Genomic DNA, 54173 nt, shown 5'->3' on the forward strand with positions numbered 1-54173 from the left:
GGCACTCCCCACCAATCCCTTTTAGCCCCTTTCCGCCCAACCATACCCACAACGTTATGCACTACAACCCCAGCCAGGTATACCCGCCGGATGCCGATACGTTCCTCCTCCTTGATGCAGCCATGGCGGAAGTGAAGCCCGGTGACCGGGTGCTGGAAGTGGGCACAGGCTCCGGTTTTATTGCACGGGAGCTTGCGAAGGTGACCCGTGTTGTGTCAACGGATATCAACCCCCACGCAGCGATGTGTGCCCGCAGGGTAGGAGTGGATATAGTGCGCTGTAATCTCTTCAATGGGGTACGGGGGCCGTTCAATCTCATCCTCTTCAATCCCCCGTACCTCCCCACCGCGCCTCACGAGCGGATCGATGACTGGCTTGAGTATGCCCTGGATGGGGGAAAGACCGGGCGGGCAACCATCGAACAGTTTGCCATGGATGTCGCAAGGGTGCTCGCCCCGGGCGGGAGAATACTCCTGCTGGTGTCATCGCTGACGGGGCTTGACACCGTGAAAGACCTGTTTACCTCCGCAGGTTTTTTTGTGGAGGTTGTCCGGCAGGAAAAGGTGGAGGACGAGGTGTTGTATGTCCTCCGGATTCACCGGTAATCCCGTATTCAGACGATCAGCCGTCTCCGCATCAGGTTGATGGAGAGCAGGCAGAATATTGTGGCGACAATCGCAATCCAGGCAAAGTTCAGAACAATCGTCCACGACACCGCGTCCAGCGTGAGCATCCGCATGATCGCGACGAGGTGCGTGAGCGGGAGCAGGGCCTGCGCAATGTACTGGAGGAATGCCGGCATCAGGGTGAGCGGGAAGAACGTGCCCGAGAAGAGCGCCATGGGCGTGATGAAGAGGAACGCGGGGTAGTTCAGCGTGTCGATCCCGGGGCTGATTGACGTGAAGCACATCGCGATGCCGGCAAACATCAGGCCGCCGATGAACCCGAGCGGGATCGCCAGCAGGGCAAGGGGGAGGGAGACAACCCCGAACGCGGCAAGCACCGGCAGCATAATGACCACGTAGATAACGCTCCGGGTGGCCCCCCAGAGCAGCTCGCCCGCGATCACGTCTTCGATCGAGAGCGGCGTTGCGATCATCGCATCGAAACTCTTCTGGTAATACATCCTGACATATGACCCGTACGTGCACTCGAAGAACGCGGAGTTCATGACCGCGATCGCGAGGATTGCCGGGGCAATGAAGTTCACGTACGGGATACCGTCGATCTCCTTCACGTACGTCCCGATGCCAATCCCGATGGCAAAGAGATAGAGGAGGGCTTCGATAAGGGGGGGGAAGAAGTTCACCTGCCAGGTCCTGACAAAGACCACCATGTTTCGGTACCAGACCTTCCACGCCCGTCGGGTGATTCTTGGGATGGAGAATATGTGCGGCATAGTCACTCCCGGAGGGTCCTCCCGGTCAGTTTCAGGAACACGTCCTCAAGCGTTGCCGGGCGCGTGATCATTCTCTTCGGTTTGCACCGGTCAAGGACATTGCAGGCGATCTCGCGGGCTGAATCTGTGGTTGCAGTGATCTGGATCATATCGCCGGTCTGTTCGAACGTGACCTTCAGTTCCGTGAGGCATGCGATCACATCATCGCTCGTCTCCACCTCCACGATCTCGTGACCGGCGTGTTGCCGGACCAGTTCCGCCGGTGTACCTTCAACCAGGATCTTCCCGTTGTCCATGATCACGAGCCGGTCGCAGAGGCGTTCCGCTTCATCGAGATAATGCGTGCTCATGACAATGGTATTGCCCTGCGCCTGCAGGTTCCGGAGTTTCTCCCAGATCAGGTGACGGGCCTGCGGGTCAAGACCGATCGTTGGTTCGTCTAGGATGAGCAGGTCGGGGGTGTTGACAAGTGCCCGGGCAAGGATCAGGCGACGCTTCATCCCCCCGGACAACTTCTCCACGGCCACGTCCCGCTTCTCCCGGAGCTGGACGAACTCCAGCAGCTCATCGGCTCTCTTCTCTGCCAGGTCTTTGGGGATGTCAAAATACCGTGAATAATAGTAGAGGTTGCCAAAGCAGGTGAAGTCCGGGTCAAGGTTGGTCTCCTGCGGGACAACACCGAGGCGCTGCTTGATCTCTGCAGGGCTTCGGTCCGGGTCCATGCCAAGGACGCGGAGGGTGCCGGACGTGCGGGGGGAGACACAGGTGATCATCTTCATCGTTGTCGTCTTGCCGGCCCCATTGGGCCCGAGGAACCCGAAGATCTCACCCTTCCTGACCGTGAACTGTATGCCATCGACTGCAACAGTACTGCCATAGTCCTTTTTCAAGTCCTGTGCTTCGATGATGTCAGGCATGGTCTCACCTTTCCGATCAGAACTTCTGTGGATATACTAGAAAATCCTCACGTTTGGAGCAGCAGGGTGCAGGCAAAAAAGATTATCCGAGCGGTTCCGGCTTGACAAGGATGATACCGGCGATGAGGACCGCGAGGAGCAGGACCGTGCCGAACAGCACTATGGGATCGACCGTGCTGACGTTATAGACCAGCACGTGCCGGACCATCCCGGTGAACCCTGCGATGAGCAGCGCCCGGACCTCCACATGCTTTGTCTTGAAATACACCGTCACGGTCTCGAATAACACGATGATCGTGATCGTCAGGAGGAGGGCATTGATGACATCGATGATTTTTGTGGTAAAGTCCAGGGATATGATCATCTGGCTGATGATCTGGACGGCATCCCAGAGCGAAAAGACGGCAATGACCGTGAGCAGGATTGCCACGAGTGTGTAGAGAATCAGGGGCACCAGGGAAAAGAAGGCGATGAGGAAATCCATAATTGATTTGTTTTTCTCCATAGCAGACCTCGTCTTTTGTTAAACGTAGTGTGGTGTCGCAGGAATAAAAATGAAACGGGTGGCAGGCCGGTGGGTGGGAGTCCTGAACAGGGCAATCAGTTCCCCATCCGCAGGAGCGCTGCACCGGCAGCTTCCCGCACATCGGAAAAGGGATCGTTCATAAGTTGTTTCAAGGGTTCAACCGCCCGCCGGTCGCCCAATCTCCCGAGGACTGTAGCTGCACCGATCCGTACCTCGATTTCCCGGTCCGCGAGAAGTCTGATGACCGCCGTCGCAGATTGTGGATCCCGGATCCTCCCGAGCGCCGCAAGGGCGGCCACCCGGACTGTCGGTTCTGCATCGTCAAGGGCCAGGGTAAGGGAAGGAACCGCTGAAGAATCACCCAGCCGGCCGAGTGCCTGTACAACCTCGCACCGGACGGACGGGTGGGGATCCGTGGCTGCGGCTGAAAGCGCCGGGATCGCGTCAGGGGAACCGGACTTTCCGAGTGCGGCAGCTGCGGCACGCCGTTTCGCAATGCTTCCTGCCTGAAGATCCGTGAAAAAAGGAGTGAGATCTGTCATATGCCGGTGCAGCACTCCCGTTAATGTTCGCACGCGTTCCCGGACTCGTATGCCGAGATGACTTTCGTGGCCACCTCCGGGGAAATATGGTCATGGATGTGGTGAACGAGTGCCTCAACATCCTCAACCGGCAGGCACCCGAGGCTCTCTTCGCCCTTCTGGATCATGTCGGTCAGGTAGGTGAGTTCCTCCGTGCTGAGCTGGCTGATGCGCCGGATAAAGTCCTCGGAATCTTCGGAGAAATGGTTGGAGACCGGGGGCAGGATCGAATGGAACATATGGTCGGATCCCGAGCAGGTCAGGTCGCCGCATTCCGGAGCAAGTTTCTTGAGAATTGCAATATCTTTGTCGTCGAGTTCGCGTGGCATGGTAGATATCCTGATCATTATTTTCCGGGCTTTGGAATAAACGTGCGGGAAGGGCACCGTTCGCTCTCCCGGTCGGGCGTTGTCTCACCATTGATCCGGCACTCTCCCCGGTCCTCTGAACGGGGTGTATAACTGATGCAGTCGGCACAGGTTGGCATATGCTCCCGTATGTCAGTTCTGCCCGATTATTCTTGCTGGTGAAAAAAAGAGACGATCAGAAATATTTGCCCAGCCAGGTTTTGATGCCGGCGAAAAAGCCGCCGGAACTTTTTGAGCCGGTTGATTTCTTGTTGCGGGGTTCCATTGTCTGCATCGATTTGGCGATGGTCCGCTTTACCGGCGGGGCACGGGGTTCCGGAATATCCCGGAGCATGCCTTCCGGCTCTTCACCGGTTGGTTCGAATCCCCACGAGAACCCGACTTTGTACGCCTTTTCATTCTGCCGGATCCAGTTGGCTGCGGCCATGTAACCGCGGTCTTCCGCCTTCTTGACCGTATCACTGTGATCGAGCGTGAAATGGATCTCACGTCGGAGGGCTTCGAGTTCCTCATAGACCTTACCGGGGACCTGAATTTTCTCCCTGCTCATAACTTCTCGTATAGGATTATGCCGGGATACGCTCTTTAATGCTTCGGTTACATTCCGCCGGAAAAACGTGAGAATTTGCCTGCGGGTTTATCGTACAGCCAGAACCCGTATCGCACAATATCTTGATAAGCATTCCTGCTAATTGTTCCCTGTACGCGGAAGGTGCGGTTTTATGGTAAAGGTAGTCTACGAAGGGGACGACTTCAAGAGGATGCTCAGGGCGGACAAGATCGCCCTCGAACGCCTCGTTGCCCAGGGAAAGATTGGTATCCACGAAGTCAGTTACAAGGATAAGAAGATCAAGGTCGAGATCAAGAAGAAGGGAATGGATATCGTTGTCAAACGGTTCCGGGCAATGTAAATAAGAAATCCCCCTTTTTCTTTTAATTCGAACGCCGTTTGTCCGGTACGGTCATAAGAAACCGGTTCCTCCTGCCATACCGTTTAACCGGACACAACCCTCTTGTCCTATAATTGGCAATATTCATCCATGGGAATTACCGGCAACGGGAATAAAGAGGCAGGGTTAGGTCTCCTTATCTTCTCCATATCGCTCGCCATGTTCATGTCCGGCCTGGACGGGACCATTGTCAATATCGCACTTCCGACCATCTCCGAGGCGTTCAATGTCTCCACCAGCGCCGTGAGCTGGGTTGCAACGGCATACCTGCTTGTCATGGCAGGCTGCGTGCTCATCTTCGGTAAGATCTCCGACATGATCGGGTTCAAGAAAGTCTTCCTGGCAGGTTTTCTTATTTTCACGCTCGGATCGCTTGCCTGCGGTGTCCTGCCGGACCTCTTCGACTCACTCACCTGGCTCATCGGTTCCCGGATCTTCCAGGCAGTGGGCGGCGCCATGATGGCAGCGATTGCCCCGGCCATGATCACCTCATATGTTCCTCTTGAGCAGAGGGGAAAGGCGCTGGGGATTGTCATGACCCTCGCCGCTCTCGGCACCGCGATTGGCCCCACGATAGGCGGTATACTGACCCAGTACCTCTCGTGGCACTGGATCTTCTTCATCAATGTCCCCATTGGCGTTGCGGCTCTCATGCTGGGCGCAAAGGTGATCCCAAAAGATGCCCGGCAGACCGAACAGAAAGGGTTTGATTCCACCGGTGCTGCCCTGGTCTTTGTCGGTCTGGCCTCGCTCCTTTACGTGGTGTCGGAAGGTCAGACGCTTGGCTGGACATCGCCGGGAATTCTTGCGCTCGCGGCAGTTGCGGTGATCTCGCTTGCCTGGTTTGTTGTCCATGAGCTCCGGCTGCCCGATCCGCTGCTCGATCTGAGGTTGCTCTGGAGACGGAGCATCATCGTCCCGGTCGTGATCCTCTGCCTTGTCTTCTTCAGCTTCTCCGGGATCAATTACCTGATCCCGTTCTACCTGCAGTACGTCAGCGGCTACGATACGTCAACGTCCGGCCTGATCATGACATCGCTCTCGGCTGCCATGATGATTTCCGGTCTCCTTGCCGGCATGCTCTTCAACCGTGTCGGCCCGAAACGGCTCTGCATCGGGGCCGGCATTGTGCTGGTGATTGGATACTTCCTGATGACAAAACTGCATGCTGATACGCTCGCGGGATATGTTGTCCTTGCGCTCGGCCTGATCGGGTTCGGGCTCGGGATGATGATTGCCCCGGCTTCGAACATGGTGATGAATGCGGTGGCAAAGTCAAAACAGGGAATGGTCTCCAGCGTCACCACGCTTGCACGCTTTGTCCCCATGACGCTCGGGATTGCGGCCTTCAACCTGATCTTCGTCCAGGGAATCATCTCGATTGCTGCGGGCCACGATGTCACGAAGACTTCACCCGCGAATATCCAGATGCAGGTACTCGCTGCCGGGTTCGATCTCGCATTCTTTGTCTCGCTTCTGTTCGGCATCGCGATTATCGTGCTGTCGCTTGTTATAATCGTGGAGATCCACCCGGACAACCTCAACAAGACGGCTGACGATGAACCCCCGATGGGACTGCTCTGACCGGCTTACGATGGAGACTGGCGGGACACCTCTCCCCTTGGGAGAATAGTACTAATCGGAGCCCTTACAGGGCTCCGTTTGCCAATACGGGGATCCGGTTTTCCGGCTGGAGTGGAAGTGTTGTCCACGCGGTTGGAAAAGTCTCATATAATTTGATATCTCCCGAAACAGGGGTCAATTCTACCTTTTTAAACCTGCAAAATAGCAGCGTTCTGTTGGCCCCCTTTTTCCGATCGTAGAACAGGCCCGGCAAATGAAGGAAACCCCGTTTTTCCGGATCCGAAACCTCTATCAGGAAATCGAAGGTTGGCTAACGCCACCCTTCTCCTCGTCGGGGTTCGAAGAAACCTTACGGTTTCTTCTCATCCTCCAGGTCTGATGACCTGTCGGATTTGAACATCTGATCCGGATCAATCAGACTTTGATGAAAAAATTTTGAGCTGACATTCGTTTAAAAAAGAGTTATGACGGGACAACCACCCTGATATCCACGAGCTGGTCGCCGTCATATACCGGGACCAGCTCGCCATCTTCGAGCATTTTTTTAATCACCTGATACATCGCCTGCCGTAACTCTCTCTCGTCCCTCGCCACGATCACACACCTCTGATTGATACATTACCATTACAAGGGGGCATCATATACTTTGTGAAAAAAAATTTTTCGAAAAGAGCATGCTGATTTTCAAATCAATTGCCAGCGCGACAGAACCGGAAAATATGTCTGCCGTTCTCTGAACAATGTTAAAAATAAAAAATCAGAAGAAGTGCTGCTATGGGGATTCGAACCCCAGTCGCGAGCGTGAGAGGCTCGCATGATTGGCCGGACTACACTATAGCAGCGCGAGTTGCTCAATAAAATGGGCGATGACGCTACTTATATTTTATTACGGGTGCATTTTCTGCCCGCGTCATGTCAGCGCCACAAACAACTATATCTCGGACAGGCGGCGAATAATATAGGAATGAGTAGTCTTGAAGAACAGATCAAGGAGCTCGAAGACGAGCTCACCAAAACTCCCTATAACAAGGCTACTTCTAAGCATATCGGCAGGGTCAAGGCTAAGATAGCGCGGCTTCGCGATGAGGCCGTCAGCCGTGCAATGAAAGCCGGGGGTGGCAGCGAAGGCTACCAGGTCAAGAAGTCCGGCGACGCAACTGCCGTCCTTGTCGGCTTCCCGTCAACGGGTAAGAGCACGCTCCTCAACAAGCTGACCGGCACCGCGAGCGCCGTTGCCGCGTACGCGTTCACCACCCTTACGGTAGTCCCCGGTGCACTGGAGCACAAGGGAGCGAAGATCCAGCTCCTCGATATCCCGGGACTTATTGCCGGTGCAGCAATGGGCAAGGGCCGGGGCAAGGAAGTCATCGCGGTCGTCCGCGGTGCCGACATTGTCATCATCCTCGTGGACGTCTTCAACGAGCGGCATTTCGATGTCCTCATCAAGGAACTCTACGACGCCGGTATCAGGATCAATGTCCGGAAACCGGATATCACCATCAAGAAATCCTCGCATGGCGGTATCCGTCTCAATGCGGTCGGTACGCTGGACCTGGAGATCGAGGAAGTGCGTTCGATCCTCGCCGAATCGAAGATGATGAACGCCGATATCCTGATACGCGGGAATGCGACACAGGACGATTTCATCGATGCCGTGCAGGGCAACCGGGTGTACATCCCGGCGTTTATCGCGGTCAACAAGGTAGACCTCGTTGATAAGGAACGGTATCGCGAGATCGAGCGCGACATAGCCAGGCGGTTCGGCAGCCCGCCGATCATGATATCGGCCGCTGCCGGCTATCACACCGAGGAACTCAAGGATGCGATTTACGACTGCCTCGGGTTCATGCGGGTCTACATGAAACCCGTTGGCGAAGAGGCCGATCTCGAAGAACCACTGATCATCCGGAACCAGAGCACGGTCGAAGATGTCTGTAACAAGCTCCATCGCGAGTTCGTACAGAAGTTCCGCTATGCCCGGATCTGGGGTAAGTCCGTCAAACACCCTGGCCAGCGGACCGGGCTGACCCATAAACTTATTGACGGTGACATACTCTCGATTGTTGTCGAGCGCTAGCACGATCCCTTTTTTTCGTCCTGCGGGCGGCTCCCGATTGCATCATAGACCACGGAGAGTGGTGCTTCCGTCTTGATCCCGTACCCTGAAAAGTGCGTACGGCTTGCCGGGTACCCTGCGGCGGTGATGCGGCTGAGTACGGTGGTGATTTCAGGAGGGGAACATACCAGCCGTTTGGCAATCACGTGGTAATCGTAAAAGCCCGGGAAGGGAAGTTCTTCCATGCAGCAGTCCAGCAGTTTCACGAGTTCTTTTTTTGACCCGGCCGATACCGAATCAGCCCGGGCCCGCATATCCGCAAGGATCGCCCGGTTGTGGAGGTCACCGATCCAGAGGGGGCCGATGGGCTGGAGGGGCTCGCCGCAGTGGGGGCAGGTCCGGGACGACGAGAGAATGGTGGCTTCCGTTTCCCGGTAGGGACATTTCCTGCACTGGTGGATATACCCGGTCTGCTTCAGGCTTGCATCGGCAGCCTGCGGGCCCCGGAGCAGCCGGAGGTGGAGGCGGGCGAAGTGCTCCCGGGCATAACAGAAGATCGGCTCGACCCCCCGGTCGTACCGGGCAGTCTGCCGGACAACAAATCCCAGCAGGATGCGGAGGCCCACCTCGCTGTGGTACTCCGTGTTCATCGGGACCGCGGAGTACCGGCGGATCCCGGCCTTCAGGTGCGCACCGCAGAGCGGGGCGGTGTCCGTTGCGGTCACGAAGAGGAAGCGCCGGGTCCCCTTCACTCCCGCATCGACGAACGGGGCCGGTGTCCCGAACGGGTCGAGGTCAACGGCATCGAAGGACTGCTCTGAAAGGAGAGCGTTGACATCGCGGTGGACCACGGTGACCGGCAGGCCGGACCGTTCCACGTTTTTGGTGATCAGCTCGATTGCCATCGGGTCACGGTCGCTGATCGTCACGGGAATACCGCACTCGTTTGCCACCCGGAGGCCGCGGATACCGGTGGCACCCATCGCGTCGAGATAGTCCGAAGGTCCGAGGAGCGGGAGGAGGAGGACGGTTGCATCGCGGTTGAGTTCCATGCGTCGGTTGAAGAAGATGGGGGCGGAACCCGGGGGGAACTGCGTCGTGTCGTCCTGGACCGGCACGAGGAACGTGGTCCTGCCTTCCGTTGCCTCTGTCAGATCCATGGTGCCAGAGATGTTGCAGCGCGCAAAACTTATACATATTCCCCTGCAATGGATATGAGCAGGGCGAGTGGCTTAGCCCGGACATAGCGTCAGCCTCCTAAGCTGAATGCCGGGGGTTCAAATCCCCCCTCGCCCGTCATTATTTTTCGTGCATTTTATCTGCCGGACAACCAGAATGTGATCCAATGAGTGCTGCCGGTTTTCTGAACATCATCCGCCCGGCAAATGCCGTGATGGCAGGCGTAGCGGCGGTCGTTGCCTACCTCATTGCCACCGGCACGCTCGTTCTGGCAGCCCTTCTCCTCTTTATTGTAGTCGTCCTCATCACGGCCGCCGGCAACGTGATCAACGATTACTTCGATGCGGAGATCGATGCGGTGAACCGGGCCGACCGCCCGATCCCGTCCGGGCAGGTCTCCCGCAATGCTGCACTCCGGTACGCGGTCCTCCTCTTTGCCGCAGGTATCGTGGTCAGCCTGTTCACAAACCCGATCTGTGCGGGGATTGCCCTCTTCAACTCCTTCCTGCTGGCGCTCTATGCGGCCCGGTTCAAGAGCATGCCGGTCGTAGGCAATGTCGTGGTTGCCTACCTGAGCGCAAGCATGTTCCTCTTTGGCGGGGCGTTCGCCGGCACCGGGGGCCTCATCAGCCTTCTTCCTCTTGCCTTCATGACCTTCCTTGCAATGATGGCCCGGGAACTGCTCAAGGACGCGGAGGATGTGGAAGGCGATGCAGTGGGAGGTGCGTCCACGCTCCCGATCCGGATCGGCGTGAAAAAGACCGCATACTGTGCCTTCGTGTTTGTCCTGCTCTCATCTATTGCAAGCATCGTCCCGTTCTGGTGGTGGGGGGTCCCGTATCTTGTGATGATCGGCATTGTGGACCTCACCCTCATCGCTGCGGCATACCGGGCCCTGCACTGTGACCGTCCTGCATGTATCCGGGACTCCGGCGCATCGGCGGTACTGAAATACAGCATGTTCGCCTCCCTCATCGTCTTCGTCCTTTCCGTTCTCTTCCTCGGTTAATTGTCTCCCGGGGGGTGACGGGACCCCCCGGAGTTCCGAGCAACAAGTTTATCCCCGCGATCGCTCCACCATTATCCTAGAGACCAATGCCCACGCTCATCCGGAAAGGAAATACCTATTTTGCCGAGAAAGGTTCGTATTTCGAAGGGAACGTAAAAGTTGACGGGGACTTTGTCGTGCCCCCCCATACCCATTTCTGGGGCAGGCTCAACGTCACCGGCAGCCTCGAGCTGGGCCCCCGGTCCAGCGTTGCGCTCGAGATCAGCTGCCGGAATGCGCTGATCGGGAGCCAGTGCCGGGTCAAGGGCCCGATCATTGCCCACGGTGATGTCACGATCCTCGACCATGCCAGTGTCCACTCGGTCAAGGCAGGTGGAAAGGTGATCCTCCGTACCGGTGTCATCGTGGGAGACGTGACCAGCGAAGACACGATCATCGTCCACGGGAAGATCAAGAGCGGGAACCTAATCGGTAAGAGTATGAAGGTCCTCGGGAATTGATGACGGGTCGATCCCCAGCACCGCAACTTCGTAGACATCGGGCCAGTTGACGATCGTCTCGACGCACCCTTCTTTTAACGTCACGACCCCCATGACGACGAGCCCCATCTTGTCGGCCATGTCGATCCCCTCTTTCACTTCGGAAAGGCAGCCAATGCCAATGATTGCTTTCGGCCGGTATTTTTTTGCCATGCGCTTGATGAAGGACGATCCCGGTACGATGAAGATCCGGTACCCGAGGCGTTCGAGCAGGACGTTTGCCTCACCGATACTGCACTGGCCGCAGTTCCTGCACTTTAAGCCTTCGGGTGTCAGGTGGGCAGGGCACTGGGAGGACCGCAGGCACTGGGGCATGAAGATCGCCCGCTCGGCAACCGGGACGCGCCCGAACTCAGCGGAGTTCATGGTGTTCTGGAGATTGATAAAGAAGGAGAGCATCTCGCGGTCCTCAAGGCCGATAAAGCGGAACATCGCCTTCATTACCCCTTCGAGAAAGACCAGCCCGGACTTGAGAAGTTTCGGGAAGTAGAGCTTCTGTTTCTTTATGGAATAGAGCGAGATGATGACCAGCACAAAGGAGATGATGAGCGCCCCGAGTATGACGATGACTGTTACCTCCCCGATGATATACATGAGGCTGTTCCATGTCGTAAAATCAAATGCCATGACAGGAAGAAATATTGTAGGTTAATGGGATTTTGGGAGAGATAAGTGTGATCGGGTATCGATGGGCTGGCGGAGCACGCCCGTTTCCGTTATGATCGCGGTGACGAGTCCCACCGGTGTTGCATCGAATGCCGGGTTCTTCACCTTTGCGCCTTCGGGGACACAGGTCCGGCCGCCCATGACGGTGACCTCATCACGCCCCCGCTCCTCTATTACAACGTCGCGTTCACCGTTGTCTGCGTCGAACGTTGACAACGGCGCTGCCACATAGAACGGTATCCCGTGGTGGCGGGCGCAGACGGCATGCATGTAGGTGCCGATCTTGTTGAAGACGGCATCATGGGTGATCCTGTCGGCACCGACAATGACGGCATCGATCGCACCCGCCCGCATGAAATGGGCGGCCATGGAATCGGTGATCACGGTCACATCGATCCCGTCCCGTTCCAGTTCCCATGCCGTGAGACGGGCACCCTGGAGGAGCGGGCGGGTCTCGCAGGCGATCACCTTTACGTCCTTTCCGGCTTTCACGGCGGAGCGTATCACCCCCAGCGCCGTCCCCCACGATGAGCAGGCAAGGGCCCCGGCATTGCAGTGGGTGAGGACCGTGCAGCGGTCAGGGAGCAGGGCCGCCCCGTTGTCCCCGATCGCGTGGCAACATGCGGTGTCCTCGCGGGCGATGGTCTCCGCTTCACGAAGCGAGAGATCGCTTGCCTCTCCGGCAGTGCGGGCGGTGGCCAGGGTGGCGAGCACCCGGTCGATCCCCCAGCCAAGGTTGATCGCGGTCGGGCGGGTCGAACGGAGCAGTCCGGCAGCCTCTCGTACACCGTCCATGAATGGTGCGAAGTCGTTATGCGTTATTGTGCGGGTTGCAAGGGCGACGCCATATGCCCCGGCAACCCCGAGCGCCGGTGCCCCGCGGATCTCGAGTCTGCGGATAGCGGTGGCCAGCCGGTCAACAGTCCGGCACTCGATGATCCGGTATTCGCCCGGCAGGAGTGTCTGTTCGATGTAACAGAGACTGTCTTTCTCTTTGTCCCACCAGAGCGTGGCAGAGTCGTTCACTTACGGCCCCGCCTTTTTTGCATCGATCCATGCCCGCATTGCCGCCGATTCCCCGGAGGCGACGCTGTCCGGGATATCCCGGGGAGCGGTGGCGGTACCGGCAACGTAGATGCCCGGCCGGAGTGTCGAGACCGTATCGACCGCATCGTGCACGGACCGGATGAACCCCGTCTCCTCCCGTGCGATCCCCAGTTTTTCCGCAAGGGCCGCTCCCGCCTCCGCGGGTTCGATCCCCACCGAGAGGACCACGAGTTCCGGGTGCAGGACATGGACCTCGGACGTCTCGGAGTCCTCGACCTGCAGGATCATGCCGTTCCGGTCCGGGAGTACATCGGACGGCATGCCCCTGAGGAACCGCACCCCGATGGCTTTTGCCCGCTCGAAATACTCCTCGTATCCCTTCCCGTAGGCACGGATGTCCATGTAGCAGATGAGCACATCCGTCTCCGGGTGCTTCTCCTTGATCAGCATCGCGTTCTTTATCGCCTGCATGCAACAGACGCAGGAGCAGTACGGGCGGCCGATCGTCATGTCGCGGGAACCAACGCACTGGATAAAGACAATGGACTTCGGCTCCTTCCCGTCGCTCATCCTCTTCACCTTGCCCCCGGTGGGTCCGCCCGCGTTGATCATCCGCTCCAGTTCGAGGCTCGTGACCACGTCGGGAAGGGTGAGATAATTGAACGGCGACTTTACCCGGGCATCGAAGACCGAGTATCCCGTGGTAACAACGATGCTTGCCGCATCAACGGTCAGGGTCGTCTCCTCGTCATTCTTACGGATGGAACCCGGGCCGCAGGCATCGTAACAGAGCCCGCACTCGATGCAGTGCTCGTTGTCCTTGACAACGACATCCGGGACTGCCTGTGCATGCGGCTTGTATATTGCCTTCCGGACACCAACGCCCGAATCGAACCGGTTGTAAACTTCTACCGGGCAGATCTGGATGCAGTCCCCGCACCCGGTACAGGTCGACTCATCGACGTACCGGGGGTGTTTCTTTATCGTGACGCGGAAATTGCCCGTTTCACCTTCGACATGGTCGACTTCGGCACAGGTATGGATGGTGATGCCAGGGTTACGGCTCACGTCCACCATCTTGGGGGAGAGGATGCACATCGAACAGTCGTTCGTTGGAAACGTCTTGTCCAGCTGCGCCATGTGCCCGCCAATGGTGGGTTCTCTTTCGACGAGGTGGACGTGGACCCCGTGCCCGGCGATATCCAGTGCCGCCTGGATGCCGGCCACTCCTGCCCCGATGACGACAACGCTAGCCATGACGGGCGTACTCTCCTGCAAGTTCCGCATACGATGAAGCATTGGAGAGGATGTGCTGCTGCTGGCTGTCGCTTGCCTGCTTGATGATCTTACCGGGGACGCCGACAACGACCGAGCGTTCCGGCACGTCCATGCCTTCGGTGACAACGGCACCTGCCCCGATGACCGACCCGTCGCCGACCTTTGCACCGTTGAGCACGATTGCGCCCATGCCGACCAGCACCCGGTTTCCTATCGTGCAGCCATGGAGGATCGCCCCGTGCCCGACCGAGACATCGCTGCCTAGGAGTACCGGAAACCCTTTGCTGGTATGGACCACGCAGTTGTCCTGGATGTTGGAACGGTCGCCGATCACGATCCGGTCCTTGTCCGCACGGACCACGGCCCCGAACCAGATCCCCACATCCCGGCCGATCGTCACATCTCCCGTTACCGTTGCATTACCGGCGGCAAACAACGCAACGCCTGTGACCTTCCCATCCATATGCATAATAACATAGGAAATTAAGAATCAAGGAACATGAAGGTTATGGTAGGGGGAACCTTCGATCCCCTGCATGACGGTCACAAGAGTCTCCTGAACCGGTCGTTCGAGCTTGCCGGCCCCTCGGGACATGTCGTGATCGGCCTGACCACCGATACGTTTGCGAGCCGCAAGGTACACCCCATCCGCCCGTTTGCGGAACGGAAGGCGGACCTTGAGGCGTATATCACGAAAAAGAACTATCCTGTACAATGGCGGATCGAGCCGCTGAACGACCGGTTTGGCTCTGCGATCGAGTACGATTTCGATGCGATCGTGGTCTCCGAGGAGACCCTCCCCGTAGCGGTCGAGATCAACACGATCCGGCGCGGGAACGGCAAACGGAAAGTCGACATCCACCAGATCAGTTGTGTCCTCGCGGATGACGGCCGCTGGATCTCGAGCACCCGCATTTACCGGGGCGAGATCGACATCCATGGCCATATCCTGCACGGGTAACTGCTGAATAACGGCAGATCTCCGGGATCGTACAATTCCGGCGTGCTGTTTTATACGACGGTATTACCCCGAAAATTACAAAAAAGATTATTTCCTGTGGGCAACCGCGATTGCGAGCATCGCAAAGGCTGCTGCGATCACAGAGACCATTGCAGGCAGGGGTGCCTGTGTGGTCGGGCTGGCAGCAGCTGCTGCCGGTGCTGCTGCTGCGGCACCCGGTACCGTCGCCTCCGGCGTTGGTGCGACCGTGGATTCACTGGTGGTCGCGCCGGGCGTTGCTGCTGCTGAAGTCCCGGTCTTGAACATGGTGTCGCTGCCATACTGGTTGGTTACCGTGAGGCTGACATCGTACGAGCCCTCAAACAGGTAGATGTGGCGCGGGTTCTGTTCGGATGAACTCGTCCCATCGCCGAAGTCCCACTTCCATTTGGTCGGTTCGTTGCTCGAGAGGTCCGTGAACTCGACAACGAACGGTGCCTTGCCCACCTGGCGGTTTGCCCCGAATTCAGCAACCGGTGCAAGGGTGGTCATGATGTAGTTCGCCTTTGATGCGATGTCCTTCCCGTCATTGTTGGATGCGGTCAGGGAGACCGTGTAGGTGCCAAGGGTGGTGTAGGTGTGGGTCGGGTTCTGTTCGGATGATGTCGATCCATCGCCAAAGTCCCATGACCAGGAAGTCGGCGAGTTGCCGGACTTGTCCGTGAAGGACACGGCCATTGGTGCACCGCCGCGGGTCTTGTCAGCAACGAAGTCAGCCTTCGGGATGGCAAGGACCGTGATGTACTGGTTCTTGGTCCGTGAGTTCGTCAGGTACGGGTTCGATGCGGTGAGGGTAACATCGTAGACGCCGGTTGTCCGGTACACGTGGTCCGGTTTCGCACCGGTGCCGGTTGTGCCGTCACCGAAGTCCCATACCCACAGGGTCGGGTTGCTGGTTGAAAGGTCAGTGAAGGTGACGATCCTGCCCACACCTACGGTGGTCTTGTCAGCAACGAAATCAACCGCTGCGCCGCCTCCGACGGTAATGAGGTCAGTCCGTACCTTGGTGTCTGAACCGAAGTTGTTTGTTGCGGTGAGGGTGACCGTGTAGGTACCTTCTTTCATGAAGCGATGGGTCGGGTTCTGGTCGGTTGAGGTTGACCCGTCGCCAAAGTCCCAGGACCATGATGTCGGTATTCCGGTAGACTGGTCGATGAAGTTCACCGACATGGGCACCTTGTACTGCTGGTAGGGCACGATGACCGGGATGAACTCGGCTTTCGGGGCAATCCCGACGTTGATGTAACCGGTTTTGGTCTCAATGTCCCTGCCGTTTGCATTCCGTGCAGTGAGCGAGACCGTGTAGATCCCCTTCACCTGGTATGCATGGCTCGGGTTCTGGACAGTCGAGGTTGCGGTGTCGCCAAAGTCCCATGACCAGGAAGTCGGTGAGTTGCCGGACTTGTCCGTGAACGCGACTGCTTCATCGGTGTTCACGTGGGTGGGTGCCCCGGCAAAATCCGCATTGGGTACACCACCGACGTTCAGCGTCTGGGTGGACGAGGCGGTCTCGGCATTACGGGTGATGGTGAGTTTCACGTCATACGACCCTGCGGAAGTGAAGGTGTGGCTCGGGTACTGTCCGGTCGAGGTCATGCCATCGCCAAAGTCCCATGCCCATTCCGTGGGGCTGCCCAGTGACTTGTCAGTAAACATGACTGCAAGGGGGGCTTTGCCGGAGGACGGGTCTGCAATGAATTTTGAGACAAGATCGCCGCTCACGGTGATGTAATCGTTCTTGGCAACATCCGATGAGCCAAACTCATTGGATACGGTCAGGATGACCCGGTAAACGCCGGAGGTCCAGTAGGTGTGGACCGGGTTCTGTTCAGTCGATCCCTGTCCGTCGCCGAAGTCCCATTGCCAGGCAGTGACCTGGCCGGTGGACTGGTCGGTGAATGCCACGTTCAGCGGGGTCCCGCCGGAGGTCGGGTCAGCCACGAAGGCAGCCCGGGGGCTCACGCCGATGGTGATGTAGTCCTTCTTGATGGCCGTGCTGGTGCCGTAGGGATTCTTCACGGTCAGGGTGACCGAATAGGTGCCGCGCTTGAGATACATGTGGCTGGGGTTCTGGTCGGTGGAGGTTGCCCCGTCACCAAAGTCCCATTCCCATGTCATCGGGGTTGAACCCAGCGAATTGTCCGTAAAGATCACTTTCGTAGGGATGGTCGTAAAGGCATAGTGGGCATCAAACTGGGCAACCGGTGCCAGGCCCACCGTGATGTAGCCTGGCTGGGTAGTCCCTGATGCAGAGGCCCCGGGGACTGCCAGGGCCAGGAGCAGGACAACCAGTCCTGCATACAAAAAGAACTTACTTGATCTCATCATGATCACATCCAGTCATATCAATTACCTGATATATAATTCCATACCTTGGTACGTATTATTTTTTTTTAAATGGAATGGTGCTGATACGGAAACAGGGAAAAACCGGTTTATCCCGGACCAGGCGGGATTATCGGAAACGCGGGTATGAAAGAGAAATCCGGTAAAGGTCAGATGATATGGCTGGTGACATCCTTGGTGATCACCCAGTCGCAATAGGTGCAGCGGAGCCCGTTTGGCATGACCTTGAACTTGCTCTGGATCGGTTCGTGGGTATTGGATATGCACCCGGGGTTCGGGCAGCGGACCAACCCCTCGATCAGGGTCGGGATCTCCACTCCTTTCTTCTCGAAGACCTTGTAGTTCCTGATGATGTTGATGGTCGCACGCGGCGAGATCAGGGCGATCCGGTCCACTTCCTCTTTTGAGAGCTCACGGTTGGTCAGCTTGACGATGTCCTTCTTCCCCATGTCCCGGCTCTGGACATTGGTCGCGATGGAGAGGGCTTCCTGCGTTGTGCCGGTGATCCCGAGGATCTTGACAACGTTGAGGGCCTCGCCGCCGTCGATGTGGTCGATCACCGTGCCGTTCTTGATCCGGCGGACCAGCAGGCCCTCGTTGTCAGCCGATTCACTGCTCTTCATTGCATCACCTGCATCAGCATCGCCATCCGGACCGGGACACCGTTTCTCGACTGCTCGAAGTACCGGGCATGGGGCAGGCTGTCAACCCGGGGGTCGATCTCGTCGACACGCGGGAGCGGGTGGAGCACGATCAGGTGTTTCTTTGCATCCGCCAGCAGTTCCGGGGTGATCCGGTAGCTTGAGGCAACGTTGAAGTACGATGCCGAATCGGGGAACCGTTCGCGCTGGATCCTCGTGACGTAGAGCACGTCCACCTCGCGGATGATGTCGCTGATGCTGTCGTGCTCAATGATCTCCATCCCTTTTTCCGTCAGCTGCTCCGAGAGCGTTGCGGGAAGTTCGAGCCCCTTGGGGCTGATAGTGTGCAACCGGGCATTGTAGAGCGAGAGGGCCGAGGCAAGGGAATGGGCGGTACGCCCGTAGCGCAGGTCGCCGATAAGCGCGATGTCGATGTTATCGATGGGCATCGACTGGCGGATCGTGTACAGGTCGAGGAGGGTCTGGGACGGGTGCTGCCCGGCACCGTCGCCGGCATTGATGACCGGGACGGTGGAGAACTCTGCGGCAAGCCGCGCGGCCCCCTCCTTCGGGTGGCGGATGACGATCGCGTCCGCATAGCCGCTCACAACGCGGACGGTGTCGGCGAGGGTCTCGCCTTTTGCCATGGAGCAGGCCTCGACACTGCCGACCGAGAGGGAGGTGCCGCCGAGCCGGGCAATGGCCGATTCAAAGGAGAGCCGGGTCCGCGTGCTGGGCTCGAAGAAGAGGACGGCCAGGATCTTTCCGCCAAGGGCGTTCGAATCGTATTTCTTCCTGTCAATCTGGCCTGCATGATCCAGCAGGCGGTCGATCCCGTTCCGGTCAAAGTCCCCGATCGATATGATATGGTGCACCACTCACCCTCCCGACTCTTTATCTGGTGAATATATTTTGCTCATGCCCTAAATTACCTCTCTTCCCAGCGGAAAGGCCGCCTTCCCTGGAGCACCCTGCCCCGGACAGGAATAATATTATTGGATGGTTACGCATTTTCTTATCAATATCTGTTCAGGTTTTGTGAGGAAACTCCTTGGATCCTATACATATTGCACGGCCGGTGATCGGCCCGGAAGAAATATCCGCGGTGACGGCAGTTCTCGAATCCGGTATGCTGGCTTCGGGGGAACGCGTCCTGGAATTCGAGCGGAAGTTTGCCGATTACTGCGGCACCCCGTATGCCGTTGCGGTGAACAATGGCACTGCCGCCCTTCACACCGCACTGCTTGCCGCGGGTGTCGGGCCCGGCGACGAGGTGATCGTGCCGGCATTCACGTTCTTTGCCACGGCATCGGCGGTAGCGATGTGCGGCGCAACGCCGGTGTTCGTGGATGTGGACGAACAGACCTTCAATATCAACCCCCGGCTGATCGATGAGCGCATAACGCCAGAGACACGTGCGGTGATAGGCGTTCACCTCTTTGGCCAGCCGTTTGATATCCGTGCAGTGCAGGCATGCTGCGGGCGCCATAACCTGAAACTGATCGAGGACGCGGCCCAGGCCCACGGCGCCCAGTCCAACGGGGAAACCGTGGGGGGGTTCGGGCACTTTGCCTGTTTCTCCTTTTATGCGACAAAGAATATGATCACCGGCGAAGGCGGTATGGTGACGACACCCGATAAGGCCGGGAACGAACTGCTTCGCCTTATCGTCAACCACGGCCAGAGCGAGAAATACCTCCATACGCGGCTCGGCTACAACTACCGGATGACCGATATCGCCGCCGCGATCGGGCTCGTCCAGCTGAAAAGACTGGAACAGTTCAACCTGAGGCGCCGGAAGAATGCCGGGTACTTCGACACGCACCTCTCTGTCAGGGGGCTCATCACCCCGGTCATTGCGCCCGGTGTGCAATCGGTATACCACCAGTACGTCATCCGCCTTACCGATGAGTTCCCGATGAGCCGGGCAGAGTTCGTCGAATATCTCAAGGCCAAGGGGATCGGCAGCGCGATCCACTACCCGATCCCCCTGCACCGGCAACCGGTCTTCGGCCTCGAAAACAGCCCGGACCCATGCCCGGTCGCGACCCGGCTTGCAGGATCGGTACTGAGTCTCCCGGTCCATCCCATGCTCGACCAGAAACAGCTCGCATATATCTGCGACACCATCAACCGGGTGAGCTGAAATGGATATCGGCATCATCGGTGTCGGGACCATGGGAAAGAACCACGTCCGCGTGTACTCCGAACTGAAGAGCGTGGACTCCGTTGCCGTGTTTGACGTGAACGCGGCGGCAGCTAAGACCATCGGTGACCAGCATGGCGCCGTTGTCTGCCGTTCCATGGACGAGCTGCTGGCACGGTCGGATGCGGTCAGCGTCTGCGTGCCAACCCCGTTCCACGCGGCAACGGTGCGTCAGGTCTTTGCAGCGAAAAAGGCGGTGCTCATCGAGAAACCGATCGCTGCCACGGCAAAGGAAGCGATCGACCTCATGAAGTCCGCCCCTGCCGGGATCACGATCGGGGTCGGCCACATCGAGCGGTTCAACCCGGTCGTGAGCGAGATCAAAAAGATCGTGGACAAGCCGCTCTACGTGGAGATGAAACGGCACAACCCGGCGTCGGCACGGGTGACCGGCAGCACGGTCATCGAGGACCTGATGATCCACGACATCGATATCCTCCTCAACCTGTTCGGCCAGCCCTCCGCGATCCACAGCGCCGGTTCAGCTGACGTGTGCAGTGTCTTAATGAAGTGCGGGAAGATCCCGGTTGCCCTCTCCGCAAGCCGCAAGTCCTCCAAGAAGATCCGTATGATCTATGTCGAGCAGGAAGACTGCACGATCGAGGGCGATTTCATGACCCAGGAAGTCACGATCTACCGGAAACCGGGACAGTACCAGTTCGAGGCCGAACGGTACGTCCAGGAGAACATCATTGAGAAGGTGATGGTGAACAAGCTCGAGCCGCTGAAGCGGGAACTCTCGACCTTTGTCGAGTGCGTGCGTACTAAAAGCCCGTTCCCGATCACACCGGAGCAGGCGATCGAGAACCTGCGGGTATGCGAGACGATCCAGGCGGGTCTCTGATTTTTGGGACCTCCTCAAATGGACAGGACAGGGGGTGAAGCAATGCTTTCGGATATCATCAGGAAACGGGGACCGGTAACGAAGATCGGCGTGCTGGGCATGGGGTATGTCGGCATCCCGGCCGCGGTACTGTTTGCGGATGCCCCGCAGTTCGACACGGTGTATGGGTTCCAGCGTGACTCCCCGTCATCCGGTTACAAGATCGCCATGCTCAACCGGGGGGAGTGCCCCCTCAAAGGCGAGGAGCCCGGGCTTGAAGACCTGTTAAAGAAGGTCGTTGCCGCAGGCAAATTCTCCTGCACGTCGGACTTTTCAAGGATCCGGGAACTGGATGCCGTCACGCTCTCCATCCAGACCCCGTTCCTGAACAAGGAAGACCTCCTTCCGGACTTCTCTGCCCTGTTCGAAGGGATACGGAACGTGGGCCGGAACCTGACGCCCGGTATGCTTGTCGTACTCGAATCTACGATCACGCCCGGCACCACCTCCGGGATTACCTGCGAGATCCTGGAAGATGAGTCCGGCCTTGTTGCCGGAGAAGACTTTGCTCTTGCCCATGCCCCGGAGCGGGTGATGGTCGGCAGGCTTCTGCGCAATATCCGGGAGCACGACCGTATCGTCGGCGGCATCGATGAGGCGAGCACGCAGCGGGCAACAGAGCTCTACACCCCGGTCCTGACCCTCGGGAAGGTGATCCCGATGACTGCCACCGCGGCGGAAGTGACGAAGACCGCGGAGAACACGTTCCGCGACCTCCAGCTCGCTGCGGTCAACGAGCTCGCCCTCTACTGCGAGGCAATGGGGATCAATGTGTACGATGTCAGGGCAGGGATCGACAGCCTGAAGGGTGAAGGGATCACGCGGGCAATGCTCTGGCCCGGTGCCGGTGTCGGGGGCCACTGCCTTACGAAGGATACCTATCACCTCGAACGCGGTGTGCAGGTGCTCGGGAAGGACCTGCTCGATTACCCGGCAGGAGAGCCCTCGCTCTACGTGCTCGCCCGGCGGATCAACGACTTCATGCCCGCCCACATGTTCCGGCTCACGAAGGAGGCGCTGGAACGGGTGGGCCGGCCGGTGAAGGGGGCAAAGGTTGCGCTGTTCGGGTGGGCGTTCCTCTCGAACTCTGACGATACCCGGAATACTCCTGCGGAGCCGTACCGCGACCTGCTGGTGAAGGAAGGTGCGATGGTTTCCGTCCACGACCCGTACGTGGCCGAGTACCCCGGCGTGCCGATCGTTCCGTTTGTCGAGGAGGCAGTCGAAGGTGCCGATGCGATCGTGATCTTTGCCGGGCACAATCTCTACAAGGGCTTGGATGCACCCTATCTCAAGAACCTCACCGGAAAGAAGCACCCGGTGATTGTTGACGGGCGCAATATGGTTGACCCGGATACGTACATCCGGCTCGGGTTCATCTACAAGGGGATCGGGCGCGGGGATAAGAACCGGCATGAGATTGTGGACGGGTAGGTAACTTCTTTTCTTCCCTAACTTTTTTAGAATTTTTTGATACACTAGATTTTCCAGTCCATGCCTTGCGTTATATCAAGGATCTGAAAAAACTCATTCATAACGATGGCTCCCCGCCTCAGGGCCCCTCGCGGGGCACGGCGGGGCAGATTACCGGTTTTCTGTGAATTGGCAGGGTAATTAAACCGCCGCGGGGGCGCCCCTTCGGGGGCGGCGGCGTCTATCGCAATGGGGGTATGGGGGCATCAGCCCCCATCAAATAATGAGGGTCCCGGAAAAAAGGATCCTGGAAAGTGGAAAGAAATTTTAAAATTTTAATTGCGGATCCGATCGCACCAAAAAATTTTCAATCACCCCCTCAGCCCCTCATCAAAAATTTTCAACCGACCCCTGCCATATCAGCCCGGACCTTCACGCCGGAAAAAAACGTCAGGTGTTAGTTGTACAACCGCGGCACGGTCAGATAACCTCGGCGCGGTTCAGTAACTGACACCCTGTTCCCCTCCCCAAAAATTTTCACGCAGGGTGCGGACGTGCGCTGACCAGCTGGAACCCCTTCTTTTTTCCCAGCATTGTCCGCACAAGCGTGCTGGTGTCCGCGTTCGCATAAAACCGGAACGCCATCTCCCCGCTTTCGGTACCACGGTACTCTTTCCGGATGCTTTCCCCGGAAGACATCCGCTGCTCCACGAGCCCCGCACCGATCAGCGCTTTCATGAAACTGGAGAACGTCCCGTGTGAGAGCTCCTGCGGCGACCTGAACCCGCGCCGGTAGACAACCGGCCGTGAATCCGGCTTCACGGTCCTCGCCCGGGTCCGCCGGTACACCCCCCAGACCTGTTTGTACAGGTACTCCCGCGAAACCCACTCGCGGGTTCCGTCCGGCACGTGCTTTTCGTACTTCCGGAGAAGGAGCGCAAGGATGGTCTGGTAGTTCGGGTTTGCCAGCAGGGCCAACGCCTGCATCCCCGGGGCAGGGACAGCCCGGGGAACTTTCTCATCGAAGGATGAATACACCCCGGCATCGATCCAGGGAGCGAGAGTTGCGAGCGCCGTGCAGAGCGACCGGGATCCCGCCGACAGGTCCATCGTGAACCGTGCGCCGGGATTGTCCTGAACGATCCGTTCCAGGAGATCCCGTGCGGACGGATAGACCGGCGGGAAGACGAGTTCCCGCGAAAACGGGATTGAAAGGGTTGCTGAGAGTTCCTTCACGGCATCGACTGAGTGCATGATCGCAAGGCGTTGTTTTTCCCTCTCCGGATTGGAGGAGAGTGTGTATGCATCGCTGTCTGCAAAGACGTACGTGCGGGTGATGGTAGGGAGGGTGCGGAAGATGGCCGGATATGCGGTCTGGATGTTCTCGCCGGCAGTGATGATGTGGACATGGGGGTCCGATGGCATGGAGAAGAGTCTGGGTGAGGTGGTTTAAATGGTTGTTTGTTTATATTGATTTTTGTATTTTATAACGACTGTTTAATTTAAAGATTGCAGACTGTGATTATCGCTTTGCAGAGAGACCTTTGTATATATTGCGATGCCTGCCGCCGCTTCGAAGAACCTGATGATTCTTCTCAAATCAGTCCTCGCTGATGCGACGACTGATTCCCCACCGGGGCGCCCCAGCGGTGGCCCAAGGACGGTTTCATGCTTGAGTACAGGTAATGGCTAGCGCAAAATGTCGAGTCTCTTCAGAGATGAGACAGAAGAAGAACGCATCAGGAAATCCACAATCAACTGGGAAAATTTCAGATATTTGAAGGTCGTCGAATAAAAAGTAAAAAAAGGTTTAGTTGGGTTTTTTTATTGGTATAAATTCAACCTTTTCACCTAGCCCACGGTTTGGAAATATTAAAAGGATATCCGATATAGTGGCTATCCCCTCTACACCATCAGATTTACGAATTACTTGTGTCTCAAGCAAATAACGTGATATATGGTCGTCGGTTAGCTGGTTGAGATCTTGTTCAAATTTTACATCAGGTGCATGATATGGGGCAACAATAGCGTTTAAATCGGATATCGCAATTTTTTCCTTTATCTCGATTTTTCCTTTAATCTCAAACGCCTTAGATCCATTATTCTTTCTCAAAATTCCGCCATTTGTTCCTTCATATTCTATAATTTCATCGTTCATAATTACTCCATAATTTTTTGATCTTTCTGTGGGGTCTCCATATAATGATTCTATTGCGTACTATATATCCGTCATTGAAAATTCTGTGTAATTATATTTTATAAATGACATTGGACTTTTAGTGGTACATAAAAAAATTTAAAGGGATGATTTCGTCAGAGTCTGATTATTCAAAAAGGTATTCGGTAAAATAAGAGTTGCTCGCAAAAACTATGAAAAAACTTTCCCTATTTCCTCGCAATCGTCACATACCCCGAGTGACACACGCTCGTGGAAGGCCGCGTCCCCCGCTTCGACCGGGTCATCTCCCGTTCGATAAGTTCATGGGTATGTACTTCCCGGAAGAGCGGTGTTGCAGCATCGACAACAATTGCCATCTGTTCCAGGAACGGCGTGTAGCAGGCCAGGTATCCCCCGGACCGGAGCAGGGAGTATGCGTGCGTCACATGCTCCGACTGGACCTGCAGGTCGAGGTGCACAACATCGAATGACCCCTCTGACTCAAGGAAATCCTTTGCCACGGCCTCGACATTTGCGAGTTTTGCTTCCGTGATATTCTTCATTGCGAGCGTGGAGAACTCGGGACGCACCTCATACGTCTTCACGCTCCTTGCAACGCCGCCGAAATAGATCGCCGCGATGCCGCTGCCGGTGCCGGCATCGAGGACGTCATCGTTGTGGTTCATGCCGGTGTATGCGATGACAAGGCCGATGTCCTTGGGCAGCATCGGGGCGCCTGAGCGTTTGCCGTGGGAAAAGAAATCGGTGGGCCTCGGGATGCGGATGGTGAACTCTGCACCGCTATGGGTGGTGATGACATCCCCGCCGGACTTCCCGACCAGGGATTCAAGCTCGATCTGTCCCTTGTCGGTACCGAGTTTTCCCGGCCCTGCCTTAACCCAGAATTCCCGTCCTGCCCCGACGAGCAGGACCCGATCGCCCTCTTCGATCATCACTGGGCTAGCCGCATGATCGCTTCGGCAATGTCGCCCTTTGTCGCGACAAGGGCTTCTTTTGCCTTCTCTTCAGAAACGTTTGCCTGTGCAGCGACCATCGTGACATCCTCTTTTGGGATCTCGACTGCCGCCGCTTCGAACCGTGGCGTGCCGGAGATCTGGTAGGTGGTCGCACCCTGCATGGTCATTGCCGAGACCTCGGCAGAGTCGAAGACCCAGTTGCCTTTCGGCGTCTTGATCACGATACTCTGCACGTCCTCAATCTGCTCGACATTCATGCCGAGCTTCTTCATCATCGCCTTCATCTGGCGCGGATTGATGTTTCCCGGAAGCATCCTTCTCACTACCCTGCCGTACTTTTACCGCTACTCCGTAATTAAATGCAAGCATCTCCGGGCCTGAAACGACGGCAGCGCCGCAGGCAATCACCCGGTCATCCCCGGCAACGACGATAACATCATCGCCCGCGCGTATCTGCGGGTCGGCTGCGGTCACGTGTTTCGCAAACGCGTTCTTGCCTTTTGCCACGAACTCCGCCACATCGTCCCGGACGGTGACCCGGTATCCCGGGGCGGGAAGTGCTGCCTGGAGCCGGCGTGCCCCCTCGATACTGATCGTGAGCCGCCCATCCGATGCCCGGACTGTTGCAAGGCGCACGCCACCGTACAGCACCTGGCGGACCCGGCCGGTGGTGGAGAAGATGAACGTGCAGTCCTCCGGGAAGAGGGAGGGGCCCACGTTGCCGCCGAACTGGAAGTCAGCGATGACCTGGACCCGCCGCAGTAAACTGTTCTCCGAGTATCCTGTTGACACGAATGACAAACTCCTGTTCCGCTGTTTTCGGGATATATGCTCCCGCTGCTATCTTATGTCCTCCGCCCCCGCCCCCGTATTCCGCCGAGGCGTCCGAGAGCGCTTTCTGGAGGTCGATGCCCTTTTCGACAACCCGTTCATTTGTCCTCATCGAGACCTTGGTCAGGTTCCGGTCCTCCGGCACCTCGCACATGATCAGGATCGGCTTGGCGCTGTTCAGTTTCGAGAGCGCCATCCCGGCCCCAATCCCGACGATCGTGTCAGGGTACTTCCCCCCGACATGGAGGTACTGGAGGTTCTCCAGTTCACGAACTCCCGTATCGACAATATACTGGAGGAGCTCGCGGAGGATTGCCCGGTGGTTGTTGAGCATGTGCTCCGCGTCCCGGTATGCAGGGCCGCGGTCGCCACGGAGGATCGCTCCCCCAATCTGCGGCTTCGACCACCGGCCGCAGGCATTGAGGAGGGTCGCGTACTCCTGTGCGTTCCGGAGGGGGGTCCTGGGGACCTCTCCCGGGAACCGGTAAGTCTCCGAGAGCAGCCGGTCGGTCTTCTCCCCGTTTGCCATCAGCTGCTGGGCAAGCGCCGAGATGATCGTCCGGTGGTCGTCATCGGAGAGTTCCTCCCAGACATACCACCGGCCATCAGGTGTCTGCTGCCGGATGCCGAGTTTTTTCAGGAACTGCCGGGCGCCTTCGGGATTGTTGCTGATCCCTTTGACAAACGGGTCGTCGTTGTAGGCCAGCGAGAGGTGGACAGGGCGGGTTGCCGTGCCGTAACAGTTAAGGTCTTTTTTCCGGACCTCTACCGACCCGTGCTTCATCCCGTCCTCGACAATGATCTCGCGTGCGGGCCCGACAAGGCCGCACTTCTCCCGCGCCATCATATCCCCGACATTCCCGACAACGGCCAGCTTTGCAAGGTCAATGTTTGCGCAGTCCAGCTGCTTTGCGACCAGGTATGCAACACCGGCCGCGCTCATCCGCGTGTGCCCGTACGGCAGGCAGTTGACCTGCGTATACTCCCGTTCGCAGGGCTGGCTGACGTGGTGGTCGATGATGAGGACCTCCTTCTCGGAAAAACCCCGTTCGAGCATCAGGTTCTGCTGGCCGGCGCCAAGGTCGGAAAAGATCTTGAACGAGGCATCGGCCGGGACCTGCGGCATCGTGAGGGGTTCGAGCTGGCGCACAAAAACCGATTTGACCGGGATTCCCAGCCGTGAGACCGCCTGCGAAAGGATCGCCTCGCAGCTGATGCCGTCCGCATCGATGTGGGAGACGATGGTGATTTCCGGTGCCGCCGCGATCTGCTCCGCGGCTGCCTTTACATCATCGCAAAAACCCATTGCCTAATATTTAGGGAGTTCCAACAGATGAATTGTACTCCCTATGCAGACCAATACGTCCGGGTTTTTTCCTGAAACGGGGCTTATCACCCCGGAGCGGATGCGTGCAGTGGATGGCAACGCAATAGCGCTCGGTGTCACTGAGCTCCAGCTGATGGAGAGCGCGGGCCGCGGTCTTGCGGAGCAGGTCCTTGTGGCCCGTCCTGACCGGGTCCTCATCCTCTGCGGGAAAGGGAACAACGGGGGCGACGGGATGGTTGCGGCCCGCCATCTTGTGCGCCACGCGACAACGGATGTCTGCTACCTCGACCAGGGAAAACGGAGCAGCGCCTGCGAGCACCAGCTCCGTGCCCTCACCCATTCGCGGATCGGGCTCCACCCGTTTGCGTCCCGCGACGATCTTGAGCCCGTGCGTTCGCTCTTTGAGAAGGCGGATGTGATCGTGGACTGCCTGCTCGGCACCGGTGTGAGCGGCCCGGTGAAAGAGCCGCTGAAAACCTGCACTGCGATGGCAAATGCATCGCCGGCAACGATCATTGCAGCGGACATCTCGACGCCCGGTATGCGGGCGGACCGGATCTGCGCCTTCCACCGTGCGAAGGTGGACGGGTCGACCGTCATCGACATCGGCATCCCGGTCGAGGCCGAGTGCTTCACCGGCCCCGGTGACCTGACGCTCATTCCCGCCCGCCGCAAAAAAGCGCACAAGGGCAATGGCGGGGAGGTGCTCATAATCGGGGGCGGCCCGTACCAGGGGGCGCCATGGCTCGCGGGGCTCGGGGCCCTCCGGGCGGGTGCCGACATTGTCCGGATCGCATCCCCTGTCTTTGAGCCGGTCCCCGATTTAATCTACGAACGGCTGGAAGGCAACGTGATCGGGCCGGAGCATATTGAACGGTTGATCTCCCTTGCCGAGAAGGCGGATGTAGTGGTCTGCGGAAACGGCCTGGGTACTGAAAGCCATGAGGTGGTCATGGCTATTGCCCCGCACTGCAAAAAGGCGGTCTTCGATGCCGATGCCCTCCGACTCCCCCTTCAAAAAGCGAAGGGTGAGACGATCTATACTCCGCACGCTGCTGAGTTTGCGCGTATCACGGGCATCACCCTTCCCGAAGATACTCTCGGGAAAGCCCGGGCAGCACAACGCTCCGGCATCAAAGGGACGGTTATCATCAAGGGGCACATCGATATTGTCACGGACGGCCGGCAGGTCCGGTTCAACCGGACCGGCGACCCTGCGATGACTGTCGGGGGGACAGGAGACGTACTTGCCGGGATTGCCGGGGCATTGCTCTGCCGGCTCCCCGCGTTCGATGCGGCCTGTATCGCGGCATACGTCAACGGGAAAGCGGGCGAGGCTGTAGTGGCCGAACGGGGCGGCGGGATGCTGGCGTCAGATATTGTTGACAAGATCCCGGCGGTCTTATACCAGAAAGGCCGGAGAGGTGCGTGAATGCCGGAATTTACTCATATTGCAAACGACAGGGCACAGATGGTGGACATCAGCGGCAAGGGCGAAGTCGTGCGTGAGGCAACGGCATCGGGCAGGATTTTCTTAAGGCCGGAGACGCTTGCGGCCATCCGGGAAGGGACGGTCGTGAAGGGCAACGTATTGGCAACGGCCCGCGTGGCGGCCACCCTTGCGGTCAAGAACACTGCCACCATCATCCCGATGTGCCACCCGATCCCGATCAGCTCGATCTCGGTGGATTTCACGGACGGGGACGGGTATATCGAAGCCATCGTGGTCGTGAAGATGACCGGGAAGACCGGCGTGGAGATGGAGGCTTTAACGGGCGTGTCGGTTGCTTTGCTCACGGTGTGGGATATGGTGAAATCCGCTGAGAAGGACAAGGACGGGCAGTACCCGGTGACGCGGATTACGGACATTCAGGTGGTGGAGAAGAAGAAGGGGAAGTGATCCCTTTCTTGTCCGCGCCTGTATCTTTTAATACCCCCTCCGTCCTATGTATACAGGCATGCGGGATGCGTCCCGTATCAAAGGAATGTAGCCCTCTTTGGGCCGAACCTTAGGTGATTACCATGGTAAAATCGATGTATGCTTTCGTCAGGGAAGCATGGAAGAGACCTGACAAGTCAGAGGTCAAGGAACTCCTCTGGAACAGGATGCAGGCATGGCGCCGCGAAGGCAGCGTTGTCCGGATCGAGCACCCGACCCGTATCGACCGCGCCCGCTCGCTCGGCTACAAGGCCAAGCAGGGCATCGCCGTTGCACGTGTCCAGGTACGCCGCGGTGGCCGTAGGGCGTCCCGGTACGTACGGGCACGCCGCTCCGCCCGGATGGGTAAGAGACACCTCACCTCCGGCAAGAGCATCCAGCGCATTGCCGAGGAACGCGCGTCCAAGAGGTTCCCGAACATGGAAGTCCTGAACTCCTACTGGGTAGGGCAGGACGGGAAGCGGAAATACTACGAGGTCATCCTCGTTGACGGGCACCACCCCTCAATCAGGGCAGACAAGAACCTCGCATGGCTTGCAGACCCGTCGCACCGGGGACGTGCCGAGCGCGGCAAGACCTCGGCAGGCCGCAAGGGCCGTGGCATGATGACCCGTGGCAAAGGTACCGAGAAGACCCGCCCGAGCATCCGCTCCCACGCGAACCAGGGCAAATAACCTTATCCTTTTTTAACTGAAGTAACTCTCATGAAGATCACCGATGCAGCGGTCTGTCCGTACCCGAACGGGGATTCATCGGTGCGCAGGCTTGCGCTGGAAGCGGAAGCGCTGGGGTTTGACAGCCTTGTTGCCATCGACACGCCCTCCGCCAGGTACGGCGAGGTCGAGGTCAGGAACGGCCTGTTCATACGCAATGCCGGCATGAAGGATGTCATCGCACAGGTGAAACGGGCAAAGGACCCAACGACTGTCATCTCGGTGAAGGCAGGGGATGCCGGGTTCAACCGGGGAGTGGTTGGCCTTCGCGGCGTGCATATCCTCCGCGGGGTCCATGCGGCCGACAGGAACGCCTTCGATCATGTCACCGCGAAGATGGCGGCCGACAACCGGGTTGCAGTCGATATCGACCTCTCGGTGATCATCGCAGGAAGGGGGATTGCACGGCAGCGGGCGATCCAGCGATACCGCGACGTGCTCGTGCTTGAACGGCGTTTTGAGTTCCCGCTCACCATGTCAACCTACGCACGTTCGGTGCTGGAGCTGCGCGCAGTCCGCGAGGTCAGCGGCCTCTGCACCCTGCTTGGCATGGACATACCGGACGTGGAACGTGCGTTTGCCGGTGTTGACAGGGTTACCACGCCGCCAAAACCTTCCGTGCGGGTGATCTAGATGACCGTCCGTCCCCCGACACTCCGCGACAAGCGACGGTATGTCCTCGTCCGGGTCGACCCCCCGGGAACACAGATCGACCTAAAGGAACTCTACTACACGGTATCGGATGCCATCACCTCGCTCTGGGGCGACGCGGTGGCTGCGGTCATCGTGCAGGCCGTGATATGCGCCGAGGGCGATTATGTCGTGGTCCGGTGCCGTCGCGGGAGCGAACGTGAACTGGCGATTGCGCTCTCAACGATCACCATGTTCTGCGATTCCCCGGTTGCCCTGCGGATCATCGCGGCTTCCGGCACCATTGACAGCCTCCGGGACCGGATGAAGCCCTCGGTAAAAGCCAGCGATGAAACGGCACCAGCTGAAGAGTGCCGGTTTGGCGGGAAGGAGTGCTTTGTTGCACATTGTGACGGTCAGAAGGTTGATGTGATTGAAAAGGGATTTAAAAATACACACCGATTGTTCTTGATAAAAGAAGATCTGGAGGAACCATAAATGCAACCACAATACCAGATGGGATATGACCGGGCCATTACCGTATTTTCACCCGACGGAAGGCTCTACCAAGTAGAGTATGCCCGGGAGGCTGTTAAACGCGGGACCACGGCAGTTGGAATCAAGGCAAAGGACGGCGTCGTGCTGATTGTTGACAAACGCGTGAGCTCCAAGCTCCTCGAAGCTTCGTCCATCGAGAAAATCTTCAAGATCGACGAGCACATCGGGGTTGCATCGAGCGGCCTTGTCGGCGATGCCCGTGCGCTCGTGGACCGGGCACGCGTGGAATGCCAGATCAACCGCGTATCCTACGATGAACCGATCGAGGTCGAGGCGCTCAGTAAGAAACTCTGCGACCACATGCAGAACCTCACCCAGTACGGCGGCATCCGCCCGTACGGTACGGCCCTCCTGATTGCGGGCGTGAGCGACGGGGAATGCCGGCTCTTCGAGACGGACCCCTCCGGTACGCTCCTTGAGTACAAGGCGACCGGTATCGGCATTGGCCGCCCTGCCGTCATGAAAGTATTCGAGGAAGAATACAACCCTGAATCCGAGGTCAAGGATGCCATCCTTCTGGGGCTCAAGGCGCTCCATTCGGCTACCGAAGGCAAGTTCGATGTCGACACGGTCGAGATCGGCGTCATCGGCAAAGACAAGCCCGCCTTCCGGAAGATGAGCCCGGAAGAAGTCGCCTCGTTCGTGGAGCAGTTCAAGCCGTGATCGTATGATACCGCTCGACCACTCCGTGGTAGCCCGGCTCGACAGCTTCGGGGAACGGTTCGAGATCCTCGTTGATCCGGACAAGGCTGCGCTGGTCCGGCAGGGCCAGCCGGTGGAGATCGAGGATGTGGTAGCGGCGCTCAATGTTTTTGGTAATGCCTCGAAGGCGACACGGGCATCCGATGAGGCGCTGATGAAGGTCTTCCACACCACGGACTTTAATGCCGTGGCGCGAAAGATCATCGAGAAAGGCGAGATCCACCTGACGGCCGAACAACGGAAGCGGATGGTGGATGAGAAGCGCCGACAGGTAATCACCTTTATTGCACGGAATTCCATCAACCCCCAGACCGGTCACCCCCATCCCCCGACACGGATCGAGATGGCGATGGAAGAGGCCCGGGTGAATATCGACCCGTTCAAGCACCTCGATGAACTGGTGAAGGAGACGGTCAAGGCCCTGCGCCCGCTCCTCCCGATCCGGTTCGAGGAACTCCGGCTGGCAATCAAGATCCCGCCGGACTTCGCCGCGAAAGCATACGGCGATATCGCTGCTGGGTCCACCATGGAAAAAGACGAGTGGCTCAAGGACGGCTCGTGGGTCTGCGTGGTGCGGATCCCGGCCGGGATCCAGGGTGAGTTCTACGACCTCATCAACAAGCTCTCCAAGGGCGAGGGGCAGGTCAAGATCCTCAATCAAGTATATTAGCCCGGAGGACAAATAAAAGAAGACAGATCGGTGGGTTTCCATCATGGCAAAGTCTACACTGAAAGCAAAGGGAAAGGTAACCGGCAGCGCAGGACGCTTCGGCTGCAGGTATGGCAGGTTCGTCAGGAAGAGGGTATGCGACATCGAGAAGATCTCGCGCGCTCTCCACCGCTGCCCCAAGTGCGACATGGAATCCGTTGCACGGAAGGGTACGGGCATCTGGGAATGCCGCAAGTGCGGGTACAAATTTGCCGGCGGCACATACCAGCCGGTAACCCCGACCATGAAGATCGCACAGCGTGCGATCGACCGGACAACCGAAGAGATCAGGAAATAAACGGTATATTCGCTATGGCAAGTACCTACAAGTGTGCACGGTGCAAGCAGAAAGTCGAGATCGACGTCAACGTGCGGTGTCCCTACTGTGGCCACCGGATCCTGTTCAAGGAACGCGGTGCGGCGATCAAGGAACTGAAAGCCCGTTAAGCGCACGGAACCGGGCTCCGGCCCGGAAATATCTATATCTGTTTTTTATCACTACTCTGGAGAGGGTACCCTATGTCGCAGCACAAAGCCGTCTTCCGGTTTACCACAGAACATGCCAGCAGGATCTACCAGTCGCTGGTACCGGAACTGGAAGACGAGGTGAACCCCCGGTCGGTCGTTACCTGCCGTCTCGAAGGGACCGACACGCTCATCCTGACGGTAACGGCACAGGACACCTCATCGCTCCGTGCTGCGCTCAACATGTACCTGCGGCTCGTGAACGTGGCCTACGAAGTGAATGGTCTGGCCGGGAAAACCTGAGCCTGCGGCCTGCCCCCCGTTCTGCGGTGGATATGGGGATGTAAAGGAATAACCCTTTTTATCATCCGGCGCCGATATTCTCTACAGGAATTTATCATGAACAATATCTCACCCAAGGTCCAGAACCAGCTGGGTATGCTCCAGCAGATCCAGCAGCAGCTCCAGAATATTCTCCAGCAGAAAGCCCAGTACGAGATGGCTGTCCGGGAAGCGAAGCGTGCACAGGAAGAGATCAGCGACGCAGCCGAAGACGCGGTCATGTACATGAGCGTCGGCACCGTGATGATGCAGAAGAAGAAAGCGGTCGTCAACGAGAAACTCACCGAGAAGGTGGAGACCCTCGAGCTCCGCATCAAGTCCTTAGAGAAACAGGAGAAGATGATGCAGGACAAGTTCGAGCAGCTCCAGGGCCAGATCAAGGCGGCAATCGAGGGCAAGGGCGCCCCGAACGCAGCATAAATCCTTTTTTCATCATCCTCCCGTAAATGACCCGGCGCACATCCGGAATTTGATCCTGAAAAAAGTGGATTTGTTTATACCCGGCTGACCAGGTTGATCGCGTTCACGAGCGCCTCGACCGACGAGAGGACGATGTCGTCGCCGCTCCCGCTGGCATCGAAGATCTTCCCGTGCTCGTCCTCGACTGCAATGGTCACGTGGCACATCGCGTCCGAACCGCCGGAGATCGCCTCGATGGAAAACTCCTTGAGCTGGAGTTTTGCGGGGGTGATCCCGAGGATCGCGTTCAGCGCTGCATCGACAGGACCGTTGCCTACCGATGAGAAGATGTGCTCTTTTCCGTTCACCATCGCCTTGACGCTGGCGGTCGGGATGACGTGGTTGCCGGTCATGATCGCAATGTCCTGGAGGTCGAGCGTCTTGTGGTTGAGCTCAATGCCCATGATGGACTCGGCGATCTCGTACAGGTCGGCGTCGGTAACCCGTTTGCCCTTGTTTGCCACGGCCTTGACTTTCTCGACGATCGCATCAAGCTGGGTGCCGTCCGGGTCGATGCGGACATCATGGAGCATCTGCTGCACCGCGTGCCGCCCCACGTGCTTCCCCAGCGTGAGCCTCCGGCGGTGACCGACCATCTCCGGGGTCATGATGCCCGGTTCGAAGGTGGCGGAATTCTGGAGCACGCCGTGCGAGTGGATGCCGCTCTCGTGCGAGAAGACATTCTCGCCCACCACCGGCTGGATGGGCGGGATCCCGAGGCCGGAGAACCGGGAGACGAGGCGGGAGGTCTCTACGAGACGCTCCTTTTTGATCCCGGTCTTTATCCGGTACATCGACTCCATGATCATCACGGTCTGGGCAAGGTCGGCGTTGCCGGCCCGTTCCCCGAGCCCGTTCACCGTCACCTGCACCTGCGAGGCACCGGCCTCGACCGCCGCGATGGTGTTTGCGACCGCGAGGCCGAAGTCATTGTGGCAGTGGACATCGATCGGGCACTTCACTTCCCGGTTGATGCGGGTGATGAGCGTCTTCATCGCGGACGGGGAGATCACTCCCACGGTGTCCGGCACGTTGATGATCGTGGCCCCGGCATCGGCAGCAGTCTGGAACACCTCGATGAGGTAGTCCCAGTCCGTCCGCGTCGCGTCCATTGCAGAGAACATGCAGAGGTCCGAGCGCTTCCGGATGTAGCCGATGATGTCGGCTGTGATCCCGAGCACTTCCTTGCGGCTCTTGTTGATCGTGTTCTCCCGCTGGATATCCGAGGTCGGGATGAAGACGTGCACCATGTCGACATTGCAGTCAAGGCAGGTGTCCACGTCAGCTTTCACGGAGCGGGCAAGCCCGCAGATCACTGATTCCAGGCCGAGATTTTTGATAGCGGTCACCGTCTCTTTCTCGGCTTTCGAAGATGCAGGGAACCCTGCCTCTATCGCGTGAACGCCGATTGCAGAGATCTGGCGGGCAATCTCAAGTTTCTGTTCAAATGTAAATGCAATACCGGGGGTCTGTTCGCCGTCACGTAACGTGGTGTCGAAAACAGTAACTTCTTCATGAGCATAGCTATCGGTGAAGAAGACGATCCCCCGCAACATCCTTGCGAGTAACCATACAGAATTATTGGCATGCGGGTTATATAAACAATCGCTGCACCACATCCAGATCCGCGATTATTACGGCGCGAAATCCGTGAATCTTACGATACGTTTAATAGGAAACTTGCCCTACATTAGTAGCGCAGTGCCCCGCCTTAACTCAGCCTGGTAGAGTGCGCGGCTGTAGATTGGTTTACCGTTAAAGGTAACTGCGCGGCTACCGCGATGTCCCCGGTTCGAATCTGGGAGGCGGGATTAACTGTACCAAAATGCCCAGGTAGTGTAGTGGCCTATCATGATTGCCTGTCACGCAATCGACTCGGATTCGAATTCCGACCTGGGCGTCCACTTGCGATTTTTCTGTTTTTGCAGTAATTTTCCAATCTCATATGCCAGTATTCTCCAGCACAATGTATTTGATTTCCGGGTACTCATGTAACCGGTAGGAGTGGCAAAAAGCCATGAAACTCGACATTATCCTGGAAGAGGAAGATGATGGTACCTACTCAGTGCACTGCCCTGCACTCAAGGGCTGCCACTCGCAGGGAACGTCCCGCGACGAAGCGCTGAAGAACATCCAGGATGCCATCGATCTCTACCTCGAAGTTTCACGGGAGATGGCAGAGAAGGTGGCAAAAGGCCAGCCAAAAAGTACGCTCGTTGAGATTGCAGTATGAATGGCGATCGCCTCCTCCCGGTTTCCGGCAGGGAGATGGTGAAGGTCTTTTCCCGGATTGGTTTCTCTGTTATCCGCCAGAGAGGAAGCCATATCGTGATGGCCCGTGGGGAAGAGATCCTTGTCATTCCTGATCATGAGGTAGTTGCAAAGGGCACGGAACGCGACCTGATCCGGGATGCGGGGCTCTCCGTTACTGAATTTAACCGGCTGCTGTGATTGGGTATGGTGTGATGGTTGCCCGTTATGCAGGCCCGTATTCGAATTCCAACCCCGGCGTCCACTTGCGTTTTAAAAAAATCAGGCATTCGGGTTCATAACCCGCCCGATGAAGAAGATGTTGCCGTTTTCCCGCTCCTGGATAATGAAAAGGAACGGGTGATCCGCTACGAATGAGTATATTTTCGGTGGTGTCAAGGGGGCACTCTGCAGCTCCACAACGTCCGCCGTTGCCGCAGCAGCTTCCGTGCCTTTCTCGTTCACATCGATGTAGGCCTTGTGGACGATCTTACTTATGAAAAGATATCGCGTCCCATCCATACCTGAGAAGTCAGCATAAGGAGAAAATGCGGTTGGCATTCCCATCTCTTCCAGTACGGTATTCATATCATACTGGGTCTCGATCCGGTATTTCGGAAGATAAATGTACACGTGTTCGCGTTTCAGTGAATCCCGCAATCCGGAAAGATTCTTTGCATCAAGAGAATTTTCAACAACGGTCAGGTTATCCCCCTTTGGAAGGATCACCAGCATCGACAGGGCATTTCCGTTGTCGTGTAAATATGGCATCTCAACGATCTGCAGAAGATCGTTCTCATAGTAGTTGAAGTAGATATGAGAATTCTCTTCAGCCATCATCTTCACGCGGACCTTCTCGTCCGGTGCGATGGTGAAATCTTTTTCAGACGTTTCATCCGGATTAAACTGCATTGCCCATGAACCATTGAAGTAAAGTGCGTTGGTTATTACGAGCCGGGTAAATGGATCCACCGAACCTTTGGGGAGCAGTTCGGTTATTTTCCCTTCAGTCCTGTCTTCCACCCACTCGTTGATGGTAACCCGGGAGTCTTCCGGCGTATTGATAAAATCAAGATTGGTTGCATTCGCGTTGTAATAATGCTGGACGGTCTGCATATATTCCGGAAGAATATGATAGGTTTTCTCCGCCCAGAGCGCATTTGCCGTACTCAGGCGGTAGCTGGGATCGTCCTGGTTGATCCCGGAATTGATGTCATAATACTGCTGTCTCCGGATTTCGTTATCTGCCGGAAAGTGGAACACTGATGCAATCTCGTCAGCGGTTTTCCCCCGGGCGCCTTCATAGGTCATGGCAAGTGCCGAAGACATACTGAAGGGAGAGAAGAATATGTTGCTCTCTTTATTTTCCGGAACATGCCGGATATGTGAATAGAGATCGAATGCAAACTGGTTATTCGCGTTCACCACGGCATTAGTTCCATCGGTAGCCGGTGTCGAATTGCAATCAGGAGTTGTTGGTGTTATTGTCGGAATGGCCGCAGATGTACTCATGGATTGGTTGGATGACGATACCTGAGTACATCCGGTAATCAGAATACCGGATATAATGAATACGGTAAAAATCCCCTGCAGAAAAAAACCGTTCCTCATATGCAGGAGTTTCATTTTGCTATATAATAATTTGACTATTAAATTTTAACGTTAGAGAAATATTCACCGCGCATCTCCAGATGCGGGATAATCGTTGTCTAGGGGGGTCAGATTGGATTTGAAAAAATGGATGGAGGGTGTGCGAGAGACCCCCCGCACATCATCACCTGACAAATCTTCCGCTGCTATACTTGAAACGGGAATAAAAAAAGATTAACTGGTGGGTGCCGGCTGTATCAGGAGACGCCCCCGGGACGTAAGCCGGAGGATGATCTCGCTGCTGGACTTCCCTCCGTCAAGATATCGCTTGGAGAGGAGGATCCTGACCCCGGACCTGACACTGCTCTCGCTGTGGCCGGGATAGAGCGCCTGGACAACCTGGCTGATGTGGCAGCTCTGCTTGTCCGCGACTGCCTGGAGGATGTCAAGATGTACGGGCGTGGGCACAAATACCTCCGGAGTTTCAAAGGAAATTGCTTTCATGGTTACTTCTTTCATGTTACGTCCTGGTGATAATGAAAATTTGAATGGTCTCGGATGACCGAGAACAAATCACCATTATAGTATATGCTGTATTAGATGAAGTAACCATGGTTGTGGGAGTTCCTTTCCTGAACGTGTGCTTTTCCCTCGGGCAGGATAAAAAAAAGATGGGCCTGATCCGGTTACTGGAGCTGCCAGGCCGATGTGTGCCCGGCGTCGAGCGTGATCACGAGGGATGCCTTTGAGAGATCGATCGTGGCCGGTACTTCATAGATGAGGAACCCGTCCGCCGCATTGCTCGCGCCCGGCTGGATATATCCTGATACGCCGCCCTTCCCGATCAGGTAGTCGTACTGCGTGCCAAGGACGCTCCCGATAGTCACGTCCGAGCCGCTGAGGGAGCTGTACGGGTAGTCCTTCCCCTCATAGTTCACGACGAACTGGCCGGGCGATGGCGCCACGATGCTCTCTGTCCCGGTATCGGCGAGCCGGACATACGTAAACAGGAAGACATTACCCTCGGAGGGCTGTGCCGTATTGTATCCCTGCTGGGTGCCAAGTGCCGTGCCGGCCTCAGTCTGTTCCCTTGCGCTGTTGAAGGACGGCGAAGTCCAGGTGTAGTCCGGCTTGACCTCCGCTTTGTATACCGTGGCGGTGCCGGTCTTGCCACCAATGCCGAATGGTGCATCCACGTTCAGGGAGAGGGCACCGGGATAGGGTGTGGCTGTCGGGACCGGGGTTGCAACCGCAGTCGCGACCGGCACCGGGGTCGGGGCCGGAGTTGTGGTTTGCTGGGATGTGCCGATACAACCGGCGCAGCAGATTAAGCCTGCAACGAGAGCGAGAAGAACAAGTGCATGAAAAGGTTTCATGCTCTGCTGATCTCTGCCAGCACGTAAATAGGTTTGCGATGGAGCACCTGCTCTTTTATACTGTCTTCTATTCCACCCGGTACCCTTTCTCCCGGAGGAATGCGGCAATCCACGGTTCTGCCTCATTGTCCGGCTTGGGGCGCATCTTCTCGACTATCTCCCATACAGAACGGAGTGTCGGGTCGTCCGCGTGAAGGGCGAGCGCCCCGGTCACGTACCCGAGCGGTCTTCCTTCGGGATCGGCAACCCGCATCGTGACGCACCGGTAGTACTTGCACTGTGCGGGACTGTCACGGTGGATCGTGCAGCGGAGGAGCGTGCCGTCCGGCCGGAGAAACCGGCAGGCATGGGGGTGCTGTTCCGGAAATGTATGGTCGCAAAAGATCTCCCGCTTGTCTTCATCGACCTCCGCGGTAAACGGCGTACCGGTCGACACCGACTCGCACTCAAACCGGAATGGCCCGATCTGGCGTTCGATGACGATATAATCGCCAAGATACATGCAGCATGTCCCGCACTGCCTGCAGGTAAAGACCATGGTGATTGACCTGCTGTACTATCGGGAACAGAAAAATAAAAAAGGATCACCGGTCAGTCATGCTACCGGATTTTACCCGCCGCTCTCTGTGCAACATCCCTCAGGACTTCATAATCCGTTGTCGTGCCGGTCATCGAGATCTTCTCGTACACGTTCTTTTTCGTGAAGATCACGGTATACGTGACAATCGTGGTGCGGTCCACGGTGCGTGTCTCCCGCCACGCGATGCTCCGGTCTCCCTGCTGCGGGAAGGGGACCTGGTAATCCGTGGTACTGTCATCCGGGGGGAGCAGTGCCTCCTTTTCAAGGGCATAGACCTCGTTCACGGTATCGGGCGGGTAGACATCGATCTCCTGGACAATCCCTGTTGTATCGTCCCGATCCTTGTCCAGCCGGTAAAACGAGGCCCGGTATCCCTGGCGCCAGCCAAGGTCCTGGTAGATTTTATCGATACCGCCATATGCGCTGGCGGTCCGGTCCCTGATAACGTAATCGGATGGCAGATCGGTGAGCTGGAGTGCCATGTCCGCGGCCGGAATGGTTGCGACCGGGCTCTCCGGCGTGGGAGCGGTCCTGGTGACGGTGATAGTTGTCGTGTCGCCGGGTGCCGGACCAGAAGAGCCCGTGAGGCAACCCGCTGACGCAGTAATGAGGCAGGTCAGGAGTGCCAGCAGGATATACGAACGGTACCTGCGTTCCATATCGTATACCATGGCACAACGGATTTAAATTGTTGGTGGATACACGGCCTGTGCCTTTCCGAGCACAAGCCATATACCTCCGGCCGCAGAAGGTCAATCAGAGGTAAACAGGTATGTCATCAACCAGCATCGCCATGCTTGACAAGGACCACCATATCCACATGGTTCCCGCAGACCGGGTGCTCATGATGAGTATCGAGCATTCCGCAGTGAAGAAGGTCGAGAACGAACGGTTCGAGGTCGAATGTTTCCTCAAGCTCTTTATCGAAGGATTCCCGCACCCGCTCGAGGACGCGATCCGGTTCACGTTTGCTGCTAGCTGTATTCCCGGCCAGCAGATGATGACCGAGCTCACGTTTGTCCAGAACCACATCATCAAATCCGTGTTTGACAAGAACCTTTCCGGGGATATGACGGTCTGTGCGCCTGATGATCCTCTTGCAAAAGAGTCCGGGATCACCATCTCATCCGAGATAAAAACACAGATGGCGGTCTCGAAACAACTCAGGGAAGTCCTTGCACGGAACGGGGCACTGGCGGAATCGTTCGTTTTCGTCAGGTAATGCCATCCCAATCAGGATTTCCGTCACGGACCTGCGGGGACTGACGATTGATAAATATCTTTTTCCCATGCAAGGTTTAACCACTACCGGAGAGAAATATAAAACGTGGTATTATGGGTGAACCAAATCTCAGTAGCGATGAACAGGTTCTTTTGAGGACGCAGGGAATCCATGTCAAATCGATCCCGTTTGAAGGCATCCTTACCAGCAGGCGCATTATCCTTGTCGACCGGGCAAAAAATATCCTCCCGACGAAGGATATCCCGCTTGCGACAATACAAAATGTTGAGGCCGGAGAGAACGCAATCGGTGACCCCGTCCTGACCGTCACGGTCATGGCAGGAGCCGGCCAGACCCGCCAGATGGTCCTCACCTTCTCCCGCACCCAGGGGGGAAACCGTGCACGGCAGCGTGACGACTGGGCACGCACCCTGCTGGAGTGCACCTCCCCTTCATACGGGCAGTCCGCCCAGCCACGGGTTGACGTGGTGAATTCTCCGGCAGCTGCTGCCCGTAAGGCGCCGGTAAAACGGGTTGTCGAGAGCGGGGGATACGAGCAGCCTGCACCGGCTCCCGTCCCTGCACCCGCAGCAAGGCAGCCGGAGATGCCGCCTTCCGGTGAAACGGCATTCTGTACCCGGTGCGGGAACCGGGTGCCCGCCGAATCCGTATTCTGCAACCGTTGCGGTACACCCATCGTGGCACCTGCATCTGCAGGGCAGCCCGCAGCGCGACGGCAGCCAGTCGCCCCCCCTGTTGTCGAACAACCGGTTTATCAACAGCCTGCATCCAGGGCCCCTCAGGACCTGCCCCGCGCCACCGTTCCTCCGGTACAGCCCCGGCAGTATGCAGGATATGAGGAACCCGCTGTTGAACGTGCGCCGGAACCCCGGCGACCAGCAGCGCCTGCCCCGAAGCCGGTTAAAAAGGGAATTCTCGGTGGGCTCTTCTCGTCGGGCGGTAAAAAGCCTGCTGCCCCGAAACAACCGGCCCCTCCCCGTCAGCGCAAGCCCCGGAGGAATCTGATGCCCGGCAAGAACGTTATCATCGGCGCTGTCGTTATTGTCATCCTCATTGCAGTCATCGCCGCCGGGGCCTTGTTTGTGTACCCGATGCTTACTTCCGGCACAACCGGTGGCGATTCACCGTCAGGAGGCTCAATATTCGGCGGAAGCAGTTCCCCGTCTTCCACGACCCTGAAAACCGCCACGGCCGATTCTATCAAAGTCGTCGAGACCACTGCACCCGTGATACCGGCCGAAGGAGTCTGGGTATCAATCGACTATATGGGTGGCTACAAGGGAAGTTATGGCATGACTGCCGATCTCCAGCAGGTGGAGGATTCCGGTGCCCGGCTGTTTGAAGTCGTTAACGCGACGGGGTTAGTGAAGGCAACTCTTGAAAAGAAGGACAGTTCGACCAAGCGTGAACTCGTTGTCGGGATTTACAAGGACGGCAAGCTCCTCAAGGACGGCAAGTCCGCCGCGGCATACGGTAAAGTGACCATATCCGCCGATGTCGGTACCAATGCAGCAACAGCAGCGACATCATCCACGACTGCCGGGAATACAACTGCCAATTCCACCGTAACCGCAACGACGACCGCGACTACCCAGACAACGACACAAGCAACCTGATCTCATCCCCCGATACTTTTTTTGTACATCCGTGCAGATACTAGTCCGGATATTCTATGACCCCCTCAACATATTTCCCCCGCAATGTCCCCTTCAAACCTTCCACGGCTTTTATCCCGTGGTTCATCATCGATTTCATCCTCGTTGTCGCACTTGTTGCGGCCTGTACGGTCCTCCCGATCCTGCTCGCAGAGACTATCGACCTCCTTGTGATGACGGCAATCGTGGGAGGACTCATTGTCATCATGGTTGTTTTTGTGGTCTGGACGCGGCTCTATTACGATACCATGGCCTACGAGCTCCACGATGACGAGTTGCGCTGGCGCCGCGGGGTCTGGTTCCGTACTACCGGTATCGTGCCCTATAACCGGATCACCAACCTGGACCTCAAACAGGGCCCGGTGATGCGCTGGCTGGGCATCTCTACCATATCCGTCCAGACCGCAGGATATTCCGGTCAGGCAGTGCCGGAGATCCGGATCGAGGCGATCGAGCACGCGGAGGAACTCCGTGAACTCCTGCGTGCAGCCGTCCGCAGCTGTAGTGCCGGAGGAGATGGCACGGGAACGAGCGGGCAGGCTCCCCGTGTTGTCGATACACCGGTCGCATCGACCGGGACGAGCATGCTCATCCTTGACGAATTAAAAAAGATCCGTGTGCTGCTCGAACAGCAGAAAAAATAATTTTTACTTTTTCTCTTCCCGTGTTGCAGGTGCGGGTGCAGCGCCTTTCTTCCCCTTGTGCCAGCGGTATGCCCAGTACGCGATACCGCCGACAATGACGAGTGGCAGGAGCGTGAATGCCAGGATGATCAGGGCATCGATCATACCGAGGAACCCTGCGATGCCTTCATTGATCGTTGAAACGAAGTCATGTCCTGCCTGCCCCCCGACCGGCTGGGGCTCCTGGAGATAAACGGTAATTGTGGAGATCTCGATGCGGCTGTCGAGGTATTTCAGCCTGCCGTTTAACCGGTCAAGTTGGGTCTGCACACGATCAATCTGCTCCTGCACGTTGATGATGTCCTCCACCTTGGTGCTCTGCTTCATGATCGCGTTGTACTGTGCCAGCTGGTTGGTGTACGAGGTCTTCTGTGCCTGGAGATCCACGTATTCCTCCGTCACATCCTGTCCACTGGTTGAGATCGATTTGACGGTACCGAGAGCCTTCGTGCCCGCAATGGCAGCATCGAACGATGCCTGCGGGACCCGGATAATAACCGTGCCGGATAACTGTTTGTTGTAATTCTCCCGGATGTTGGTTGACGAAAGGTATCCGCCATGGGCAGCTGCAAGGGCCTTGAGCGATTCGACGGCGCTGGTAACATCCTTGACCTCAAGGGTCATGTCAGCGGTCCTGATGATCCTGGTCTCAATACCCATACTCCCGGAACCATACGACCCGGAAGTGGGCATGGGTGCAGCAACCGGGGCTGACGCAGTACTTGCTGCCCAGTATTGTGACAATCCCTCCTCCCCAATAAAAACAGTCCTGCCGCTATTACTGTCACTGTCGTAGGTTTTTTCCACTGATGAGCTCTGGAGTGAATGTCCTGTTGAAGACGATGTGCAGCCTGCAACGGCAATCACCGCCATGCATACTACGAGGAGTGCGATGACTTTGTAGTTCATACATGATCCATTGTTGTCCGAAATATAAAAGCACGTCGTATACTGCGAATAATTTGGTAGTCATGGAGATCATTCATCAATTCGTGAACCATGAGATAACCTGCAGGTTCAATGAACCAACCCCGGCAATTTTCAGAATTTATTATGCTGCCTGCTGACTCTCTCTCCAGCGATTTATCGCGGAAAACCCGGATCCAAAAATACAGAAGGTTTGTTTGTATGTCCCCAAAATTATCCCTGCTCCTGTTTGCAGCCGGCTGGGTGGTGCTGGTCATTGTCACGTCCCCGGCCCCCCTGTAACAATTTCCCCGGGATCCTGCGTTTCATGTACCGCAATCCTGCATTGCACTTATATAACAATAAGGGCATTATTTCATTGAGGTTTTATGACCAACGATAATCCTACGGAACAGAATGTGCCGGAGAAACCCGAAAATGCCGGCGAACTTGAAAAGCTGGGACTCGAAGGACTGGTCAAGGCCCTTCAGGACAGTACCGACCCGCAGGTACGGCAGTACGCGGCCTACCTGCTCGGGAAGGCGCAGAACCCCCGGGCGATCCAGCCCCTGATCGAGGCACTCGCAGATTTCGACAAGTCCGTGCGGGAGCAGGCCACCCTTGCCCTCTCGCGGATCGGGAAAGCCGCGATCGAGCCGCTTGCGGAAGCAATGAAAGAGCCCAAGTGGGAGACGCGGTACCGGGCCGCAGAAGCGCTCGGGAAAATTGCCGATGAGAAGGCCGTCAAACCCCTGATCCAGGGACTCAAAGACAACCGCGACCACGTGAGGTACATGGCAGCCAAGGGGCTCAAGGGGCTTGGAGATTCCGATGCCATCGAACCCATGGTAATCCTCCTCAAGGATGAGAACCGGTATGTCCGGATGATGGCAGTACGGGCGCTCGGAGCCATTGGCGGTAAAAACGTGAGTGCAGCGCTGAACTCAGCACTGGCTGCAGAACAGGACGAAAAAGTAAAGGAAGCGATCGTCGAAGCACTCAAATAACCAATACAACACTTTTTTGCATTCCGGAAAAGCCGGGAAAATACCCGGGCCGGAGATTCAGCTTCTTCGATGATGTCCTTGATTGGCCCGATCATGCGGAATTTGATAGAGAGTCATATTTGAAAGCCGCGATCCGACTGACCGATCCTCTCTCAATTCTCATCCTGCCGCCATACAATGAAAGAAATAGGGGAAGAGGGATAATACCCCATTATCCACAAGGAGGAATGAAATCATGGAACCAGGCAAATTATACACTCTGCCGAAACTGCCGTACGATTATGCGGCACTGGCACCGTATATTTCCGAAGAGCAGCTCACCCTGCACCACACAAAGCACCACCAGGCGTACGTAACCGGTGCGAATGCAATCCTTGAGAAACTCGACAAGGCCCGCAAGGACAATGCCGACCTTGACATGAAAGCCACGTTAAAGGAGTTGTCATTCCATATCGGCGGTTACCGCCTGCACTCGCTGTTCTGGGAGAACCTCGCACCTGCCGGCAAAGGCGGAGGCGGCGTTCCGAAAGGGGAACTGGCAAAAGCGATCGATGCAGAGTTCGGGAAATTCGACCGGTTCAAAAAGGAGTTCACGCAGGCCGCATCCAGCGTCGAGGGGTCCGGGTGGGCCGTGCTGACCCACTGCATGAAAACGAACCGTCTCCTGATCATGCAGCTCGAAAAACACAATGTCAACCTCATCCCCGGTTTCCGGATCCTTATGGCCCTTGACGTATGGGAACACGCGTACTACCTGGATTACAAGAATGACCGGGCGAAATTCATTGACGGGTTCTGGAATATCGTGAAATGGGATGAAGTGAACACCCGCTTTATCACGCACCAGAAAAAATAATCCGGCACCGGTCCCCGCCCGTGCAGCCGGGGGGGTCCTGCCCTATCTCCTCTCATTTTCCTGTATCAGAGATCTATATGCGTGAATCAAATCAATTTTAAATAACATTCACACTAACATAATGTAAATATGGATGAATCTGCAGAGGTTGCGAGGCTCCTCGACATTCTCGGTAACCGTAACCGGAGGCGGATCATTGAACTGCTCCGGCAGAAGCCCTGTTTTGTTACGGAAATATCTGACACGCTCGTGCTCTCGCCAAAGGCCGTCATCGACCACCTCCAGATGATGGAGCGGGAGGAGATCCTCTCCTGCGAGATGGATGACCGGCGCCGGAAATATTACTATCTTGCCCACGACATCCTGGTCGATGTCAGTCTCAAGGAGCTGAGAATGGACCTGCCCCTGACAGGTGAAGATACCCGGAAAAACGACCAGCTCAAAAAGACCGTTGCCATGCTGGCACGCATGATCCGGGCCCACGACCAGATCCTTGCAAATCTCGAACAGGTCAACCACGACATCGAGACCAAGATCAATGACCTTGCCCGCATCCATAATGATTTATTCAAAAGCGATGGAGAGCTTAGTGTAGTCATTGCACTGTCCCACCAGCCTCTTACGGCAGCGGAACTGGAACAGGTCACGGAGCTTCCAAAAACAAGCCTTGTGGAGATCCTGAAACAGTTCGAGCGGCGGGGGATCATAAAACGGGAGAAAGAACGGTATACTCTCAGAGGTGTCCATGCAGAATAACCCGGGCGGCCCCTACGATGATGTCTTCATCAACCTTGCAAAGATCGTGGAAGATATTGTAAAGAACATGCCGGAGAGCCAGCATGCCCGCATCGTCGGATACACGATCATCACCCGGCAGACCGGGAGTGGCGACCCCGACGTATTCCGGGCCGGCGCCCCGGACGATGACGGCGAGGTCCCCTATGAAGTCGTGGAAACGGATGACGATCTCTTCATTACGGCCATGATGCCGTCCGATCCCCGGAACGCGCCCATTGCGGACATCGAAGTGAACTGTGTCCGTATCGTGGTCGATGACAAGATCACCACCATCATGCTCGACAACCCGATCGATCGTATCCACAGTTACTACCGGGTCCACCGCGGGGTCATGGATATCTCTTTAAAAAAGGTAAAAAACCTGTAACTTTTTTAAAAAAATTATGCCTTGACCGGGAAGTCTGACGGGGCAATATGGCCAACCGCCTTCTTACCGGTCCTCATCTCGTGGAACTGGCGGAGCGAGACGGTGATATCCCGCGTGAAGGCAAAGTACCCGATCTGGGTGTTGCGGCAGAGCTTCATTGCCATGTCCATCAGCCCCTGCGGGTCCGGCCGTGCCTCGCCAAGCCAGACGTGGAAGATGTTGCCGCCGTCAACGATCGGGAAGAAGACATGCTCGATCTCTATACGCTTGGTCAGGGGCACGTTTGCACCCGGGGCAACGTGGGTACCATTCGTGTAATAGATCGGAAGGTCCCGGACCTTGCCGAGCTTCGAGAGGCCAAAGTCCAGGTCTCCCTTGATCACCTTCTTTGCAAACTCATGGTAACGGCGGTCGAGTAAGTCCGCAACGGCGAACCGCTGGCCGGTGGTCTCCGCCGGCGTGCGTGCGAGCGCGATGGTCATGTTGTTCTTCTTACTGAGTTCGCGGCCGTACAGTTCCATCTCGGTCATCGCCCGGATGGCGAGCTTGAACGCGGCTTTTGACTCGTGGAGCTGCTGGCCGGTATGGTGCTGGACCATCTCGTTCACGCCGACCACGCCGATGGTATAGACAAGTCCTTCCAGGTCGACTGCAAGGGCGCCCCGCTCCCCGGTGTTGGGATCCTTGGGGCGCTGCATGGCAAACGGCATCCGGTTGTTCGACCGGATCAGGTCCATCCAGCGGCGTTTGATCTTGAAGATCTCGACCGAGACATCCATCAGTTTCTTCAGCTCGGCAAAGAGCCGGGCATCGTCGCCTTCCGCATTATAGGCGGCCCGTGGGCAGTTAACGGAGACCACCTGCCACGACCCCATCGAGAAGTGGCGGCCATCCTCAAAGAGGAGTTTCCTGTCAAAGTCAGAGTCTTCATCGGCAACGGTTGAGAACTGGTAGGCGCAGCACTGGTAGCAGGAGATTCCCTTGCCGGCGCCGCGGTACGCCGGGAGCTGGTTGTCGTAATAGGGCGTGCCGAACTTCGAGGCGAGCTCGAAGGTCATCAGGTAGAGGTCCTGGTACGTGGGGAGGTCGGGATTCTTCTTATTGAACTCCTCGCGTTCCTGCATGAAGTCGGGCTCGATCGAGATCTCGGGCTTGGGGAAGTTGAATGGTTTGCCCCAGTAGTCGCCTTCGAGCATGACTTCCATGAGCGCCTTGAAGAGGAGCCGGACTTCGCGTTCGAACTCCCCGTAGGTCCGGTGGGGTGCCATGGTGCCGTCCCAAATCTTCCCTTTGTACACGCAGGGCTTGTCCTGCCAGAGCGTGGGAACGCCGGGAGAGAGCTGGATGGACGAGAAGACGAGCTGGCCGCCCCGGGCCACCATCATCTGGGTCATCTCGTACACGAACATCTGCACCATCTGCTTGATCTCCTCGTACTCCAGCCCCTCCATGAAGGGGGCGAGGAACGTGAGGAAGTTGTAATATCCCTGTCCCCCGGCAAAGTTGGTCTGGGCAGACCCGAGTGCCTTGACCGCGTGGAGGATGGCAACTTCGGCACGTTTTGCCGGGCCGGCAACCGATGCCTTGGTCCCGTTGCCATCGGGCATCAGGCCGTAATAGAAGAAGTAGCGCAGGTCCCAGTCCTGGCAGAACGGGCGCGTACCGAAATATTCGAGGTCGTGGATATGCATCTCGCCGGAGAGGTGGTGGTCGGCAAGGGCAGGGGGCAGCTGGAGCAGGTATTGCTCCTTTGAGATCTTGTCCGCTTTCTTCTTGTGGGAGGTCTCGGCATTCTCCTGCAGGTTCGCGTTGTCATGGGCCTCGAACCCTTTGCCAACATCGATCTGGTGGGCGTCGAAAACCGGGGTACCGACGCGGGTGGATACGTTCCGGTACTGGATCATCCCCCGTTCAAGGAGGGTGATGTTGACGATCTCGCGGATGAGCGGGCCGGAGAGGGATTTCAGCCCCATACTCTTGATGCGCTGCTCGACTTCGAGAGCGATCTCCTGCGCCGTCTCCTCGCTTATCCCCTGGTACCCGTAGAAGGTCTCAACGAGTTTGGTCTCTTCGACAAGCTGGCGGACAATGCGGTTCCGGTCCCATTCAACAATGTGCCCGTCTGTTGTCCTTACCGGGGGGAGGGATGGTGCATACTCACCAAAGATGGTCTGCTGGCGGGTCTCCTGCCGGGGCATCATTCACCCGCGATCAACTGGCTGATATGCTCCCCATCCAGCTTTCCCGCGGGAAAAAGGTCCGCTGAGGTGAAAAAATCCTCGCTCTTCTGGAGCACCGGCGCCTCGTTCACAAACACACCGTTCACCCGAAGTTCGGTCAGCGACTCTGCACTGGACAGGTCGCGTTCGGCGAACTCGTGTCCGCCTTTCTTCAGGAATGTCTTTAAGAGTTCGCAATTCGGGCAATGCTCAAGCGTATATACAATCAGCTGTGGACCTTTCGGCACAAAAAACACCCTCACTCTGTCATCTATCTGATTGGAGGTAGGTATAAAAAAATCTTGGTTTATGCAATGCTAATCGCAGTCCCTTCAGGCTGATACACGGAGCGATTACCCTTATCTTTGGAATCGCACAATAGTACCGTAATGGTCAGGACGTTTGTCGCGCTTGAACTCTCCGGGGAGATACGGGAGCAGCTTAAGGAGGCCCAGCAGGTGCTCCGTGGCTGTTCTGCCCGTTTGACATTTGTTGATCCGGCCCTCATCCATATCACCGCAAAATTCCTTGGCGAGGTTGATGACAAGACCCTCGTCCAGGTTCAGGACGTCCTGAAAAAAATTGCATTCACCCCGTTCCCGGTTCATGCCGGGCTGGTAACGGTGAATAACCCGAAACGCCCGCATACGGTCTGGTGCGCGATGGATGACGGAGGGAACGGCGAGAGACTCCTTGGCCTGATCGAAGCGGCACTCACACCTCTTGGTTTTCCCCGCGAGAGCCGGAAGTTCACGCCCCACGCAACCGTGGCCCGGGTCAAAGATTCCGACCCGTCGCTCTTTACGGTTCTCGACCAGCTCAAGGGCCGGGACTATGGCACCTGCATGGTGACCGGCATGAAACTCAAGAAGAGCACCCTGACTCCCCGGGGCCCGGTGTACGAAGACCTGCTTGAGGTGAAATGGTGAGCCGGCTCCCCCTGGAAGAAAAAGTCCTCACAGCCCTGCGGCCAACGCAGGCAGAGAAGGATCACGTATGTGGCCTTGCACAGCGTGTCCTTGAACGCATCCGGCAGAGCGGGAAGGCGGATGGCATGGTCGTGGGATCGATTGCCCGTCATACGTGGGTGAGCGGGGACCGGGACCTTGATATTTTCATGCTCTTTGACCCGTCCCTGCCCCGCGAGGAACTGGAAACGCAGGGGCTTGCCCTTGCCCGGAGCATTGCCTCGTCCTTTTCGGAGAACTATCACGAGAAGTACGCCGAACACCCCTACATCAACGCGACCATTGATGACGTGGATGTGGACCTTGTTCCCTGTTACAATGTCGACAGCGCCGAGCGGATCCAGAGTGCCGTTGACCGGACTCCGTTCCATACCCGCTACATCACGGAGAAGATCAATGGCCTGATCGATGATGTCCTGCTCCTCAAGCGGTTCACCAAGGCCGGCGGTATTTATGGGTCCGACCAGATGACGGAGGGATTCTCCGGGTATCTCTGTGAGCTGCTCGTCCTCCACTATGGCGGGTTCACCCCGCTGCTCATGGCTGCTGCCGAATGGAAGCCCCAGGCAATTATCGATATTGAGAATCATGTGGCAAAGGAGTTCGATGAACCGCTGGTGATGATCGATCCGGTTGATTCGAAGCGGAACGTTGCTGCCGCTGTATCGATAGACCGGATGGCAGAGTTCGTGGAACTCGCCCGGGGGTACCTGGAATCCCCCTCGGAATCGTTCTTCCTGCTACCGCAGGAACCCCCCATCACAAGGGAAGATCTGGAAAAACTCCTGGACGAGCGGGGGACTTCCCTGTACGCGATTACGTTCGCGACCCCGCCGTACATCGAGGAGATCGTGGTCCCCCAGCTGAAACGCAGCACCCTTGCGATCAGCGAGAACCTTGAACGGCATGGTTTCCCGGTGCACCACGCGGATTACCGGATGGGAAAAGAGGAATCCATGATCCTTGTTGAACTGCTGGTCTCCCGGCTGCCGGCAATCCGGGGCCATGCCGGCCCTCCGGTCTGGAACCGGGTCAACGCGGAAAAGTTCCGGGCCAAGTACCTCTCGTCCGACCTGCCCGGCCCCTATATCGTGAACGGCCGGTACGAGACGGAAGTCCCCCGCGAGTTCCAGCATGCCGGTGACCTGCTCCGGTCCGAAGGCATGCTACAGGTGAGCCTGGGGAAGCATGTGCGACAGGCGTTTGAGAACGGGTGGACGGTGCAGGAAGGCCCGGCGTGCTGGAGCCCGGAGTTTGCATCGTTCATTGGCGGGTTCTTTGGCCGGTGCTCGCCGCTGGTGAGGATGGGGAAGGGGAAGTAGGGATTTTTAACGCAAGATGAAGTTTTTCCTCATCATTCTTCATCTGTACAGCTCTGTTAAAAGTTAGAAGATAATAGCGTAAGTGTTAACATTAAAACGTCCGTAATGCAAGCATATGAGACGGTGCGCAGAATGCGATCTGGATAAGCAACAAAATAGAGATCATCCTATATGCATCACGTTGCCATCGAATGACATCAAAGGGTGTATTATCTCTCGTGATCCCACTTCGGAATTTATTAAATTTTGGAGAAAACCCATAATCACAAAAGGGAATTGCAAATTTAGTAATGGTAAAGTACCACCAGAATGGCTATGCCAACGTATTCAATCGTTCAAGGGATATACACCAGACTCGGTTGAAGCAAAGAAATTGCGTACATTTTTCGATTTGAATTGTTATTGGACTCATTTTCACAAATGTCCCACTGACAAACAAGGCAAGGGTTTTCCTCGTTTTTCCTATCCAAATGCGAAGATATGTGCCGATAAATGGTTTGAGTTTGAATGTACCGAATATAAACTAAACGATAAGATACTCATTCTGTTGGGTAGAGACCTAGAACGATATTTCCAAGAGAGACTTGATCACCCTTTGCTAAAAAACGAGCATGTATTTTTTCTCCCACATCCATCGTCTGCGAACTGTGGTAAAGGATGGTCGTGGAATAAATGCAAACCCTCCGATGATCCGGACTTAATTAAATTGAATGAACGGCTGGAAAAACTTATGGCGTGTATTATGAAATAAAAATTTCTTTTCGAAGTTTTCAAATTAGTTCTCTAAACTTTGTGAGGCCCACGCGCAAAAGGTCTGCCAACTTCTTCGAAGAATGCTGATGCATTCTTCTCGTGTCTCGACTCTGTAGAGTCTCGACATTGCGCAACTCACTTACCTGTATGAGAATTCGCATACCGTCTCTTGCCCAGCGAGGGGGCGACGAGCCCCCCGAGCGACTCCCCGCACCAGCGGGGAGGGGGAGCCCTCGTAATTTTTTGAAAATTTCTGCTCTGTTGAAATCTTTTGAAGTAATGATGGGTGCTGATGCCCCCATACCCCCTGTTGTGATTAACGGCCGCCACCCTGAAGGGCGCCCCGCGGCGGCATCAATTTCGTTTTTAAAATCCCCAATCCAACCTCCCCCATCATCTCAAAATATATACATGAATTAAAATAACAAAAAGTACATCAAAACAGGAGATGCTCCTCATCCAAAGAAAAATATTACACCAGGAGGTTGCCGGATGCCCCGCGGCCGGTTCCCGGTAAAAGCACTCGAAGCCGCGATGAAGATTGCGGTGAAGCGGGGGCTCGTCCGGATGTACGAACGCGGGCCGGGCAGTATCGCTACGTTTGCAATCGTGCGCCCGGGGCTGCTTGCCGAAGTCCGGATCAAGCGGCTGCGGCAGATAGACTGCACGAAAGAGTCGCTCGACCGCAATGCAGCACAAGAGATCACGGGCCTGAAGATGTACCCCTCCTGCCCGCAGATCTCCCGCGAGCTCTGGGGGGTCTCGCAGGATTATTTCATCCGGTTCTTCCGGATCATGGACAACGGGATCCTCGAGCTCGGGAGCGATGGCGAGCCGTTGCCGGCCGGCACTGCGGTGCGACCCGACCAGGTCCCGGGGCCGGTGCGGTACCTCAGGCGCCGGAGAAGGGAGCTGGCCGGGAAGGCAAAGGGCCGTAAGCAGCCCCTGGGTGAGAAGGCTATCCCCCAGTCGGAAGTGCAGTCTCCGACGGTGACCGATTCTCAGGGGAGTACCCCCGACCCCTGAAAGCCCTCTCTCAAATCGGGTTTATTTTTGCGATCTGAGATCATTTTGACCCCCTTTGATTTTCCAGTTTTTTTACAGGAACCGTGAAAATGACTTATTCGACCGGATCACCTGACATAAACTCCCGGAAACGCTCATTTTTGCCTCCGAATTTAAGGTTTTTATAACGGTAGGCC

General features: G+C 56.8%; 64 protein-coding genes and 4 tRNA genes. 36 read left to right on the forward strand and 32 right to left on the reverse strand.

The annotated features are described in order from the left end of the window. Positions 1-56: 56 nt before the first annotated feature. Positions 57-605: a HemK2/MTQ2 family protein methyltransferase gene (locus M0R30_RS00645; protein WP_292542142.1), complete on the forward strand. Its 549-nt coding sequence runs from the start codon at positions 57-59 to the stop codon at positions 603-605. A gap of 8 nt (positions 606-613) precedes the next feature. On the opposite strand, the gene M0R30_RS00650 is transcribed toward M0R30_RS00645, so the two are convergent. The 7 genes from M0R30_RS00650 to M0R30_RS00680 form a co-directional block, all read right to left on the reverse strand. Continuing rightward, the gene (locus M0R30_RS00650) at positions 614-1399 is read right to left on the reverse strand and encodes an ABC transporter permease (RefSeq protein WP_292542143.1); all 786 of its coding nucleotides are present in this window, start codon (positions 1397-1399) and stop codon (positions 614-616) included. Positions 1400-1401: 2 nt separating this feature from the next. Further along, positions 1402-2316: an ABC transporter ATP-binding protein gene (locus tag M0R30_RS00655; RefSeq protein WP_292542144.1), complete on the reverse strand. Its 915-nt coding sequence runs from the start codon at positions 2314-2316 to the stop codon at positions 1402-1404. Between the two features lie 82 nt (positions 2317-2398). Next, positions 2399-2821, reverse strand: a complete 423-nt coding sequence (locus M0R30_RS00660; RefSeq protein ID WP_292542145.1) for a phosphate-starvation-inducible PsiE family protein — start codon at positions 2819-2821, stop codon at positions 2399-2401. A 95-nt stretch (positions 2822-2916) separates the two neighbouring features. Further along, entirely contained in the window at positions 2917-3384 is a 468-nt protein-coding gene (locus tag M0R30_RS00665; protein ID WP_292542146.1) for a HEAT repeat domain-containing protein, read from the reverse strand. 20 nt (positions 3385-3404) lie between these two features. Beyond that, complete coding sequence (locus M0R30_RS00670) at positions 3405-3752, reverse strand: hypothetical protein (RefSeq protein WP_292542147.1); 348 nt, start codon at positions 3750-3752, stop codon at positions 3405-3407. Positions 3753-3769: 17 nt separating this feature from the next. Further along, a complete protein-coding gene (locus M0R30_RS00675) occupies positions 3770-3910 on the reverse strand; it encodes a hypothetical protein (protein ID WP_292542148.1) in 141 nt (46 codons plus the stop codon). Between the two features lie 56 nt (positions 3911-3966). Then, on the reverse strand, positions 3967-4341 hold the full coding sequence (locus M0R30_RS00680) for a hypothetical protein (RefSeq protein ID WP_292542150.1): 375 nt from the start codon (positions 4339-4341) through the stop codon (positions 3967-3969). 172 nt (positions 4342-4513) lie between these two features. Here M0R30_RS00680 and M0R30_RS00685 point away from each other — a divergent pair, with 172 nt between their 5' ends. Next, positions 4514-4702, forward strand: coding sequence for a hypothetical protein (locus tag M0R30_RS00685; RefSeq protein WP_292542151.1), 189 nt, complete (start codon positions 4514-4516; stop codon positions 4700-4702). Between the two features lie 129 nt (positions 4703-4831). Further along, positions 4832-6325 carry an MFS transporter gene (locus M0R30_RS00690; RefSeq protein ID WP_292542153.1) on the forward strand — a complete coding sequence of 498 codons (1494 nt, stop codon included), beginning with the start codon at positions 4832-4834 and terminating at the stop codon, positions 6323-6325. A gap of 462 nt (positions 6326-6787) precedes the next feature. Here the strand turns inward: M0R30_RS00690 and M0R30_RS00695 are convergent, their stop codons facing one another. Further along, positions 6788-6919, reverse strand: a complete 132-nt coding sequence (locus M0R30_RS00695) for a hypothetical protein (RefSeq protein ID WP_292542154.1) — start codon at positions 6917-6919, stop codon at positions 6788-6790. A gap of 173 nt (positions 6920-7092) precedes the next feature. Beyond that, a tRNA-Glu gene (locus M0R30_RS00700) sits at positions 7093-7167 on the reverse strand. A gap of 122 nt (positions 7168-7289) precedes the next feature. Between M0R30_RS00700 and M0R30_RS00705 the strand changes: the two genes are divergently transcribed. Continuing rightward, a complete protein-coding gene (locus M0R30_RS00705) occupies positions 7290-8402 on the forward strand; it encodes a GTP-binding protein (RefSeq protein WP_292542156.1) in 1113 nt (370 codons plus the stop codon). Here M0R30_RS00705 and M0R30_RS00710 read toward each other — a convergent pair. After that, on the reverse strand, positions 8399-9541 hold the full coding sequence (locus M0R30_RS00710) for a tRNA (guanine(10)-N(2))-dimethyltransferase (protein ID WP_292542158.1): 1143 nt from the start codon (positions 9539-9541) through the stop codon (positions 8399-8401). The two genes, M0R30_RS00705 and M0R30_RS00710, sit on opposite strands and share 4 nt — an antisense overlap. A 61-nt stretch (positions 9542-9602) precedes the next feature. Between M0R30_RS00710 and M0R30_RS00715 the strand changes: the two genes are divergently transcribed. The 3 genes from M0R30_RS00715 (at position 9603) to M0R30_RS00725 (ending at position 11069) form a co-directional block, all read left to right on the forward strand. Then, positions 9603-9677: transfer RNA gene (locus M0R30_RS00715), tRNA-Arg, on the forward strand. Between the two features lie 49 nt (positions 9678-9726). After that, complete coding sequence (locus M0R30_RS00720) at positions 9727-10569, forward strand: geranylgeranylglycerol-phosphate geranylgeranyltransferase (protein WP_292542160.1); 843 nt, start codon at positions 9727-9729, stop codon at positions 10567-10569. An 86-nt stretch (positions 10570-10655) separates the two neighbouring features. Next, entirely contained in the window at positions 10656-11069 is a 414-nt protein-coding gene (locus tag M0R30_RS00725) for a polymer-forming cytoskeletal protein (RefSeq protein ID WP_292542162.1), read from the forward strand. On the opposite strand, the gene M0R30_RS00730 is transcribed toward M0R30_RS00725, so the two are convergent. From M0R30_RS00730 to M0R30_RS00745, 4 genes are read right to left on the reverse strand one after another with little or no spacing between them, the layout of a single operon-like run. After that, entirely contained in the window at positions 11034-11735 is a 702-nt protein-coding gene (locus M0R30_RS00730; protein WP_292542164.1) for a DUF116 domain-containing protein, read from the reverse strand. The two genes, M0R30_RS00725 and M0R30_RS00730, sit on opposite strands and share 36 nt — an antisense overlap. A gap of 21 nt (positions 11736-11756) precedes the next feature. Then, positions 11757-12800, reverse strand: coding sequence for an S-methyl-5-thioribose-1-phosphate isomerase (gene mtnA, locus M0R30_RS00735; RefSeq protein WP_292542166.1), 1044 nt, complete (start codon positions 12798-12800; stop codon positions 11757-11759). Then, complete coding sequence (locus M0R30_RS00740) at positions 12801-14078, reverse strand: CoB--CoM heterodisulfide reductase iron-sulfur subunit A family protein (RefSeq protein WP_292542168.1); 1278 nt, start codon at positions 14076-14078, stop codon at positions 12801-12803. It lies immediately after the preceding gene. Next, positions 14071-14568, reverse strand: coding sequence for a gamma carbonic anhydrase family protein (locus tag M0R30_RS00745; RefSeq protein WP_292542169.1), 498 nt, complete (start codon positions 14566-14568; stop codon positions 14071-14073). Before M0R30_RS00745 ends, M0R30_RS00740 begins: the two co-directional genes overlap by 8 nt. Before the next feature lie 30 nt (positions 14569-14598). On the opposite strand from M0R30_RS00745, the gene M0R30_RS00750 reads away from it, so the two are divergent. Further along, on the forward strand, positions 14599-15060 hold the full coding sequence (locus M0R30_RS00750; protein ID WP_292542170.1) for a phosphopantetheine adenylyltransferase: 462 nt from the start codon (positions 14599-14601) through the stop codon (positions 15058-15060). An 87-nt stretch (positions 15061-15147) separates the two neighbouring features. Here the strand turns inward: M0R30_RS00750 and M0R30_RS00755 are convergent, their stop codons facing one another. The 3 genes from M0R30_RS00755 to pyrB form a co-directional block, all read right to left on the reverse strand. Further along, complete coding sequence (locus tag M0R30_RS00755; RefSeq protein ID WP_292542172.1) at positions 15148-17427, reverse strand: PKD domain-containing protein; 2280 nt, start codon at positions 17425-17427, stop codon at positions 15148-15150. Between the two features lie 167 nt (positions 17428-17594). Further along, the gene (pyrI, locus tag M0R30_RS00760; RefSeq protein WP_292542173.1) at positions 17595-18068 is read right to left on the reverse strand and encodes an aspartate carbamoyltransferase regulatory subunit; all 474 of its coding nucleotides are present in this window, start codon (positions 18066-18068) and stop codon (positions 17595-17597) included. Next, positions 18065-18961 (reverse strand): aspartate carbamoyltransferase, encoded by an 897-nt coding sequence (gene pyrB, locus M0R30_RS00765; RefSeq protein WP_292542174.1) that lies wholly within the window; start codon positions 18959-18961, stop codon positions 18065-18067. Before pyrB ends, pyrI begins: the two co-directional genes overlap by 4 nt. Positions 18962-19137: 176 nt before the next feature. Here pyrB and M0R30_RS00770 point away from each other — a divergent pair, with 176 nt between their 5' ends. Genes M0R30_RS00770 through M0R30_RS00780 form a run of 3 tightly spaced genes read left to right on the forward strand, consistent with a single transcriptional unit; the run spans position 19138 to position 22609 of the window. After that, positions 19138-20232 (forward strand): DegT/DnrJ/EryC1/StrS family aminotransferase, encoded by a 1095-nt coding sequence (locus M0R30_RS00770; protein ID WP_292542176.1) that lies wholly within the window; start codon positions 19138-19140, stop codon positions 20230-20232. A gap of 1 nt (position 20233) precedes the next feature. Then, on the forward strand, positions 20234-21136 hold the full coding sequence (locus M0R30_RS00775) for a Gfo/Idh/MocA family oxidoreductase (RefSeq protein ID WP_292542178.1): 903 nt from the start codon (positions 20234-20236) through the stop codon (positions 21134-21136). Positions 21137-21178: 42 nt separating this feature from the next. Continuing rightward, the gene (locus M0R30_RS00780; RefSeq protein ID WP_292542179.1) at positions 21179-22609 is read left to right on the forward strand and encodes a nucleotide sugar dehydrogenase; all 1431 of its coding nucleotides are present in this window, start codon (positions 21179-21181) and stop codon (positions 22607-22609) included. A gap of 516 nt (positions 22610-23125) precedes the next feature. On the opposite strand, the gene M0R30_RS00785 is transcribed toward M0R30_RS00780, so the two are convergent. The 6 genes from M0R30_RS00785 to M0R30_RS00810 form a co-directional block, all read right to left on the reverse strand. Then, entirely contained in the window at positions 23126-24013 is an 888-nt protein-coding gene (locus M0R30_RS00785; RefSeq protein WP_292542181.1) for a hypothetical protein, read from the reverse strand. Between the two features lie 385 nt (positions 24014-24398). Then, complete coding sequence (locus tag M0R30_RS00790; protein WP_292542183.1) at positions 24399-24746, reverse strand: hypothetical protein; 348 nt, start codon at positions 24744-24746, stop codon at positions 24399-24401. A gap of 227 nt (positions 24747-24973) precedes the next feature. Further along, on the reverse strand, positions 24974-25699 hold the full coding sequence (locus M0R30_RS00795) for a protein-L-isoaspartate carboxylmethyltransferase (protein WP_292542770.1): 726 nt from the start codon (positions 25697-25699) through the stop codon (positions 24974-24976). Then, positions 25699-26037: a nascent polypeptide-associated complex protein gene (locus M0R30_RS00800; protein ID WP_292542185.1), complete on the reverse strand. Its 339-nt coding sequence runs from the start codon at positions 26035-26037 to the stop codon at positions 25699-25701. The genes M0R30_RS00795 and M0R30_RS00800 overlap by 1 nt, the downstream gene beginning before the upstream one ends. Then, entirely contained in the window at positions 25961-26515 is a 555-nt protein-coding gene (locus M0R30_RS00805; protein WP_366513071.1) for a PUA domain-containing protein, read from the reverse strand. The genes M0R30_RS00800 and M0R30_RS00805 overlap by 77 nt, the downstream gene beginning before the upstream one ends. After that, on the reverse strand, positions 26460-27860 hold the full coding sequence (locus tag M0R30_RS00810; RefSeq protein ID WP_292542187.1) for a DHH family phosphoesterase: 1401 nt from the start codon (positions 27858-27860) through the stop codon (positions 26460-26462). The genes M0R30_RS00805 and M0R30_RS00810 overlap by 56 nt, the downstream gene beginning before the upstream one ends. A gap of 43 nt (positions 27861-27903) precedes the next feature. Between M0R30_RS00810 and M0R30_RS00815 the strand changes: the two genes are divergently transcribed. From M0R30_RS00815 to M0R30_RS00865, 11 genes are all read left to right on the forward strand, one after another. After that, positions 27904-29313 (forward strand): NAD(P)H-hydrate dehydratase, encoded by a 1410-nt coding sequence (locus M0R30_RS00815; RefSeq protein ID WP_292542188.1) that lies wholly within the window; start codon positions 27904-27906, stop codon positions 29311-29313. Continuing rightward, a complete protein-coding gene (moaC, locus tag M0R30_RS00820) occupies positions 29314-29781 on the forward strand; it encodes a cyclic pyranopterin monophosphate synthase MoaC (protein WP_292542190.1) in 468 nt (155 codons plus the stop codon). A gap of 122 nt (positions 29782-29903) precedes the next feature. Next, positions 29904-30494, forward strand: coding sequence for a 50S ribosomal protein L15e (locus M0R30_RS00825; protein ID WP_292542191.1), 591 nt, complete (start codon positions 29904-29906; stop codon positions 30492-30494). Between the two features lie 30 nt (positions 30495-30524). After that, positions 30525-31166, forward strand: coding sequence for an RNase P subunit p30 family protein (locus M0R30_RS00830; protein ID WP_292542193.1), 642 nt, complete (start codon positions 30525-30527; stop codon positions 31164-31166). Continuing rightward, positions 31167-31661 carry an Rpp14/Pop5 family protein gene (locus tag M0R30_RS00835; RefSeq protein ID WP_292542194.1) on the forward strand — a complete coding sequence of 165 codons (495 nt, stop codon included), beginning with the start codon at positions 31167-31169 and terminating at the stop codon, positions 31659-31661. After that, a complete protein-coding gene (gene psmA / locus M0R30_RS00840; RefSeq protein ID WP_292542195.1) occupies positions 31662-32384 on the forward strand; it encodes an archaeal proteasome endopeptidase complex subunit alpha in 723 nt (240 codons plus the stop codon). Positions 32385-32388: 4 nt separating this feature from the next. Further along, on the forward strand, positions 32389-33093 hold the full coding sequence (locus M0R30_RS00845) for a ribosome assembly factor SBDS (protein WP_292542197.1): 705 nt from the start codon (positions 32389-32391) through the stop codon (positions 33091-33093). Positions 33094-33136: 43 nt separating this feature from the next. Further along, a complete protein-coding gene (locus M0R30_RS00850; protein WP_292542198.1) occupies positions 33137-33430 on the forward strand; it encodes a 50S ribosomal protein L37ae in 294 nt (97 codons plus the stop codon). Positions 33431-33444: 14 nt separating this feature from the next. After that, complete coding sequence (locus tag M0R30_RS00855; protein WP_012107386.1) at positions 33445-33579, forward strand: DNA-directed RNA polymerase subunit P; 135 nt, start codon at positions 33445-33447, stop codon at positions 33577-33579. 72 nt (positions 33580-33651) lie between these two features. Next, positions 33652-33900 (forward strand): KEOPS complex subunit Pcc1, encoded by a 249-nt coding sequence (locus tag M0R30_RS00860; RefSeq protein WP_292542199.1) that lies wholly within the window; start codon positions 33652-33654, stop codon positions 33898-33900. A 96-nt stretch (positions 33901-33996) separates the two neighbouring features. Continuing rightward, entirely contained in the window at positions 33997-34359 is a 363-nt protein-coding gene (locus M0R30_RS00865; RefSeq protein WP_292542200.1) for a prefoldin subunit beta, read from the forward strand. A gap of 74 nt (positions 34360-34433) precedes the next feature. Here M0R30_RS00865 and M0R30_RS00870 read toward each other — a convergent pair whose 3' ends face one another. Continuing rightward, a complete protein-coding gene (locus M0R30_RS00870; RefSeq protein ID WP_292542201.1) occupies positions 34434-35954 on the reverse strand; it encodes a 2-isopropylmalate synthase in 1521 nt (506 codons plus the stop codon). A 149-nt stretch (positions 35955-36103) separates the two neighbouring features. Here M0R30_RS00870 and M0R30_RS00875 point away from each other — a divergent pair. From M0R30_RS00875 to M0R30_RS00890, 4 genes are all read left to right on the forward strand, one after another. Next, positions 36104-36209, forward strand: a tRNA-Tyr gene (locus tag M0R30_RS00875). Positions 36210-36225: 16 nt separating this feature from the next. After that, positions 36226-36298, forward strand: a tRNA-Asp gene (locus M0R30_RS00880). Between the two features lie 117 nt (positions 36299-36415). Beyond that, positions 36416-36631, forward strand: a complete 216-nt coding sequence (locus M0R30_RS00885; RefSeq protein ID WP_292542203.1) for a type II toxin-antitoxin system HicB family antitoxin — start codon at positions 36416-36418, stop codon at positions 36629-36631. Beyond that, on the forward strand, positions 36628-36849 hold the full coding sequence (locus M0R30_RS00890) for a type II toxin-antitoxin system HicA family toxin (protein WP_292542204.1): 222 nt from the start codon (positions 36628-36630) through the stop codon (positions 36847-36849). Before M0R30_RS00885 ends, M0R30_RS00890 begins: the two co-directional genes overlap by 4 nt. An 81-nt stretch (positions 36850-36930) precedes the next feature. Here the strand turns inward: M0R30_RS00890 and M0R30_RS00895 are convergent, their stop codons facing one another. From M0R30_RS00895 to M0R30_RS00915, 5 genes are all read right to left on the reverse strand, one after another. Further along, on the reverse strand, positions 36931-38160 hold the full coding sequence (locus tag M0R30_RS00895; RefSeq protein ID WP_292542206.1) for a serpin family protein: 1230 nt from the start codon (positions 38158-38160) through the stop codon (positions 36931-36933). Between the two features lie 312 nt (positions 38161-38472). Next, positions 38473-38757 carry a hypothetical protein gene (locus tag M0R30_RS00900; RefSeq protein WP_292542207.1) on the reverse strand — a complete coding sequence of 95 codons (285 nt, stop codon included), beginning with the start codon at positions 38755-38757 and terminating at the stop codon, positions 38473-38475. A 167-nt stretch (positions 38758-38924) separates the two neighbouring features. Next, positions 38925-39614 carry a hypothetical protein gene (locus M0R30_RS00905; RefSeq protein ID WP_292542208.1) on the reverse strand — a complete coding sequence of 230 codons (690 nt, stop codon included), beginning with the start codon at positions 39612-39614 and terminating at the stop codon, positions 38925-38927. Between the two features lie 67 nt (positions 39615-39681). Then, positions 39682-40152, reverse strand: a complete 471-nt coding sequence (locus M0R30_RS00910) for a hypothetical protein (protein WP_292542210.1) — start codon at positions 40150-40152, stop codon at positions 39682-39684. 62 nt (positions 40153-40214) lie between these two features. Beyond that, on the reverse strand, positions 40215-40853 hold the full coding sequence (locus M0R30_RS00915; protein ID WP_292542212.1) for a hypothetical protein: 639 nt from the start codon (positions 40851-40853) through the stop codon (positions 40215-40217). A 113-nt stretch (positions 40854-40966) separates the two neighbouring features. Between M0R30_RS00915 and M0R30_RS00920 the strand changes: the two genes are divergently transcribed. The 3 genes from M0R30_RS00920 to M0R30_RS00930 all read left to right on the forward strand — a co-directional run bounded on the left by M0R30_RS00920 (position 40967) and on the right by M0R30_RS00930 (position 43736). Then, complete coding sequence (locus tag M0R30_RS00920; protein ID WP_292542213.1) at positions 40967-41416, forward strand: hypothetical protein; 450 nt, start codon at positions 40967-40969, stop codon at positions 41414-41416. A 113-nt stretch (positions 41417-41529) separates the two neighbouring features. Further along, complete coding sequence (locus M0R30_RS00925) at positions 41530-43053, forward strand: zinc-ribbon domain-containing protein (protein ID WP_292542215.1); 1524 nt, start codon at positions 41530-41532, stop codon at positions 43051-43053. A 56-nt stretch (positions 43054-43109) separates the two neighbouring features. Next, complete coding sequence (locus M0R30_RS00930) at positions 43110-43736, forward strand: PH domain-containing protein (protein ID WP_292542216.1); 627 nt, start codon at positions 43110-43112, stop codon at positions 43734-43736. A 3-nt stretch (positions 43737-43739) separates the two neighbouring features. Here M0R30_RS00930 and M0R30_RS00935 read toward each other — a convergent pair whose 3' ends face one another. Continuing rightward, positions 43740-44684 (reverse strand): DUF4349 domain-containing protein, encoded by a 945-nt coding sequence (locus M0R30_RS00935; protein ID WP_292542217.1) that lies wholly within the window; start codon positions 44682-44684, stop codon positions 43740-43742. Positions 44685-45070: 386 nt separating this feature from the next. Here M0R30_RS00935 and M0R30_RS00940 point away from each other — a divergent pair, with 386 nt between their 5' ends. The 4 genes from M0R30_RS00940 to M0R30_RS00955 all read left to right on the forward strand — a co-directional run bounded on the left by M0R30_RS00940 (position 45071) and on the right by M0R30_RS00955 (position 47709). Next, positions 45071-45688: a HEAT repeat domain-containing protein gene (locus tag M0R30_RS00940; protein ID WP_292542218.1), complete on the forward strand. Its 618-nt coding sequence runs from the start codon at positions 45071-45073 to the stop codon at positions 45686-45688. Positions 45689-45923: 235 nt separating this feature from the next. Next, the gene (locus tag M0R30_RS00945) at positions 45924-46544 is read left to right on the forward strand and encodes a superoxide dismutase (RefSeq protein ID WP_292542219.1); all 621 of its coding nucleotides are present in this window, start codon (positions 45924-45926) and stop codon (positions 46542-46544) included. A 129-nt stretch (positions 46545-46673) separates the two neighbouring features. Next, positions 46674-47300 (forward strand): ArsR family transcriptional regulator, encoded by a 627-nt coding sequence (locus M0R30_RS00950; protein ID WP_292542220.1) that lies wholly within the window; start codon positions 46674-46676, stop codon positions 47298-47300. After that, a complete protein-coding gene (locus M0R30_RS00955) occupies positions 47290-47709 on the forward strand; it encodes a hypothetical protein (protein WP_292542221.1) in 420 nt (139 codons plus the stop codon). Before M0R30_RS00950 ends, M0R30_RS00955 begins: the two co-directional genes overlap by 11 nt. 14 nt (positions 47710-47723) lie before the next feature. Here the strand turns inward: M0R30_RS00955 and nrdD are convergent, their stop codons facing one another. After that, positions 47724-49910 (reverse strand): anaerobic ribonucleoside-triphosphate reductase, encoded by a 2187-nt coding sequence (gene nrdD, locus M0R30_RS00960; protein WP_292542223.1) that lies wholly within the window; start codon positions 49908-49910, stop codon positions 47724-47726. After that, complete coding sequence (locus tag M0R30_RS00965; RefSeq protein ID WP_292542224.1) at positions 49907-50176, reverse strand: glutaredoxin family protein; 270 nt, start codon at positions 50174-50176, stop codon at positions 49907-49909. The genes nrdD and M0R30_RS00965 overlap by 4 nt, the downstream gene beginning before the upstream one ends. Positions 50177-50317: 141 nt before the next feature. Between M0R30_RS00965 and thpR the strand changes: the two genes are divergently transcribed. From thpR to M0R30_RS00980, 3 genes are all read left to right on the forward strand, one after another. Then, positions 50318-50857: an RNA 2',3'-cyclic phosphodiesterase gene (thpR, locus tag M0R30_RS00970; RefSeq protein WP_292542225.1), complete on the forward strand. Its 540-nt coding sequence runs from the start codon at positions 50318-50320 to the stop codon at positions 50855-50857. Further along, positions 50851-52218, forward strand: coding sequence for a CCA tRNA nucleotidyltransferase (gene cca / locus M0R30_RS00975; RefSeq protein ID WP_292542226.1), 1368 nt, complete (start codon positions 50851-50853; stop codon positions 52216-52218). Before thpR ends, cca begins: the two co-directional genes overlap by 7 nt. A 1245-nt stretch (positions 52219-53463) precedes the next feature. Further along, complete coding sequence (locus M0R30_RS00980) at positions 53464-53997, forward strand: hypothetical protein (RefSeq protein ID WP_292542228.1); 534 nt, start codon at positions 53464-53466, stop codon at positions 53995-53997. The last annotated feature ends 176 nt before the right edge of the window (positions 53998-54173 follow it).

This window comes from Methanoregula sp. (assembly GCF_023227875.1).
Classification (GTDB): Archaea; Halobacteriota; Methanomicrobia; order Methanomicrobiales; family Methanospirillaceae; genus Methanoregula.

Bases quoted from the DNA above. Each gene is read 5' to 3' on its own strand.
- M0R30_RS00645 (WP_292542142.1), top strand. From the start codon at position 57: ATGCACTACAACCCCAGCCAGGTATACCCGCCGGATGCCGATACGTTC.
- M0R30_RS00650 (WP_292542143.1), bottom strand. From the start codon at position 1,399: ATGCCGCACATATTCTCCATCCCAAGAATCACCCGACGGGCGTGGAAG.
- M0R30_RS00655 (WP_292542144.1), bottom strand. From the start codon at position 2,316: ATGCCTGACATCATCGAAGCACAGGACTTGAAAAAGGACTATGGCAGT.
- M0R30_RS00660 (WP_292542145.1), bottom strand. From the start codon at position 2,821: ATGGAGAAAAACAAATCAATTATGGATTTCCTCATCGCCTTCTTTTCC.
- M0R30_RS00665 (WP_292542146.1), bottom strand. From the start codon at position 3,384: ATGACAGATCTCACTCCTTTTTTCACGGATCTTCAGGCAGGAAGCATT.
- M0R30_RS00670 (WP_292542147.1), bottom strand. From the start codon at position 3,752: ATGCCACGCGAACTCGACGACAAAGATATTGCAATTCTCAAGAAACTT.
- M0R30_RS00675 (WP_292542148.1), bottom strand. From the start codon at position 3,910: ATGCCAACCTGTGCCGACTGCATCAGTTATACACCCCGTTCAGAGGAC.
- M0R30_RS00680 (WP_292542150.1), bottom strand. From the start codon at position 4,341: ATGAGCAGGGAGAAAATTCAGGTCCCCGGTAAGGTCTATGAGGAACTC.
- M0R30_RS00685 (WP_292542151.1), top strand. From the start codon at position 4,514: ATGGTAAAGGTAGTCTACGAAGGGGACGACTTCAAGAGGATGCTCAGG.
- M0R30_RS00690 (WP_292542153.1), top strand. From the start codon at position 4,832: ATGGGAATTACCGGCAACGGGAATAAAGAGGCAGGGTTAGGTCTCCTT.
- M0R30_RS00705 (WP_292542156.1), top strand. From the start codon at position 7,290: ATGAGTAGTCTTGAAGAACAGATCAAGGAGCTCGAAGACGAGCTCACC.
- M0R30_RS00710 (WP_292542158.1), bottom strand. From the start codon at position 9,541: ATGGATCTGACAGAGGCAACGGAAGGCAGGACCACGTTCCTCGTGCCG.
- M0R30_RS00720 (WP_292542160.1), top strand. From the start codon at position 9,727: ATGAGTGCTGCCGGTTTTCTGAACATCATCCGCCCGGCAAATGCCGTG.
- M0R30_RS00725 (WP_292542162.1), top strand. From the start codon at position 10,656: ATGCCCACGCTCATCCGGAAAGGAAATACCTATTTTGCCGAGAAAGGT.
- M0R30_RS00730 (WP_292542164.1), bottom strand. From the start codon at position 11,735: ATGGCATTTGATTTTACGACATGGAACAGCCTCATGTATATCATCGGG.
- M0R30_RS00740 (WP_292542168.1), bottom strand. From the start codon at position 14,078: ATGGCTAGCGTTGTCGTCATCGGGGCAGGAGTGGCCGGCATCCAGGCG.
- M0R30_RS00745 (WP_292542169.1), bottom strand. From the start codon at position 14,568: ATGCATATGGATGGGAAGGTCACAGGCGTTGCGTTGTTTGCCGCCGGT.
- M0R30_RS00750 (WP_292542170.1), top strand. From the start codon at position 14,599: ATGAAGGTTATGGTAGGGGGAACCTTCGATCCCCTGCATGACGGTCAC.
- M0R30_RS00755 (WP_292542172.1), bottom strand. From the start codon at position 17,427: ATGATGAGATCAAGTAAGTTCTTTTTGTATGCAGGACTGGTTGTCCTG.
- pyrI (WP_292542173.1), bottom strand. From the start codon at position 18,068: ATGAAGAGCAGTGAATCGGCTGACAACGAGGGCCTGCTGGTCCGCCGG.
- M0R30_RS00775 (WP_292542178.1), top strand. From the start codon at position 20,234: ATGGATATCGGCATCATCGGTGTCGGGACCATGGGAAAGAACCACGTC.
- M0R30_RS00780 (WP_292542179.1), top strand. From the start codon at position 21,179: ATGCTTTCGGATATCATCAGGAAACGGGGACCGGTAACGAAGATCGGC.
- M0R30_RS00785 (WP_292542181.1), bottom strand. From the start codon at position 24,013: ATGCCATCGGACCCCCATGTCCACATCATCACTGCCGGCGAGAACATC.
- M0R30_RS00790 (WP_292542183.1), bottom strand. From the start codon at position 24,746: ATGAACGATGAAATTATAGAATATGAAGGAACAAATGGCGGAATTTTG.
- M0R30_RS00795 (WP_292542770.1), bottom strand. From the start codon at position 25,699: ATGATCGAAGAGGGCGATCGGGTCCTGCTCGTCGGGGCAGGACGGGAA.
- M0R30_RS00800 (WP_292542185.1), bottom strand. From the start codon at position 26,037: ATGCTTCCGGGAAACATCAATCCGCGCCAGATGAAGGCGATGATGAAG.
- M0R30_RS00810 (WP_292542187.1), bottom strand. From the start codon at position 27,860: ATGGGTTTTTGCGATGATGTAAAGGCAGCCGCGGAGCAGATCGCGGCG.
- M0R30_RS00815 (WP_292542188.1), top strand. From the start codon at position 27,904: ATGCAGACCAATACGTCCGGGTTTTTTCCTGAAACGGGGCTTATCACC.
- moaC (WP_292542190.1), top strand. From the start codon at position 29,314: ATGCCGGAATTTACTCATATTGCAAACGACAGGGCACAGATGGTGGAC.
- M0R30_RS00825 (WP_292542191.1), top strand. From the start codon at position 29,904: ATGGTAAAATCGATGTATGCTTTCGTCAGGGAAGCATGGAAGAGACCT.
- M0R30_RS00830 (WP_292542193.1), top strand. From the start codon at position 30,525: ATGAAGATCACCGATGCAGCGGTCTGTCCGTACCCGAACGGGGATTCA.
- M0R30_RS00835 (WP_292542194.1), top strand. From the start codon at position 31,167: ATGACCGTCCGTCCCCCGACACTCCGCGACAAGCGACGGTATGTCCTC.
- psmA (WP_292542195.1), top strand. From the start codon at position 31,662: ATGCAACCACAATACCAGATGGGATATGACCGGGCCATTACCGTATTT.
- M0R30_RS00845 (WP_292542197.1), top strand. From the start codon at position 32,389: ATGATACCGCTCGACCACTCCGTGGTAGCCCGGCTCGACAGCTTCGGG.
- M0R30_RS00850 (WP_292542198.1), top strand. From the start codon at position 33,137: ATGGCAAAGTCTACACTGAAAGCAAAGGGAAAGGTAACCGGCAGCGCA.
- M0R30_RS00855 (WP_012107386.1), top strand. From the start codon at position 33,445: ATGGCAAGTACCTACAAGTGTGCACGGTGCAAGCAGAAAGTCGAGATC.
- M0R30_RS00860 (WP_292542199.1), top strand. From the start codon at position 33,652: ATGTCGCAGCACAAAGCCGTCTTCCGGTTTACCACAGAACATGCCAGC.
- M0R30_RS00865 (WP_292542200.1), top strand. From the start codon at position 33,997: ATGAACAATATCTCACCCAAGGTCCAGAACCAGCTGGGTATGCTCCAG.
- M0R30_RS00870 (WP_292542201.1), bottom strand. From the start codon at position 35,954: ATGTTGCGGGGGATCGTCTTCTTCACCGATAGCTATGCTCATGAAGAA.
- M0R30_RS00885 (WP_292542203.1), top strand. From the start codon at position 36,416: ATGAAACTCGACATTATCCTGGAAGAGGAAGATGATGGTACCTACTCA.
- M0R30_RS00890 (WP_292542204.1), top strand. From the start codon at position 36,628: ATGAATGGCGATCGCCTCCTCCCGGTTTCCGGCAGGGAGATGGTGAAG.
- M0R30_RS00895 (WP_292542206.1), bottom strand. From the start codon at position 38,160: ATGAGTACATCTGCGGCCATTCCGACAATAACACCAACAACTCCTGAT.
- M0R30_RS00900 (WP_292542207.1), bottom strand. From the start codon at position 38,757: ATGAAAGAAGTAACCATGAAAGCAATTTCCTTTGAAACTCCGGAGGTA.
- M0R30_RS00905 (WP_292542208.1), bottom strand. From the start codon at position 39,614: ATGAAACCTTTTCATGCACTTGTTCTTCTCGCTCTCGTTGCAGGCTTA.
- M0R30_RS00910 (WP_292542210.1), bottom strand. From the start codon at position 40,152: ATGGTCTTTACCTGCAGGCAGTGCGGGACATGCTGCATGTATCTTGGC.
- M0R30_RS00915 (WP_292542212.1), bottom strand. From the start codon at position 40,853: ATGGAACGCAGGTACCGTTCGTATATCCTGCTGGCACTCCTGACCTGC.
- M0R30_RS00920 (WP_292542213.1), top strand. From the start codon at position 40,967: ATGTCATCAACCAGCATCGCCATGCTTGACAAGGACCACCATATCCAC.
- M0R30_RS00925 (WP_292542215.1), top strand. From the start codon at position 41,530: ATGGGTGAACCAAATCTCAGTAGCGATGAACAGGTTCTTTTGAGGACG.
- M0R30_RS00930 (WP_292542216.1), top strand. From the start codon at position 43,110: ATGACCCCCTCAACATATTTCCCCCGCAATGTCCCCTTCAAACCTTCC.
- M0R30_RS00935 (WP_292542217.1), bottom strand. From the start codon at position 44,684: ATGAACTACAAAGTCATCGCACTCCTCGTAGTATGCATGGCGGTGATT.
- M0R30_RS00940 (WP_292542218.1), top strand. From the start codon at position 45,071: ATGACCAACGATAATCCTACGGAACAGAATGTGCCGGAGAAACCCGAA.
- M0R30_RS00945 (WP_292542219.1), top strand. From the start codon at position 45,924: ATGGAACCAGGCAAATTATACACTCTGCCGAAACTGCCGTACGATTAT.
- M0R30_RS00950 (WP_292542220.1), top strand. From the start codon at position 46,674: ATGGATGAATCTGCAGAGGTTGCGAGGCTCCTCGACATTCTCGGTAAC.
- M0R30_RS00955 (WP_292542221.1), top strand. From the start codon at position 47,290: ATGCAGAATAACCCGGGCGGCCCCTACGATGATGTCTTCATCAACCTT.
- nrdD (WP_292542223.1), bottom strand. From the start codon at position 49,910: ATGATGCCCCGGCAGGAGACCCGCCAGCAGACCATCTTTGGTGAGTAT.
- thpR (WP_292542225.1), top strand. From the start codon at position 50,318: ATGGTCAGGACGTTTGTCGCGCTTGAACTCTCCGGGGAGATACGGGAG.
- cca (WP_292542226.1), top strand. From the start codon at position 50,851: ATGGTGAGCCGGCTCCCCCTGGAAGAAAAAGTCCTCACAGCCCTGCGG.
- M0R30_RS00980 (WP_292542228.1), top strand. From the start codon at position 53,464: ATGCCCCGCGGCCGGTTCCCGGTAAAAGCACTCGAAGCCGCGATGAAG.